Source organism: Nocardia sp. NPDC047648 (genome assembly GCF_040642815.1).
GTDB classification, from domain to species: Bacteria; Actinomycetota; Actinomycetes; order Mycobacteriales; family Mycobacteriaceae; genus Nocardia; species Nocardia gamkensis.
The window spans coordinates 57672-113137 of sequence record NZ_JBEYSX010000015.1; the positions used below are offsets into that span (position 1 = coordinate 57672).

Below are 55466 nucleotides of genomic sequence, written 5' to 3' on the forward strand. Positions count from 1 at the left end.
CGCGCTCGCCCTGATCGTGAACGCGGTGTCGGCGCTGATCTTCATCGTCGTGGCGGACGTCGACTGGCGTGCGGCGGTGCTGATCGCGCTGGGCTCGATCATCGGCGGGCAGCTCGGCGCACGGCTGGGCAGGCGGATGCCGCCGGTCGTGCTGCGCGCGGTCATCGTCGTCGTCGGCCTCATCGCGGTGATCCGCCTGATGGCGTCCTAGGAAGGGTCGCGTCGGGTGCCGAGGTCGTGTCGCGAAGATCTCAGGGTGGGATGTCAATCCTCAGGGGGACGACGCCCGCCCGCACGGGGCACAGGATGAGTGCCGTGCCTAGCTGGAAGATCGTCATCGCCGCCGCCCTCGCCGCCGCCCTTCCCGCGGTGAGCGGCTGCGGCGGTCCGCCGAGCCGACACGAGTCGGCGGTCGCCGAACTGGCCGCGCAGGCCGACGCGGCGCCGACGCCGCTGCTCGAGTGGGCTCCGTGCGCGGAGCCGAAGCTGAACAGGTTCCAATGCGCGACCGCGCAGGTGCCGGTGGACTACGCGCACCCGGACGGGCCGACCCTCGGGCTGGCGGTGGTGCGTCAGCAGGCCACCGACCCGCAGCGGCGGATCGGCACGCTGTTCTCCGCCGTCGGCGGCCCCGGTGGGTCGGGGCTGCGCTGGGCGGAGCAAGGGGAGCTGCTCGGCGGCGAGCTCGCGCGCCGCTTCGACGTGATCACCTTCGACCAGCGCGGTATCGGCCGGAGCGGGCAGGTGCGGTGTTTCGCGGACACCGAGCAGCAGCGGCGGTTCTGGTCCGGCGCGTTGCTGCCGCCGGCGAACCCCGAGCAGGAGCGGGCGGCCGACGCCGCGAGCCGCGAGCTGGCCGCCGGCTGCGCGGCCCACGGCGGCGCGCTGCTCGGGCACCTGACCACCGTCGACGCGGCACGCGACCTGGACCTGCTGCGCCGAGCCGTCGGCGATCCGCAGCTGACCTATGAGGGCGGTTCCTACGCGAGCTACCTGGGCCAGGTATACGGCGCGCTGTTCGGCGATCGGGTGCGCGCGCTGCACCTGGCGTCGGTGATCGACCCGGACACATACACCAACGACACGCGCAGCGCCGTCGAGAACCGCGCGGCCGGAACCGAAGAAGTGCTCGGTGAATTCCTGCGGCTGTGCGCGGACGCGGGACGGGAGCGCTGCGCCTTCGCCGCGCCGGGCGGCCAGGGCGATGCCGTTGTGAGCGGAGGTGCGGGCGCTCCCGTCCGCCCCGCCGACCTGCGCACCCGCAATGACGCTGTGCTGCAACGTCTTCGCGAGGGTCCGCTCGTGGTGGGGGCCGGAGAGCGGGCGCGGACGGTCACCTATGCCGAGGTGCTGTCGTCGCACGCGCTGTTGCTGTACGACCCGGAGCTGGGCTGGCCCGCCCTGGCCCAACTGCTAGCCGAACTGGAACGCGGGCCGGCGGGCAATCCCGACGCGGTGGGCGAGATCCTCTCGGCGACCGGGCAATCGGACGGATTCCTCGACTCGTTCACCGCGATTTCCTGCGCGGACAACACCTTTCCGCGTGATCCCGGCCAATGGCCGGGCATGGCAAGAGATCTGGCGGGCGTCAGTCCGACCTACGGCGCGTTCTGGTTGTCGTTGCTCCACGCCTGCGCCTTCTGGCCGTCCCCGCCCGAGGGGTATGCCCAGCGGTATACCGGGCCGTGGATCCTGCGATCGGACACCCCGGCAGTGTTGGTCGACAACCGATTCGACCCGGTCACTCCGCTCAGCGGCGCGCGGCGCGCGCAGCAGGAATTGGTGAACGCCCGGTTGGTCGTCGTCGAGGACGGGTACGGGCACACCCCGCTGAACGAATGCACCAGGAAGCTGCGCGAGCGCTATCTCATCGACCTACAGCTACCCGCCCCCGGAGCGACCTGTCGCCCCGATGAGCTGCCGTTCGACCGATAGCAAAAACGGATATCTGTTCACAAAACGGGAATACCGGTAATCTGCGCACGCTAAGCCTGATGATGGAAGGTGACCGGTGCGTAGACGTGCCTTGTTCAAGGCGGCGGGCACCGCAGCCCTGCTCGGTGCTGTGGGGACGATGACGGGGACGAGCACGGCGTCCGCCGACCCGATGTGGGAGGCCTTGTTCCGCGCCTGGGTGCCGGAGATCTTCGCCCCGATTCCCGACCCGGCGGAGCACTCGCCCGCGATCGTCATCGGCTCGGGCTTCGGTGCCGCCGTGACCGCGTTGCGCCTGGCCGAGGCCGGGATCGTCACCACCGTGCTGGAACGCGGTTCGCGCTGGCCGAACGATCCGTGGCGGGAGATCTTCACCGGCGACGACCTGCCCGACGGCCGCGGCTTCTGGCACCGCACCCAGTTCACCGGCGTCACCAAGGTGCCGATGCATTTCGCCAGTTTCGGCGGCGTGCTGGACTGCACCGAGTATCCGGGCATCGACGTCTGGCGCGCGGCGGCGGTCGGCGGCGGCTCGGTGATCTTCAGCGGGGCCATGATCGCCCCGCAGCGCCGCTTCTTCGACCACGTCTTCGGTGGCACCGTCGATTACGGCGAGATGGAGCGCGTCTACTACCCGCGCGTGCGGGACATGCTGCGGCTGAGCCCGATGCCCGCGGACATCTACAACTCCTCGCCGTTCACGCATTCCCGCGCCTGGGACGACCAAGTGCGCAAAGCCGGCTACCAGCCGCAGGCGAACGACTCGATCTTCAACTGGGACATCCTGCGCGCCGAACTCGCGGGCGGCGCGAAGCCTTCGGCCACGGCGGCCAGGAGCAACCTGGGCAACTCCAACGGCGCCAAGTTCGACCTGAACCAGAACTACTTGGCCTACGCGCAGGGCACCGGACGGTGCGGGGTCTTCCCGGGCCACCGGGTGGACGCCATCGCGCAGGAATCCGGCGGCCGCTACGCGGTGACCGTGACGAAGCTGTCGCCGACCGGCGATGTGCTGTCCACCCGCATCCTCACCTGCGACCGGCTCTTCCTCGGCGCGGGATCGATCGGCACCTCCGAACTGCTGGTCCGCGCCCAGGCCACCGGTGCGCTGCCGAACCTGAACGAACACGTCGGCGACGGCTGGGGCACCAACGGTGATGTGGTGCTCGCCCGCGGCGCCAGCGCGCTCGCCGGTCACGGCCAAGGCGTGCCGAGCGCGAGCCGTATCTTCGACGAATCCGGCGTACCGCTGACCCTGGAGAGCTGGTACATCCCGGGGATCCCGTTCGAGACCGGCGCGCTTGCCTCGCTCGGCATGGTGCTCGACCCCACCCGTACCCGGTTCGGCTACGACCGGGCCGCGAACCGGGTCGGGCTGAGCTGGTCGGCCGAGAACCGGGCGGACACCGTGGCGGCGGCCAGGGCGGTCGACCACCGGATCGCCGAACGAGCGGACGCCCTCGTCGAGTACAGCGCACTCGGCTACGACGCGAACGCGCTGTTCACCGCGCATCCGCTCGGCGGAGCGGTACTGGGGCGGGCCACCGACGGCTACGGCCGCGTGCACGGTCATCCCGGCCTCTACGTGATGGACGGCGCGGCGATACCGGGCAGCACGGGGACGGTCAATCCGTCGCTCACCATCGCCGCGCTGGCCGAACGCAATATCGAGGCGATCGTTCGCGCCGGTCGCTGAGCACGTAGGTCTCCGGGCGGTGCGTCCGGGAGTATCGCCAACCGTGCCGAGCATGCTTTCGGCGTACTAATGTCGGCGGCACCGTTCGGCGTCGAAGGGATTCGCAGTGTCCGCTCCCGCTTCCAGCTCGGGCATCGAGAGTTCCTCCGCCGATCGATACGGGCTGCGGGAATCGCCGCAGCCGCAGGACTATCCGCGCAAGCCGCCGATGCTGTGGACCGATTTCGTGATGCTCGCGCTGGCCGTCATCTCCGTGGCGCTGGTCGCCTGGATCACCTTCTTCCCGGTCTCCGGGCACACCTACCACGCGGTCGTGGTCGCCGACTGGTCGTTGTGCGCGGTGTTCGCGATCGAGTTCCTGTGGCGCTGGCGCCGCGCGGGCTGGCCGTGGACCTTCCCGCTCGTGTACTGGTACGAGGTCCTCGGCATGATCCCGGTGACCAGCCTGTTCTTCCGCGGCTTCCGGCTGTTGCGGATCGTGGTGATCGTCGTCCGGCTCGCCAGGGTGGCCGATCGCCTGTTCGGCGACCGGGTGACGGCCGCGGTGGTGAACCGGTTCGTCGCGACCATCGTCGACACCATCCGCCGTCCGATGACGATCGCGGTGATGGACGAGGTGGCGCAGGTGCTGCGCACCGGCCACTACACCCGCAACATCGCGGCCGCCCTGGAGGAGAACCGCGCCGAGCTGGACGAGATGATCCTCGAGCTGATCAAGAAGGACCCGCAGGCGGGCCGGGTGCGCTACATCCCGTTCCACGACGAGATCATCCGGCTGATCGCCGACACCACCTTCCGCATCGTGTTCCAGGTGCTGGAGGATCCGCGCACCGACGAACTCGTCGCGGACGTGCTGCGGGAGAACATCGATCAGATCCGCGACGCGGTCCGCGACGGGGTGCGGGTGCCGCCGTCCGCGTACGGGCCGACACCCGACGAGGACTGCGTGCGGCATCGCGTCACTCGGGCGCCGCGTGCCTGATCGCGTCCCGCGGCTGCGCCAAACGCACGGTCTCCCAAGCGATCAGCGCGATCAGGACGACGCACAGCAGGGCCAGCGACGCCAGCGCGGGCAGGGCGCAGGCCAGCGGGACGAGCGCCAGCAGCACCGCCACGGCGACCACGCGGGGCATCGAGACGGTGCCGGTGGCGAAGTGCTTGAACCCCACCAGACCGATCAGATACAGCACGACGCCGCCGTAGAGGGCGTAGAGCGGGATACCGTACAGCGCGTCCTTCAGAGTGTGGTGCGAGGAATCCCCGACGTAGTAGAGGACTTTCTTCAGCCCCAGTGACAGCGCGATGATCCCGACGATCATCGGGAAATGCCAGAAGGTGTAGGAACCTTGCGCGATCTTGATCTGCCGCTTGCCCTCGGCGTGGACGAGTTCGTGCTCCACCGCCAGAGCGGCGACGTCGAAGTACGCCCACCACAGCAGACCGGAAATGGCGAGGCCGAGTAGCGAGCCGAGAGCGATCGGCCAAGAGATCGGCAGGCCTGCCACCCCGATGCCGATGGAGACGATCGATTCACCGAGCGCCACGATGACGATCAGCCCGTATCGCTCGACGAAATGCCTGGCCGAGTTCAACCGCCAATCGGTGCCTGCGAACAACGTCCACAGGTAGTCGCCCGCGATCGCGGCGATCCACAGGGCGATCTGCACCCTGCCGGTGGTCAGCGCGGCGACGACCAGCAGCGTGGTGCCGAGGGTGATCGAACCGAGCGCCCAGCGCAGCAGCTGGCCGCGCAATTGCGGATCATCGGCACTGGCCAGCCAGAACATCCCCAGGTGCACCAACCGCACCACCAGGTAGGCGACGGCGAAGACCAGCGGCCCGAACCACCCGCCGGGTTTGTCGTCGAACGCCTCCGGGATGGTGAGCGCGGCGAGGAACGCGCCGCCCATGGCCGCGAACATCGCCACCCGTGCGATGCCCTCGTCGGCGCGGACCACATTGCCGAGCCAGGAGTAGGCGATCCACAGCCACCACATCACCGCGAGCACGAGCCCCGCGCGCAGCGCGTTCTTCGCGCTGGTGTCGTCCGCGATCAAGCCGGTGACCATGGTCAGCGCGAAGACGAGCACCAGGTCGAAGAACAGCTCGAGCTGCGTCACCGAGGCGTCTTCGGCCATCGGCTGGAAGCGCACTCGTTTGGAACCGATCATGCCGATCATCGTCGCACCCCGACCGGTTCGGCGCCGGTTCGCTGCCGCGCCCGCCCGCCGATTTCGCGCAGAGCACAGCGCGGCTACACGGGTTGATAGGTCTCCGTTTCGGGGAACCGCTCGGCGAAATCGATGAAACACTCCGCGACCACTTCATTGGCCTTGCGGAAAGTGCGTTTCAGCAGAAATCCGGGAACCGGGAGGGGCAGATAGAGCTCGACGTGGTACCAGACGTGCGTGCCGTCGACGCTGTCGGACACTTCGAAAAAGCCGCCGCCCCGGACGCCCCGGGTGCTGTCGGCGACAACCCAGGAGGACCGGTCGTCGGTCCAATCATATTCGAGCACTTGCAGATCCGAGCTGCCGAGCAGTTCCGCCTTGAGGAAAACGCGCCGCGGCCTGCGCCGGGCGTCGCGGGTGGCGACCCGGACGTCACTGTAGGAGGACGACCATTCCGGCAGCGATTCGACGGCTGTCAGGGCATCCATGACCTGTTCGGGATCGGTATCGACGAAGAATCGGATATCCGTTTTGGTGCGCATGGCATACCTCCGACCCCCGGTTGGACAAGTCGGCCGATTGTCTCCGCGATTTGTCCGGTTCGTCAACCTGACTGTGCGAGACCACATCTCGGCTAACCGGATAACGTGCCGTTATCAGGTCGAGATCGGCGATCGGCTACCGCCGGAACAACTTCCGGACGGAAGGATGGGGCCGGCCGGAGGTTCGCGCGCCTACCATCGGATCCGAATGGGCGCCGGTCTGCGGCGCCGTCGGTCGGGCGGGAGGATGTCATGAAATACGCCGAACTGCTGGCGCAGGCGCGGGACGCGATCACGGTGCGCCGGGTCTACGGCGAGCCCTACGAATCCGATGGGGCGATAGTCATTCCCGCCGCCTCGGTCGGTGGCGGCGGTGGGGGAGGCGGCGGTACCGGGAACGGTCCGGACGGGGAGGGCGCCGGGGAAGGCGTGGCGTTCGGAGTAGGCGCCAAGCCCGTCGGCGCCTATGTGCTCCGCGACGGGCGATTGACCTGGCATCCGGCCGTGGATGTCAACGCGATCATCGAGACGGCGGGCAAGGTGCTGATCGCGGGAGTGCTGGCCTTCGCGCTGACTCGCTACGCCAAACGCCGCGCCTGACCGGCGCGGCGAACGGCGTCTCCCGTCGGCGAGCGCCGGACCGAGCGCGGGCGAGGCCGCCCGGCGCGCGATCCGGCGCGGCGTTCATTCCGATGTGGCGGGCTCGACGATCGCGTCGGGCCCTGGATACACCAGCGACTCGTGACCGTCGGAGAAGCGCACCACATAGGGCGGCGTCCCCTCCGGCCCGCGGACCTCGATGATCTCGGCCAGGTGATCCACTTCTCCCACCACGTGTCCATGCACGCAGAGTCGATCTCCTACATGTGCGATCATCGCCCCATTATCGAACGCCAGTGGTGCGCGTCACAACCGCTCGGGCGAAGGCGCCGGATCCGATTCAGTCGTCCGCGCTGATCACACGCTCGACCGCGGCTTCGATCAATGCCTGGCTCTGCTCCTCGGTGAACACGTCGGGCAGCGTCATCCGATCGACGATCAGCCAGTTCAGCGCGAGGTAGAGCAACAGCACCGACTTCTCGTCACCGGGCAGGCCCGCCGCCAGATGGTTGCGCACGTTGTAGTCGATGTCCTCGCGCACCCGCTCGGTCAGCACCGCGCGCAATTCCGGCCGCCGGGTCGCCTCCAGGCGCAATTCGAGCAGCGCGAGGTAGCCGGTGCGGAAAGCCTCGATGCGTCCGACCGTCTCCGTCATCAGCTCGACGATATTGGCGCGGGTCTTCGGCCCTTCGGTCAGCTGGGTCATCGTGGCTTCGCTCGGCTGTAGCCGCTCGTAGAACCGCCGGCCCGCCTGAGTGAGCAGGTCGTCGCGGTTGGCGAAGTAGTTCGACGCCGTGCCCGCGGGCACCCCGGCCTCCTTGTCCACCGCGCGAAAGGTCAGCCCGCGCGCCCCATCGCGCGCCAGGACCTCGATCGCGGCGTCGACCAGCGTCTGTCGTCGCTCCGGATTGGTCCGCACTTGACACCACTCCATTCGTAGTACTATCTTTCAACCACTACGAACAGAGTACTACAAGTGAGGTGCTGGTATGCGAAAGCTTGTCTACTACGTGGCGGTATCGCTGGACGGCTACATCGCGGGCCCGGCGGGGGAGTTCGACTTCTATCCGTCCGACGCCGAAATGGGCGCGTGGCTCAACGGCCGGTATCCGGAATTCGTGCCGAGTCACTTGCGTCCGCTCGTGGGGATGGCGGTGGACGAACCGAACAAGCGGTGCGACACGGCGGTGATGGGCCGCCGCAGCTACGAACCGGCCCTGTCCGAAGGCGTGACCAGCCCATATGCGCACCTGAAGCAGTACGTGGTGTCCAGCACGCTCGGGCGCATCGACGATCCGGCCGTGGAGCTGGTCGAACGCGACCCGCTCGGCCTGGTGCGGGAGCTGAAGCAAGCCGACGGCGGGGACATCTGGCTGGTCGGCGGTGGCGAACTCGCCGCCCAATTGCTGAGCGAGATCGACGAGATGATCATCAAGAGCTATCCGGTGGTCGCGGGCAGCGGGATATCCGCGTTCTCCGGCGTGTTCGGTCCCACTTTGTTCGCGCCGGTACAGCGCAAGGAGTTCGGCAACGGCGCGCAGGTCACCTGGTTCACGCGGGCCTGAGCCCCGACTTCCATCCGAAAGGTATTTCATGCGAAAACTCGTCTATTTCGTCGGTCTTTCCCTCGACGGCTATATCGCGGGGCCGAATGGTGAGATCGACTTCATTCCGGTGGGCGATGACATGTGGGACTGGCTGCGCGCGGAGTATCCCGAGACGCTACCCACCCACGTGCGGCCACACATCGGCCTCGCCGCGGACGCGCCCAATCAGAAGTTCGACACTCTCGTCATGGGTCGCGGCACCTACGACCCCGCCCTGGCCATCGGCGTGACCAGCCCGTACGCCCACATGAAGCAGTACGTGGTGTCCAGCACGCTCGGCCGTATCGATGACCCGGCGGTCGAACTGGTCGAGCGCGACCCGGTGGGGCTGGTCCGTGAACTGAAGCGGCAGGACGGTAAGGACATCTGGCTGGCCGGTGGCGGCTTGCTCGCCGCCGCGCTGCTGGAGGAGATCGATGAATTGGTGATCAAGAGCTATCCGGTCGTCGCGGGCACCGGGGTACCCGCCTTCGCGGGCGAGTTCCGTCCGACGCTGTTCCGGCCGGCCGAGCGCAAGGCCATCGGCGACGGCGTCCAGGTCAGCTGGTTCACCCGAACCTGACCCGGCGAATCCGGCCGCCCGCACCGGCCGGGTGCGGTGGTCGGTGCGGCAGCGATCTTTCCGTTATCGCTCCGCCCGGAGAAATCCGGGTCAGGTGGCGTCGGTGAGGAACGACAGTCGCACCTGCCGGTCCGGGTTGTCGACATTGAGATCGACCAGCGCGATCGACTGCCAGGTGCCGAGGGCGAGCTTCCCGCCGATCACCGGCACGGTCGCGTACGGCGCGATCAGGGCGGGCATGACGTGGGAGCGTCCGTGTCCGCGCGAGCCGTGCGCGTGCCGCCACCGGTCGTCGGCGGGCAGCAGATCGCGCAGTGCGGCCAGCAGATCGTCGTCGCTGCGCGCGCCGAGCTCCATGACCGCGATTCCCGCGGTGGCGTGCGGCACGAAGACGTGCAGCAGCCCGTCGCCGCCCGCTTCGTGCGCGAAAGTCGCGCACTGCGGCGTGATGTCCTGTACCACTTCCTTGTGGCCTGTTCGCACCTCGAGCAGTGTGCTCTTCATGGGCACATCGTCCCTCATCCGCCGCGGCCCGCACGGCGCGACCGGGAGGGGATGCGGCTGTGGGCTTTTCCACAAGCCGGGTAGGTAGCGGCAAAACCGCTGGCCCCGGCCGGTACCCTGAATGACTGTTACCAGTTTGTTGTCGATCTTGGAGGACCCTGTCGTGGCTCTCGTGGTTCAGAAGTACGGAGGATCCTCGGTGGCGACCGCCGAGCGTATCCGGCGCGTCGCTGAACGGATCGTGGAGACCAAGAAGCAGGGCCACGATGTGGTGGTCGTCTGCTCCGCCATGGGTGACACCACCGACGAGCTGCTCGATCTCGCCCAGCAGGTGGCGCCGTCGCCGCCCGCCCGCGAGATGGACATGCTGCTCACTTCCGGTGAGCGCATCTCCAACGCGCTGGTCGCCATGGCCATCCACTCCCTCGGCGCCGAGGCCCGCTCGTTCACCGGTTCGCAGGCGGGTGTGATCACCACCGGCGCGCACGGCAACGCGAAGATCATCGATGTGACCCCGGGTCGCGTCCGCGCCGCGCTGGACGAGGGTCTCGTCGTCCTGGTCGCGGGCTTCCAGGGCGTGAGCCAGGACAGCAGGGACGTCACCACGCTGGGTCGCGGCGGCTCCGACACCACGGCCGTCGCGCTGGCGGCCGCGCTGCAGGCCGATGTGTGCGAGATCTACACCGACGTGGACGGCGTCTTCACCGCCGATCCGCGGATCGTGCCCGACGCGCAGCGGCTCGAGCAGGTCTCCTACGAGGAGATGCTGGAACTGGCGGCCTGCGGCGCCAAGGTGCTGATGCTGCGCTGCGTCGAATACGCCCGCCGCTACAACGTGCCCGTGCATGTGCGCTCGTCCTACACCGACAAGCAGGGCACCTACGTTTACGGATCGATGGAGGACATCCCCTTGGAGCAAGCAATCCTCACCGGCGTCGCGCACGACCGCAGCGAGGCCAAGGTGACCGTGGTCGGGCTGCCGGACGAACCGGGCTACGCCGCCAAGGTGTTCCGCGCCGTCGCCGACTCGGAGATCAACATCGACATGGTCCTGCAGAACATCTCGAAGATCGAGACCGGCAAGACCGACATCACCTTCACGCTGCCGAAGTCCGAGGGCGCCCGCGCGGTCGAGATGCTGACCAAGCGCCAGGCCGAGATCGGCTTCTCCCAGGTGCTCTACGACGATCACATCGGCAAGGTGTCGCTGGTCGGCGCGGGCATGAAGAGCCACCCGGGCGTCACCGCCACCTTCTGCGAGGCGCTCGCCGAGGCGGGTGTGAACATCGACCTGATCTCCACCTCGGAGATCCGGATCTCCGTGCTGGTCAAGGACACCGAACTGGACGAGGCCGTGCAGGTGCTGCACAAGGCCTTCGATCTGGGCGGCGACGAGGTCGCGGTGGTCCACGCGGGAACGGGGCGATAGGTCATGGGAGTTCGCGTAGGAGTCGTCGGCGCGACCGGGCAGGTCGGCGCCGTCATGCGGAAACTGCTGGACGAGCGTGACTTCCCGGCCGACGAGCTGCGGTTCTTCGCCTCCGCCCGTTCGGCGGGCAAGACGCTGCCCTGGCGCGGCCGCGAGATCGTCGTCGAGGACACCGAGACCGCGGATCCGTCCGGTTTGGACATCGCGTTGTTCTCGGCGGGTGCCACCATGTCCCGCGTGCAGGCGCCGCGTTTCGCCGCGGCGGGCGTCACGGTGATCGACAATTCCTCGGCGTGGCGCAAGGACCCCGAGGTCCCGCTGGTGGTCAGCGAGGTCAACCCGGAGCAGACGCGCAACCTGGTCAAGGGCATCATCGCCAACCCGAACTGCACCACGATGGCGGCCATGCCCGTGCTCAAGCCGCTGCACGACATCGCCGGTCTGCGCCGCCTGATAGTGTCCAGCTACCAGGCCGTCTCCGGCAGCGGCCTGGCCGGTGTCGAAGAGCTGGCGAGCCAGGCCCGCGCGGTGATCGGCGACGCCGAGAAGCTGACCCACGACGGCCGCGCCGTGGACTTCCCCGCCCCGAACAAGTACGTCGCCCCGATCGCGTTCAACGTGCTCCCGCTGGCGGGTTCGCTGGTCGACGACGGCTCCGGCGAGACGGACGAGGATCAGAAGCTGCGCAACGAGAGCCGCAAGATCCTCGGCCTCCCGGATCTGGCCGTGAGCGGCACCTGCGTGCGCGTGCCGGTCTTCACCGGCCACTCGCTCTCGGTGAACGCCGAATTCGCCGAGCCGCTCTCGGTCGAGCAGGCGAAGGAGATCCTGGCCAAGGCGCCCGGCGTGAAGCTGGTCGACGTGCCGACCCCGCTGGCCGCGGCGGGCATCGACGAGTCGCTCGTCGGTCGCATCCGCCAGGACCAGGGCGTGCCGGACGGCCGCGGGCTCGCGCTGTTCATCTCCGGTGACAACCTGCGTAAAGGCGCTGCTCTCAACACCATTCAGATCGCCGAGGTGCTGATCGGCGACCGCTGAGACGGACCGATCGAACGGGCCGCGGGCTTTCCGCGGCCCGTTCGTCGTTTCCGGACCCGATCAGCGGGCGCGCAGTCCGTCGAAGACGACGGCGAAGGTGCGGTCGCGCTGCGCGGGAGTGGCCGTGCTGCCGTGGGTGGCGAGGAACGCGCCCTTGACGAGGCGCATCAGGTCATCGACATCGATGTCGGTGCGTACGCCGCCCGCCTCCTGGGCGCGGGTGAGCAGCGTGCCGATCACCGTGTTCAGTTCGTGCACCGGCCGCAGGTACGCCGGGGCATCCGCGCCGCCCACCGCATCGGCGAGATCGCGTTTGACGCTGCCTTCCGCCACGAGCCTGGCGAGGAAGTCGAAGAACGCGGGCACCGGGTCGGCGGCGTCGGCCAGTTCCCTGGCCGAGGCGATGATCCGGTCGACTCGATCCACGATCGCCGCCTCGAACAGCGCCTCCTTGGTCGGAAAGTGCCGGTAGACGGTGCCCGCGCCGACACCGGCCCGCCGCGCGATCTCGTCCAGCGGCACCGCGAGCCCCTCCGCCGCGAACGCTTCTTGCGCGGCTGCCAGCACCCGCTCACGGTTGCGGCGGGCGTCGGCGCGCAGCGGTCGGCGCTCGGGCTCGGTCATGGGGGACGAGTTTACTGTTGACAAACGGGGCGCTCGTTCCGAATGATAAGCGGGTTGTTCGTTCCGCTTATTCGGAGGTGTGTGATGACTCTCGACTCGCCCGTCGAAAGCCCGCGTGAGGTGGTCGAGCGGCTGTTCGGTGAGCTACGCTCCCGCGACGCGAAGGCGTTCGTCGCGCGGTTCGCGCCCGATGCCATCTTCGAGATTCCGTTCACCGTCCCCGGGCTCCCGGCCCGCTTGGAAGGCCGCGAGGCGATTCGCGAGCACTTGGCGCAGCGCTGGTCGGGACTTTCCGGAATCGAAGTGCACGCCATCCACCCCCGGGTCTACGAGACCACCGACCCTGAGGTGTTGCTCGTGGAGAACGAGGTCGACATGACCGTCCCGGGAACCGGCCGCGCTCGAGTTCGCACGTCCGTCAACGTCGTCCATGTCCGCGACGGCGAGGTCGTGCTGTTTCGCGACTACATGGACACCGCCCGCTTCGCCCGCTCGGCGAGCGGTGAATGACGCGTTCGCGCCGACGTCGCCCTCTGTCGGGCCCTGAAGCTGCCCGATGACTACGACAGGGGGAGTGGTACCATATATCGTACTACTGGCTGGAGGGACTCATGGCTGCCGCGATTACCGTCAGTGAGGCGCGCAAGAACCTGTTTCCCCTGGTCAGGAAGGTCAATGAGGATCACGACACGATCGAGATCGTGTCGAAAGGGGGGAACGCTGTGCTCATGTCCAAGGAAGACTACGACTCCCTGATGACGACCGTGGAGTTGCTCAGCGGGCGCGATGGGGCGCGCCTACGCCGATCGATTCAGGAACTCGAGAATGGTGGCGGCGCCGAACGCGACCTCATCGAATGAAGGTCGTTTTCTCCGAATCCGCGTGGGAAGAGTATTCGGCGTGGCTGCAGCGCGACCGTCTCGTGCTGAAGAAGGTCAATGTACTGATCAAGGCGATCATGGCGGAGCCCTTCGAAGGCATCGGTAAGCCCGAGCCTCTGAAGCACGACTTGGCGGGGTACTGGTCACGGCGGATCACGCAGGAGCATCGCATCGTCTACCGCGTCGTCGACCATGCGATCTGGATCGCCAAGGTGGGCAAACACTACGACTGACCTCGGTCTGCCCGCCGAAAAGGCCTCGCCCGGCGCTCGGCGCGGCTGTTAGCCTGCGCCGATGGCCAATCCTCATCCTCATGTGTATCTCGGCGACCGGATCGTTGCGGCCGATGCCGCCACGGTGGGCGTCGCATCGTCGGCGGTGTTGTACGGACTCAGCGTCTACACCGTTTTCCCGGTGCATGTGGATGGAGCAGCGCGTACGGCATTCCGCCTGGACGACCATTTCCGCCGGCTCGAGGAGTCCTGCAAGATCATCGGAATCGATCGGTTCGCGGCGGAGTGGGATTTCGAACGGTTCCGTGCGACCGTCGTGGAACTGATCGCGGTGAACGCTCCGCGCGAGGACGTTTTCGTCCGGGCGACGGTGCATGTGGTCGAGTCCATTCCGGGCACCCGGGTACGGGGCTGCGCGATCCAGGTCAGCATGTTCGTCTACGACGCGGTGCCCATCGTCCCGCAGGACGGCATGCGCCTGAAGTCGAGTCCGTGGCGGCGCATTCCGGACAACGCGATTCCGTCCCGCGCGAAAGTCAACGGGGCGTATGTGAATTCCGTGCTGGCCAAACAGGACGCGATCGACAGCGGCTACGACGACTGCGTCTTCCTCGATGGCAACGGGCACGTCTGCGAACTCAGCGCGGCCAATATCTTCCTGGTCCGCAACGGCACGCTGATCACCCCCGATGTCTCCTGCGACATCCTCGACGGCATCAACCGCAGGACCGTACTCACCTTGGCGGCCGAGGACGGCATTCCGGTGGTCGAACGCACCGTCGATCTCACCGAGTTGTACATCGCCGACGAGGTTTTCGTGACCGGAACGTCGGCGGGCGCGGCGCCGGTCGTCGAGGTGGACGGTCGCGTCGTGGCGAACGGCGTGCCCGGTCCGATCTCCCAGGGGCTGCGCAAACGCCACTACGCGGCACTGCGTACCGACAACGTGCACGGCTGGGTCACGGATTTGTCCGCGGCCCGGTAGTCCACCGCGCCGCTCAGCGGATGCCCGGGGTGCGTGGGTCGGGTCCGAGGCAGACCAGGATGGCGCACCCCGGCGGGGTGTCCGCGAACGGCGGGTCCAGCGGGTGATTCAGGCAAGCGAAGACATTGCAGCCCGGATAGGCGGCGGGACCGAGCCCGAACACCGCGATCAGGATGTCGGTGTCGACGAAGCGGCGGGGGTCCAGCCGCAGCGGCGGCTCGACGTACGGCCCCGGGTCGGGCACCGGCCGGTCGTAGAACGCGTCGAACACCTTGCGGAAGAACTCGTAGGGCAGTTCCTGGGTGTTCTGTACGACGCCCGACACGCCCTGGCTGCTGACGTTTCCGAAGACGCCGGTCCACACCACCGTGAGATCGAGGCTCGGAATGACGAAGACGTTCTGCAACCCGAGCCCGGCCATCGCGTATACGTCACGGGGCAGGAAGTCGGCGATCTCGGCGCAACCGCTGCCGAGCCAGAACAGGTAGCCGTAGCACGCGTTCGTGGGTGACGGCGTGCGTGCCATGGTCAAGTAGTCGGTGGAGACGATTTGCCGCGCGCCCCAGCGCCCGTCGTTGCCGACCAGCAGGCCGAGTTTCGCGAAGTCGTTCGGCGGGATCATCAGGTGCGCGTAGCCGTAGGTGTGCCCGGAGCGGTCGCGCGCCCAGTAGTAGTCGCTGCGGAGAATGCCGAGCGGATCGAACAACTCGCGCTGCGCGAACCGTTGCAGAGGCTCGCCGACGGCCAGTTCCAGCACGTAGGCCAGCAGGTCGACATTGCGCTGGCTGTAGGTGAAGACGGTGCCCGGCGGATTGTCCAGCGGCACGCCGAGCGCCTGCACCGCGCTGTCCGGGTCGACCGGGATCACACCGGTGACGCCCTCGGTCAGCACGCCGACCCGCATGCCCGAGGTCTCGGTGAGCAGGTTCTCGACGGTGATCGACCGGTGCGCCGCATCGCCGAGCCCGGCGGGCAGATAGCGGTCGATCGGTGCTCGGAGATCGAGTTTTCCTTGGTCCCAGGCGATTCCGGCGAGCAAGGAGACGACGCTCTTCGTCGAACTCCAGATGTTCCAGGCCACGTTGCCGGTCTGGGCGTTCGTCGGTCCCTCGCCGATGAGGCAGTTGTGCCGGAACACCTGCACATTGAACCGGTTTCGACCGGACGCGAAGGTCAGAGCGTCCTGAAGTTTCACGGAATCCAGACCGACCTGTTCCGGCGCCGCCCGCTCCAGATCGCGTCCCGAGCTGACCGCGCACCGCACCTGCTCACCGGGCGCGGCCACCGCGCTTCCGGCGAACACATTGCCCGCCACCAGCGAAACTGCCGCGATTCCCGCCAGGAATCCACCGAAACGCCCCATACGCAAGAGGCTAGCGCCCTTTCGCCTGATCACACGGGCAACAGGCGGGGAACTGGACGTCCGATATCCGCGCGGGTCGGGCCGGACTCGGGCGGCTCGTCGTTGAAACTCGATCGGCGGACACCCTTATCGCATACCGCCGCGCAAAGGGGCGAGCGTGCCGAGCGATCGGGGACGCGCGGCAGTCGGAATCGGCGGGCGCCGGTCGCCGGTATCGAGGAGAGCGGGGAAGTGGTCACCCCGATGCCGGACGTCGATGCGTGGATGACTTCGCCGTCGGCCGCGTAGCGGGCGGAGTGGCTTCCGCCGTTATCGGCCTGCCGAGCACGTGCGGTGCCGGGCCTGGGGCCCCGCCGCGACCGGCGGGCGTCATCGGTGGGAGCGCCTGGCCAGGCCATATAACGCGGTGCCGAGTGCCAGCGCACCGAGCCCGGCGAGCACGGAGCCGAGGGGCAGGGAGAACCCGACGACGACGCAGCCCACCGCGCCGACCACGGGGACCCACCGGGGCGGGCGGTTCTCCTCGATGGTCAGGGTGGCGGCGGAGATGTTGGCGATCAAGTAGTAGAAGAGCACGGTGAACGAGGAGAATCCGATGGCCGCGCGCAGATCGAACAGCGCGGCCACCACGGCGACCAGCGCGCCGACCACCAGTTCCGCGCGGTGCGGCACCCCGAAGCGCGGATGCACTGCGGCGAGCGCGCCCGGCAGATAACGGTCCCGCGCCATGGCGAGCACCGTGCGTGACACGCCGAGGATCAACGCGAGCAGCGATCCGGTCGCCGCGAGTACCGCGCCGATCCGCACCACCGGAGCGGCCGCGGGGACGCCTGCCGCAGCGACCACTCGCGCCAGTGGATCGGTGGCCCGGGCCAGTCCGGCGGAGCCGAGCACGCTCAGCGCCGCGACCGCCACCAGCGCGTAGACCACGAGGGCGAGTCCGAGCGCGATCATGACGGCACGGGGAATGGTGCGTCGCGGGTCGCGTACCTCCTCGCCGAGCGTGGCGATGCGGGCGTACCCCGCGAACGCGAAGAACAGCAACCCCGCCGCCGTGAGCACCTCGCGCGGGCCGATCCGGTCGGGCAAGGCCGTTGCCGCCGAGTGCGTTCCCGCCAGCCCGATCACGATGACGATGGCCAGCACCGCGAGCACCACCGCGACGAGCACCCGGGTCACGAACGCCGACTTCTGCACCCCGGTGTAGTTGACGGCGGTGATCGCCACCACCGCCGCCACCGCCACGGCATGCGCCTGCTCGGGCCAGGCGTAGCTACCGACGGTCAGCGCCATCGCCGCACACGAGGCGGACTTGCCCGCGACGAATCCCCACCCCGCGAGATATCCCCAGAACGGCCCGAGCCGTTCCCGCCCGTAGACGTACGTTCCACCGGACACGGGGTACCGCGCCGCCAGCCGTGCCGACGACGTCGCATTGCAGTACGCCAGCACCGCCGCCACCGCGAGCGCCACCGGCAACCAACTCCCGGCCGAAGCCGCCGCGGGCGCCAGCGCCGCGAATATCCCCGCCCCCACCATCGCCCCCAACCCGATGACAACCGAATCGGTGAGCCCGAGCCTGCGGTGCAAGGTCCCGTCCTGCGACGCCATGAAGTGCATCCTCCCGCATCGCCCCCGCCGCCGCAGAGCGAGTTCGACTCGGCGAAGGACTCCGTTGGTGGCACATGGCTGCGGCGGAACGCGAGAAGCCGCACGCTGCGGTGCCACTCGACCGATGTGGTCGGAAATGACAACGCCGCCGGATTCGCGAGGAATCCGGCGGCGCTGCGAGCTCGGACACCATATCGGTGTCACAACCGTCGGCGTCCCACAAGCGCCTCTCGGCGGATGGTCGCTCGAAGCGACAAAGGGGTGCGGCCCGGGGCTGTCCGGACGCCGGCGGTGGGTGTCGACGTCCCACAAGCGCCTCTCGGCGGGTGGTCGCTCGAAGCGACGAAGGGTGCGGCCCGGGGCTGTCCGGACGCCGACAGGGGGTTCAACCACCGGCTCCCGCAAGCTATTCCGGGGCAGATCTGTGACGCCCGCCACTTCGGTTGGGGCGTGTTCTCGTCGAGTCGAGGCCGGTGGACGAGGTCTCGGCCTGCAACTTTTCTTGAATGATTCCAGATAATTTTCTTGACTTATTCCAGAAAAGAGCCAGAATCGAAGCATGCACGCCAACGGCGCCGATCCACGCGAGTGGTTGCGAGCAGCGGGTTTGCGGGTAACCGCCCCGCGGATCGCGGTGCTGGACGCGGTTGCCGCGCGGCCGCATTCGGATGCCGACACGGTGGCCGCCACCGTGCGGGACGCGCTGGGCTCGGTGTCCACGCAGGCTGTCTACGACGTCTTGCACGCTTGCGTGCGCGCCGGGATCCTGCGGCGGATCGAACCCGCGGGCTCGTCCGCGCGATACGAGACCCGGATCGGTGACAACCACCACCATCTGGTGTGCCGAAGCTGCGGTGCGGTCGCGGATGTCGACTGCGCCGTGGGCGAAGCCCCATGTCTGGACCCTTCGGACGCTCACGGATTCGTGGTCGATGAAGCCGAGGTCGTCTTCTGGGGGCTGTGCCCGACCTGCCGTTCCGAGTAGCGGTCCGCACCTTGCCACCCCGGGTAGCACTCCCGGGGCGATGTTCACCAGCCGAGGAGTCCGATGACCAAGCCGACCACCACGAACACCGGCATCCCGGTAGAGAGCGACGACGAATCGCTCACCGCGGGCGCGCAAGGCCCGATCCTGCTGCACGACCACTACCTCATCGAGAAGCTCGCCCAGTTCAACCGGGAACGGGTGCCGGAACGCATCGTGCACGCCAAAGGCGCGGGCGCTTACGGTGAACTGGTCGTGACCAGCGACGTCAGCAGGTACACCAAGGCGAAACTGTTCCAGCCCGGCGCGCGCACGGAGTCGCTGGCGCGGTTCTCCACCGTGGCCGGTGAGCAGGGCAGCCCGGACACCTGGCGTGACCCGCGCGGATTCGCGGTGAAGTTCTACACCGAGGACGGCAACTACGACCTCGTCGGCAACAACACGCCCATCTTCTTCATCAAGGACCCGATCAAGTTCCCCGACTTCATCCGGTCGCAGAAGCGCCTGCCCGGCAACGGTCTTCGCGATCACAACATGCAGTGGGATTTCTGGACCCTGCGCCCGGAGAGCGCGCACCAGGTGACCTGGCTGATGGGCGATCGCGGCATCCCGAAGACCTACCGGCACATGAACGGCTACGGATCGCACACCTATCAGTGGATCAATGCCGCGGGCGAGCGCTTCTGGGTCAAGTACCACTTCAAAACCGACCAGGGCATCGAATACCTGACCCAGGCCGACGCCGACCGGATCGCGGGCGAGGACGCCGATTACCACCGCAAGGATCTGTGGGAGGCGATCGAGCGCGGCGACTTCCCGAGCTGGACGGTGTACGTGCAGGTCATGCCGGTCGCGGAGGCGGAAGGCTACCGGTTCAACCCGTTCGACCTGACCAAGGTGTGGTCGCACAAGGACTACCCCTTGCTCGAGGTCGGCAAGTGGACGCTGAACCGCAACCCGCGCAACTACTTCGTCGATATCGAGCAGGCCGCGTTCGAGCCGTCGAATGTGGTTCCCGGCATCGGTTTCTCGCCGGACAAGATGCTGCTCGGCCGCGTCTTCGCCTACGCGGACGCGCACCGCTACCGCATCGGCACGAACTACGCGCAGTTGCCGCCGAACCAGGCCAGGGCGGCGGAGGTGAACTCCTACTCCAAGGAGGGCGCCATGCGGTATCACTACAACGATCCGAATGTGCCGGTGTACGCGCCGAATTCGTTCGGTGGGCCGCACGCCGCACCGGAGCGGGCGCCCGACGGCGGCATCTGGGACTTCGACCCGGCCATCGTGCGGGCAAGCTACCTCCGGCACGCCGAGGACGGTGACTTCACCCAGGCGGGCACCCTGGTCCGCGAGGTGCTCGACGACGCGCAACGCGAGCGGCTGGTGCGCAACATCGTCGGCCACGTGCTCGGCGGTGTGCGGGAACCGGTGCTCGGCCGGGTTTTCGAGTACTGGAAGAACGTGGACGCCGACCTCGGCAAGCGGGTCGAGGAGGGCGTGCGCGCCGGGCTCGACGACAGCTCGCAGGGCTGAGCGCCCGCATCGAAGGCAGGTGTGCGTCATCGGCGCGCGCCTGCCTTCGGCGTGTCCGGCCGATCCTGTTTGCCCGGTAGGTGCCCGGGTGTCAGAGTGATGGCATGTCTCGGCTGACACGCGACCACCGGATGGCGCTCGCCGCCGCATTGGCTCTGCTGGCCGGTTGCGGTACGGGAACGGATGCGGCGCAGCCGAGTTCGATCACATCCAGCGTCCAGGTAAGTCCCGCCGCGAACACGAGCGTGGCGGACCTGGAGGCTCGCTACGGCGCGCAGATCGGGCTGTTCGCGGTGGACACCGGCACCGGCAGGACGGTGACCCACCGCGCCGACGAGCGTTTCCCGTTCCTGTCCACCTTCAAGGCGCTCGCGGCGGCCGCCCTGCTGCGCTCGCATCCGCTCGACACGGGATATTTCGATCGAGTGATCCGGTTCAACGAAGCGGATCTGGTCGAGCACTCGCCGGTGACCAGTGCGGGAGTGGTCGAGGGGATGACCCTGGCGCGAGTGGCCGAGGCCGCGATCACCCGCAGCGACAACACCGCGGGCAACCTGTTGCTGCGCGAGATCGGCGGACCGGAGGGGCTCACGGCGTTCCTTCGCACGCTCGGCGATCCGGCGAGCAGGCTCGACCGCTGGGAAACGGAACTCAACACCGCGATCCCCGGTGACGAGCGGGACACCACCACGCCCGCCGCGCTGGCGGCGGACTACCGCGCTTCGGCGCTGGGCGACGCGCTCGGCGCGCCCGAACGCGATCAGCTGGTGACCTGGCTGAAGGCGAACACCACCGGCGGCGCACGCATCCGCGCGGGGTTGCCCGCGAACTGGGTGACCGGCGACAAGACGGGCACCGGCTCCTACGGCTCGGCCAACGACGTCGCGATCGTCTGGCCGGAGGGTGGCCGGGCGCCGATCGTGCTCGCGATCATGAGCCGCAAGTCCGACGCGGACGCCGAGGCGAACAACGACTTGCTGGTGGAAGTGACAAAGGTAGCCGTAGAACGTCTACGGTGACCCACGGCGCCCGCGCCATCGAACCGATCGGCATCGCAGGCTGCGCGCTTCTGTCGCCGCGGTGCGCCGGACTTCGCGGGGACTGTAGTGGACCTGGCCGGGTTCGGGCGGCCAGGTTCGTACATCTACAGCAGGCCCCACCAGTACAGCAGGCTGGCCAGAATCCAGACCACCACGGTTTCCATCGTCGCTCCCAATCGTTCGGCGCACTCGTCACCATCATCCCGCGATCCGGCTCCGCGCGGTAGGAGCTTGCCGGGCACCGCTTGATAAAGGTGTGCTCACCTGCGGTTTCGATCTTGCAAGGTGTTCTTAAGTGCGTGCCAAGCGCCGGCCTGCATTGTTTGTCTCGCGGGAGGAACAAGCCCAGCACCGAAGGTGCGAACCGGGGAACGACCTGTCTCGAGGGGTGACAGGCCGGACCTCGGGGGTGGTGTCCGCCGGGCCGGTCTACGAGGGGTGGCCGGCCCGGCGGACGCGGATGCGGAGCGGACGCTCGCACCGGCTCTTCCTGGAGCTGACCGGCAACGACACGGTGGTTGCCGCTGCCGAAGGTAACCGATGAGTGCGCGGCACCCGGGTCCGCGGCGGGAAGGTGCGGCTGGGCTGGTCGCGAGGGTGATCGGCCCGCCTTCCTGGAACCAGTTCTAGACAGATGAGCGATTCTGTCTTACGGTCGATACATGGTGAACGTTGCGTATCGGTCGGCTCCGGTGTTCGAACTCCGTTCCGGCCCCACTTGGGCGTCGCCTTGGGAGATGTACGGGGCGCTGCGTGAGCACGATCCGGTGCAGCACGTCGTACCGGCGGCGCGCCCGGAGAACGACTACTGGGTGCTCACCCGGCACGAGCACGTGTACGCGGCGGCACGCGACAGCGAAACGTATTCCTCTCGCGACGGGCTGACGGTGGAATACGGCGAACTCGACGAACTCGGCCTGACCGACAACCCCCCGCTGGTGATGCAGGACCCGCCGCAGCACACCGACTTCCGCAAACTGGTCGCTCGCGGGTTCACCCCGCGTCAGGTCGAGGAAGTCGAGCCGGTGGTCCGCCGGTTCGTACGCGACCGGCTCGACCACCTCGGGGCGCAGGGCGGCGGTGACATCGTCGAGCAGCTGTTCAAGCCGCTGCCGAGCATGGTGGTGGCGTACTACCTCGGGGTGCCCGAACAGGACCGCGCGAGGTTCGACGGGTGGACCGACGCCGTCGTCGCGGGCAGCATCGACCGGACGAACACCAAGGCGCAGGCGGCGTCGGCGGAGATGATGGGTTACTTCGCGGGGCTGATCGAACGCAGGCGCTCCGATCCGGGTGACGACACGGTGTCACTGCTGGTCCAGGCGGGAATGGCGGCCGACGACACGGACGTGCGCGGGCTGATCCAAATCCTCGCCTACGCCTGGACCATGGTCGCGGGCGGCAACGACACCACCACGGGCCTGCTCGGCGGCGCCGTGCAACTGCTGCAACAGCACCCGGACCAGCGCGCCGCGCTCGCCGCGGAGCCGGACCGGATACGCGTCGCGATCGAGGAGTTCGCCCGGCTCACCTCACCGGTGCAAGGGTTGGCGCGAACCGCGACGCGCGATGTCGAACTGGCCGGGAAGACGGTGCGAGCGGGGCGGAAAGTGCTGCTGGTGTTCGGGTCGGCCAACCGCGACGAGCGGGCGTTCGGCGCGGACGCCGCCGAACTGGACATCGACCGGAACCCGCAGCGCATCCTCACCTTCGGGCACGGGCCGCACCACTGTCTCGGTGCGGCGGCGGCGCGGATGCAGGCCAGGGTCGCGCTCGAGGAGCTGCTCGATCGGTTCCCCGATTACGTAGTCGACAGCGACACGGTCGAGTACGCGAGCGGTCCCTACGTTCGCAGGCCGACCAGTGTGCCGTTCCGGTGCAGGGGCTGAGCGGCGAGGTGGCGCGACCCGGACGGCGCACGTCCGCCCGCGGCGCAGCCGGTGAAGCCGGCGTCGGCGGGCCGGAGAACTCGGCTCGGCGGTCCGTACCGCTGTCGGAGTGGCAGCTCGGTGCGGTGAAGTAGGAGAGGACACGGCAATGAGTGGCGATTGGCTGGCCGACGGCCGCACCGAGCTGGCCGGTGAGCGCATTCTCGACGCGGTGCGCGCGCTGTTCATCGACAAGGGCGTCAGCGGAGTCGGCATGGCCGAAGTCGCCGACGCCGCAGGCTGTTCCAGGGCGACGCTGTATCGCTACTTCGAGAATCGGCAGGCGCTGTATGTGGCCTTCGCGGGGCGGGAGGCGCGGCAGTTGATCGAGCGAGTCTGGCGCGACCGCGCGGTGCCCGCGAGCGCGGAACCGGGGGAGCAATTGCTCGACACGTTGACCGCCCTGCTCGCCGAGGTACGGAAAACGCCGCATCTGGCGGTCTGGTTCGAACCGTCCAACGCGGGCATCGTTGCCCAGCTGGCGAATTCGGCGGGTGTGGTGGACGCGCTGGCCACGGACTTCGTCGCCGGATTCCGCCCAGGGCTGCCCGCCGTCGCCGCCGAGCGCGTCGGTCGGTGGGTGGTGCGTGCGATGGTGTCGTTGCTGACGCTGCCCGGTGCGGGTGAGGACGAGGAACGGGCGATGCTGCGCGACTTCGTGCTGCCGTTCCTGCTCGACGACCGGACGGTGATCGCCTGATCCGGCACGTCGTCGACCGGAGCCGCGCGGGACTCCGGCCGAAGCGCGACACCGCCGCGCGTGGGTTCAGACCGTCGCGGCCGAGTAGTCGGGCAGGTCGTAGCTCTCGGTCTTGCTCAACATCCGCATCATCACCGGGCGCATCGCCTTCGACATCATCAGCTTGCTGAGGGCGTGGCCCGCGCGAATGCCGAAGCGAGACTTGGGCGTCATGGCGTTCAGGCCGCCCGGCTGCAACTGCTGGGCCGTCTTCACGAAGGGGCGCAGCACTTCCTGGTAACGGGCCAGGCCCCGGCCGGGGTTGTCGGCGTGCGCGGCCAGCTCACCGGCGAGGACGTACGCGCCCACCAGCGCCATCGCGGTTCCCTGGCCGGTGAGCGGTGAACCGCAGTAGCCCGCGTCGCCGAGCAGGACCACTCGGCCCTCGACCCAGCTCGGCATGTCGATCCGGGCCAGCTCGTCGAAGTAGAAGTCCGGCGCCTCGGACACGGCCGCCGCGATGCGAGCCGATTCCCAGCCGCCGCCGGCCAGGCGGTCGCGGATGAACTGCTGCTGTGCGGCGACATCCCGGCGCAGCGCGGGATCGGCTGCCGCGCGGATCACGACGAGCGCCTTGCAGGTGGCCGGGTCGGAGTCGGGACGCATGCCCAGCCCGGTGGCCCCCACCAGCGAATGCATCGTGAACCAGTGCGGCTCCAGGTCTTCCGGGCGCGGCAGCGTGAAGAACGACATGTATCCGCCCAGGTAGGTCGCGAACTGTTCCTCGGGGCCGAAGACCATCCGGCGGGTGGCGGAGTGCAGTCCGTCCGCGCCGATCACGATGTCGAACCGCTCGGTCGCGCCGGAGGCGAACGTGACGTCGACGCCCGCGTCGTCCTGCCGGATCTCGGTGATCCACTCGCCGTACCGGTAGTCGACGCCGCCCTCCGCGACGAGCAGGTCGAGCAGCACCTGGTTGAGATCCCCTCGGGTGATCTCGATTTCGGCGACCGCGCCCTTGCCGTCGAAGAGTTCGGCGGACATGCGGAGAATCTCGCGGCCCGCGTCGTCGACGTACTTCATGCCCCGCTCGTCGAGCTGGTAGTCGCGGATGCCCGGCATCATGCCCATCCGCTCGGCCACCTCGCGACTGGGCCCGCGCAGGTCGACTGCCTGGCCGCCGGGCCGCGGCGCCGCGGCGCGCTCCACGACGGTGGCCCGGATGCCGGCCCGGAGCAGTTGCAGCGCGACGGCATTGCCGCCGATGCCGCCGCCGGCGACGAGCACGCGGAGCTGGCTTACGGATTTGGCGTTCATGACTTTCCTCGACTCCCACTGGATTGACCAAATGTCTTAGACATATGTCTAACACAAGCTGGCACAACTGTCTAGCACAAATGTCTAACCAGGTGGGCAGAGCAATGGCCCATGGCGACGAGGAACCCTCGCGGCCATGGGCCATCGGTGAAAAGCGCGACCTAGGAACGACGCTGGAGGTAGGTGCGCCAGCTCGCGAGATGGGTGATGTCGGTAGCGGCGCTCGCGGCATCGTAGGTGCAGGTGAAACCGACGACCTCGCGGTCGTCGGCGAGTTCGATCCTGGTCAGGGCCATGGGAGCGGGAAGCTCGGCGAGGAACGCACCCAATCCGGCGGCGGAGACGCGGAACAGCTCTCCCTCGATCGGGGCGCCGCGGCCCGGTCCGTGCCGCACCAGTCCCGGCTTGGGCGGCGTGGTGTCGAGAGCGGTCAGCCGGTAGGCGTCGGTGGTCCGGATCTCGCCGAGAAAGCGCGCGCCGAGTTGCTCGAGCTGGAAGTGCAGCGGCTGCCCACGCAGGTGTGCCCCGAAGACGGCGAGGTCGACGCCGCGCTCGACGAGCAGCGGCGAGCTCTCCGAACCGAGCAGGCGGGCGGCGATGTCGACGGCCACCTGATCGGCGAAGGCGGGGGTGACCAGCATGACTCCGAACGGCGCGCCGTCGGCGGTGGACGCGCCGGGGACGGCGACGGCGGCCATGTCCAGCAGATTGCAGAAATTGGTGTATGTGCCCATCCGCCGGTTGATTCCGATCGGATCGGCTCGCACCGCTGCGATGCTGGGGTGTTCGGTGGTCGTCGGCAGCAGCAGTGCGTCGAAGCCGTGCAGCAGTCCGGCGGCCGCCGCCTTCGCGCGGGCCAGCCGCTCGAGATCGGCGGCGAACGCCGTGCCGGTCTTCTCCCGCGCCGCGCCGATGATCGCGGTGACCGTGGGGTCGGCGCCCGCGGGAGCGGTGTCCAGGAACGCGCCCACCGCGGCATAACGTTCGGCGACGAGCGCACCGTCGTAGAGCAAGAGCGCGGCGTCGATGAGGACGGAGATGTCGATTTCCTCGGTCTTCGCGCCGATATCGGCGACACCGGCGACGGTGCGGGCGAACGCTTCCCGATACGGCTCGCCGAGCGCGGTCAGGTCCTCCGGGCGCGGCACGGCGATGCGCGGCGCGAGCGGGGCGGCCAGCCGGACGTCGGCGGGCCAGGTACGGCTGCGCGGGTCGCGCGGCTCGGGGCCCGCCATCACCGCGGCCGCGGTCACCGCCGAGTCGAGGTCGGCGGCGAAGACCGTGACGGCGTCGTAATCGGCGCAGGCGGGCACGGTCCCATGCGCCGGGATCACTCCCAAGGTGGGCTTGATGCCGACGATCCCGTGCAGTGCCGCGGGCACGCGGCCGGATCCGGCTGTGTCGGTACCGATGCCGATGTCCGCGATGCCGAGCGCCACCGCGGCGGCGGAACCGGAACTGGAGCCGCCCGCCACCAGCTCCGGATAGCGGGCGTTGCGCACCGCGCCGTACGGGCTGCGCGTCCCGACCAGCCCGGTGGCGAACTGATCCAGGTTCGTCTTTCCCAGCACCAGCGCCCCGGCCGCGAGCAATCGCTCGATCGCCGCCGCGGTCACCTCGGGCAGGTAGGCGAACTCCGGGCAGGCCGCGGTGGTCGGCAGGCCCGCCACATCGATGTTGTCCTTCACCGCCACCAGAACCCCGGCCAGCGGCAGGGACTCTCCGGCGGCGAGCCGCCGCGCGAGGGTGGCCGCTTCGGCGGCGACCTCGGATTCCGGTCGCAGGGTGATCCACACCTCCGGCCGATCGACCTCGGCGATCCGCCGATAGGCGGCCGCGACGCGTTCGACGGGGTCGGCCGCCGTATTGCCTAGGACGCCTGCGGGCATTCAGTCGACTCCGATCACGATTAGTGGCGTGCCCGGCTCCACCTTGGCGCCGGGGGTGGTCAGTACCTTCAGCACGGTGCCCGCGCTCGGGCTGTGCACGGGTAATTCGAGTTTCATCGCCTCCAGGACGGCCACCGGCGCACCGGCCTCGACCTGCTGGCCCGGTTCGACTTCCACCCGCCAGACATTGCCGATCATCGGCGCCGACACCACGGTCGCGTCGGCGGGCAGCCCGGCGAGCGGGTCATCGATCGGCGTGGCGACGGGCGCGACGGTGCTGCGCTCGAATTCGCCCGCCGCCCGCCACGCGTCCTTCTCCGCCTCGAACGCGGCGGCCTGCCCGGCCTCGAACTCGGCGATGGCGTCGGCCTCGGTGCGCAACAGGCGCAGGTGGTCGGCGAGCGCGAAACTGCCCTCACTCACCTCGGCGTCGAATCTGCCCGCCTCGGCCGCGCGGCGGTACTCGAGCAACTGTTGCGCGCCGACCGGTTCCCACACGATGCGATCGAAGAACCGGAACAGCCAGGGCGTGCCGGATTCGAACGGCGCGGCCTGCCGGTAGCTGGACCAGATCGGCACCGTGCGGCCGATCAGTTGATAGCCGCCCGGGGAGGCCATCCCGTAGACGCACAGGTACTTGCCGCCGATGCCGACGGCATCCGACGGGGTCCAGGTGCGGGCCGGGTTGTATTTGGTGGTGACCAGGCGGTGCCGCGGATCCAGCGGAACCGCCAGCGGCGCACCGAGGTATACGTCCCCGAGTCCGAGCACCAGATACTCGGCGTCGAAGACGGTGGTGCGCACATCGTCCACATCGGCGAGCCCGTTGATACGGCGGATGAACTCGATGTTCGACGGCAGCCATGGCGCGGTGTCGCGCACACCGCTGCGGTAACGGTCGATGGCTTCGGCGATGGACGGGTCGTCGAACGACAGCGGTAGCCGGATGGTGCGGCTCGGCACCACCAGGTCCGTCGTGGCGGGCAGCTCGAGTTCGAGTTCGGTCAACGTGCCGAGCAGCCGATACAGCGGCAGCACCGCGGGGTCGAAGTGGATGTGCAGGGACCGGACGCCAGGGGTCACGTCGAGAATGCCGGGCAGCCGGACGCCGGCAAGGCTTTCGGCCAGCGCGTGCACCCGCATGCGCAGCCCGAGATCGAGCACCATCTCGCCGTATTCGACCAGGACGTTGTCGTCCCCGCCGCGCAGGTACCGCACCCGCGGACGGTCCCGCGACGCCTCGAGGCCGCCGAGAACACCGCGATCGCGCAGGGCCGCCGCGGCATCGGTGACCAGCTCCGGCACGCGACCGCCACCGGACGAACGCAACGCGGCCGCCTTGTCGTCGTCGACCGGCACGAACCGCACCGAGTCGCCGGGACGCAACTGGCCCATCCGCCAGCGATGCGCGGACACCACCGTCAGCGGACAGGCGAATCCGCCGAGGCTCGGGCCGTCGGGCCCGAGCAGGATGGGCGTGTCACCGGAGACGTTCAGCGCGCCCACGCTGTAGGGGTTGTCGTGCAGGTTGGACGGGTGCAGCCCGGCCTCGCCGCCGTCGGTGCGCGACCAGGCCGGTTTCGGGCCCTCCAAACGAATGCCGGTGCGATTGGCGTGGCTGCCGACCCGCCACGGGTGCGTGCAGAACTGGATCATGTCGGCGTCGGTGAAGTACGCGGAGGTCTGCGGGCCGACGCCGACCGCGAGCTGCCACTCGTGGGTGAAACCGGGCCGCTCATCCGGCGGCACCGCGGCGGGTGGGCCGAGTGCGCTCGCGTCGACCGGGGCGATGCCGAGCACGTCGCCGGTGGTTACGGCGCTACCGGTCACCCCGCCGAATCCGCCGAGGGTGAAGGTGGCCGCGCTGCCGTGATAGAGCGGCGCGTCGATGCCGCCGCGCACCGCCAGATAGGTGCGCAGGCCGGTGTCGGTGGGTGCGCCGATGTCCAGCACCGCTCCCGCGGCCACCGTGACGGGCTCCCACATGGACACCGAGCGGCCGTCCACCGTCACCGGAGCAGGCGCACCGGTCACGCACACGACGGTGCTATCGGAGAAGCGCAATCGCGGGCCCTCCAGGGTGCATTCGAGCGCGGGCGCCCCGGCCGGGTTGCCGACCGCGGTGTTGGCGAGGGTGAAGGAGAGGTCGTCCATCGGGCCGGACGGCGGAATGCCGACGTTCCACAGGCCGATCCGACCGGGGTGGTCCTGCACCGTGGTCATGGTCCCGCCGCGCAGTACGTCGATGCGTCGGCCTGCCGGGCGGATCTCGGCCAGCGTTGTGGTGGTGTGCTCCGTGCGTAGGACCCGGCCTTCGGCCGTGGCCTGGCGCAACTGCGGCAGGTTCGTCTGCACGCCGTAGATCCGCGTGGCGGCGAGCGCGGTGCGCAGTGCGGCGAAGGCGTCCGCTCGGGTCTCGCCCGCGCTGATCACCTTCGCCAGCAACGGGTCGTAATACGGGCTGACCTCCGAACCGGTGTCGACCCACGTGTCCACCCGTACGTCGTCGGGGAAGCACGCGGCCGTGATCAGGCCCGCGCTGGGGCGGTAATCGTGGCCGGGATCTTCCGCGTAGACGCGGGCTTCCACCGCGTGACCGGTGATCGCAGGACCGCTCTCGGGCAGTTCGTCCACCATCGAGGTGTCCCCGCCGGCCAGGCGCAGCATCCACTCCACCAGATCGACGCCGGTGACCGCCTCGGTGACCGGATGTTCCACCTGCAAGCGGGTGTTCATCTCCAGGAACGACGCGGCCCCGCTATCGGCGTCGTAGACGAATTCCACCGTCCCGGCCGAGCGGTACCCGACCGAGCGGGCGAGCTCCCGGGACGCGGCGAGCAGGCGCTCCGACAGTTGCGCGGTGAGTCCCGGCGCGGGCGCCTCCTCGATCACCTTCTGGTTGCGGCGTTGCAGCGAGCAGTCCCTGGTCCCGAGGCTGACGACGCGGCCGTGGCCGTCACCGAACAACTGCACTTCGACGTGCCTGGCCCGCGCGACGAAACGTTCCAGGAAGACGCCCGCCGAACCGAAGTTCGCCGCCGCGATGCGCTGCACGCGCTCGTAGGCCGCGCGCACCTCGTCCGGGCCGAAGCAAGCCTGCATGCCGATGCCGCCACCGCCGCCGACCGCCTTGAGCATCACGGGAAAGCCGATCCGCTCCGCCTCCGCCACCGCGTGATCGGCCGCTTCGAGCAGGTCACTGCCCGGAATGAGCGGTACGCCGACCGCACGCGCCGCCGTACGGGCGGTGTGCTTGTCGCCGAAGACGCGCAGCTGCTCGGCAGTGGGTCCGACGAACGCGATGCCCGCCTCCTCCACCACGGTGGCGAACTCCGCGTTCTCCGAGAGGAATCCGTAGCCGGGATGAATCGCCCCGGCCCCGGTCGCCAGCGCCGCGTCGACCACCAAGTCGGCGCGCAAGTAGGACTCCGCGGCCGGGCCCGGACCCAGACGCACGGCGACGTCGGCCATCTCGACGTGCGCCGCGCCGACATCCGCGTCGGAGTACACCGCGACCGTCTTCAGCCCGAGTGCCCGGGCGCTACGCATGATGCGGCACGCGATCTCGCCGCGGTTCGCGACGAGCACCGCATCGAATTCCAGCCCCACTACCGCTCCCCGTTAATCCGTGGCCAGCGACATCGCCGCGATCGCGCGGGTCACCCGTTCGAGCACCACATCCAGCGATTCACCGATGTGCGTGTGCAACAGCCGGTACGCGAGCGGGAGATCGTCCGCCAGCACGGCGTCGAGGATGCCCAGATGCTCGGCGATGGTGGTCTCGATCCGGTTGTTGACCATGAAGTCGTACATGCGCACATGGCGGATACGGGAATTCACCGCTTTGAGTGCACGCACCATCTCGGTGTTGCCCGCCGCGGTGAGCAGCGTGACGTGGAATTCCTCGTCGCGCACCACGAAACCGGGCTCCTGTTCCGGTGGGTCGGCGCGCAGTTCCAGCCAGGCGGCGCGCTCGGATTCCAGCAGCTCCCGGTCGTGCGTGACCGCGGGATTGGTCATCGCGCGCTGAAGACCGCCCAGTTCCAGGGTGATTCGCAACTCGTACAGGTCCCGGATCAGCGGGATGCTCGGCCGGACCGGACTGAAGCCGTATTCTTCGCGTTGCAGCAGTCCGTCCGAGCACAGGACGGTCAGCGCTTCGCGGATCGGTGTGCGCGAAATGCCGAATCGCGCGGAGAGTTTCGGCTCGGTCAGTCGTTCGCCGAACTTGATGTCCCCGTTCATGAGCTCGCTGCGCAGTGCCGCGTACACCACGTCGCGTAGGGATTTGCCCGCCGCGTCCGCCAGAGTCGCTATCCGTGTCGACATGGCTGTATACGCTATTGACCTCGCATGTCGATGGGGTGTCCGTAAGTTATCGCCGCGTTAGCGTCTGCTCACCGCGCCGTGCTCGGCGCGGTGCTCGGATGGCCGGTCGGTGGCGGCCCGGCGAAACGGAATCCCGTCCCGGTTCGACAGACTCAGCAGAGTCATCGGGCCGGTTGTCCATCAGCGAAGCAACAGGGAGACGATATGAAGCGCAGCACGAAGTTCGCCGGAGCACTCGCCGCGGTAGCGGCGGCGCCGATCCTCGCGGCCGGTAACGCCCAAGCGGACGCGGGCACGGTCTACTTTTCGGTGGGCAGCATGAACTGTGCGATTTTCGCGGACGGCGCGCTCGGATGTGATTTCGCCTCGCCTATGCGTTTGAGCTACTACGTCGGCGACACCTACATCCCGGTGCCGGTGACGGTGAACGAGATCGCGATCGATCAGCCTTGGCTGCCCGGGCATCCCACGTTCGACCCAGCCGCGTCGTACACCCTGGCGGGCGGCAATCCCAGCATCTACGACGTGAAGACCGGTTCGGGGCAATGGGGTCCGATCATCGAGCACGCGGGGGCGTCGTGCCAGGTCGGCTTCCACGGCAGCTTCACCTGCCAGGCGCTGGGCCGGGGCTTCACTTCCTACGGCGGTACGGTCGTCGCGTGATCCGCGCGGCGGCGCGCCCACGGTCGGCGGGCGCGCCGCCGGGCTACCGGCCGCCGGTGCCGTTGAGCCGGATCACCTGCGCGTTCACCGTGCTCGCCGCGTCACCGGCCAGATAGGCGACCACCGCGCCCGGCTCGGCAGGCTCGAGCGCGGCGAGGGCGGTCTCGAGTTCCGCGTTGTCGGTCGTGCCGACGCCGTAACTGACCGTGTTGACGGTGATTCGCCGCGGCACGAAGTCCGGGGCCACGGCCTGGCCGAGCTGTTCGACCGCGCCGCGCGTCGCGTCGTGCACCGCGCTGCCCGGGTCGGCGGGATCGCAGACGGTGATGATCCGGCCAGCGTCGGCCAAATGCTGCAAGGCCAGCTGCAGGCCGTGGAACACGCCCTTCACCGTCGCCGCGAAAGCGCTGTCGAACGCCTCCGAGCTGAGCTTCGGGAACGGCTCGGACTCCGGTACCGCCGCGGTGTTCACCAGCAGGTGCCAGCCGCCGCATTCGTCGAGCAGTGCCTGCACCAGTTCCTCGTACTCACCGCGATCGGCGACGTCCGCCGCCAGTGCCAGCGCCGAGCCGCCTGCCTCGGTGATCTCCTTCACCACGTCCGCGGCGGGCTCGGGAAAGTGCGGATGGTGCACCACGACCTGTGCACCCTGCGCGGCAAGCGTTTTCGCGATCGACCGGCCGATTCCGGTGTAGGCCGCCGTGACCAGGGCGGTCTTCCCGGACAGCGGTTTGTCCGCGGGCACGCTATCGGCGGGCTTGCTCATCTGCCGACCTTTCGTCGATTGCGGAAATAGGGCTTCAGCGATGATATTCCCGCATACCAGCGGTCCAACCTACGACGGACCGCCGATCGTCATCGTGTCGGGTTCGTCGGCATGGCGAGCGGCCGCAATGCCCGCGGGACGGGCAGCGCCCAAGTCCGGGCGCGCGCAGGCGTGCATGGTGCCGAGTCTACGCATCCGGATTGATCAATCTACCAAAGCTGCTGATGCACAGAAGGATTCGGGACAATGCGGGTAGCTATGCGGCGGTGAACGGGTCGTCGGCCATTACGGACGTCGGATCGACGCGGTGTCGGCACAGGCAGGAGGGCCGTCACGGCGAACCCCATTCGGTCGCGGCCGGCGTTCGAACCCGCTTTTCGCTGCCCTCCGGCATCGGCGTCGCCACGGCCGTCCTCGATAACGAGGAAGGCCCCCGACCGTGAACCCGGTCGGGGGCCTTCCCGTCGTCTCAACCACGAGTCGGGGTGACAGGATTTGAACCTGCGACCTCTTCGTCCCGAACGAAGCGCGCTACCAAGCTGCGCCACACCCCGTGAAGTGGACCTGGAGTAGCTTACAACAGGGCGGCCCGAGACGTTAAACCGGCAGGTCAGTCAGCCTGCGAGGGGGCGGATGCTGGTGAAGATGCGCTTGGCGGTATCGGCGTCGAGGGCGTGCGGGACGCCGGTGTCGGCGGCGATCACCATGACGAAGTTCCCGTTGTCGTTGGGGAACGCCGCGGTGTACACGGAGTACGCCTTCGCGCAGCCGGGCTTGGCGTCGGGGACGGTGCCCTTGGTCTCCACGAACATGCCGTGCTGGGAGCCGTCCAGCGAAGCCAGCGGCATGGGCAGAGCGGGTGTGCCGCCGGGCGTCGCCTTATAGGCGAGCGTGGCGGTCTTGACGCCGAGTTCGGTGGCCGCCTTCCCCGGGTCGGAGGTCCCCGAGCCGGTGAGGAAAGCGACGGTGCGGGTCGATCCGGGGCAGTAGCCCTTGCCCTCGCTGGCCAGGCCTTTACCCGCGACGGCGTTCGGGGGCTCGCCGAAGCCGCCGATGGTGCCTTGCGGCGCGATCGTCCAGTCGCCGGGCACGTCGTAGGCTGCGCCGCTGTCGGGCGCTCTGACGACCTGGTATCCGGGGATCACCGGTGTCTTGTCACCGGAGCCCCGCGCGGTCGTCGTGGGTGCCGCTTTGGTCGTGGTCCGGGTGGGCGCGTCCACCGTCGTGGTGGTGAGGGCGTTCACCATCGACGGAGCGGTGTCCCGAGCGGAGTCATCGTCCTTCTTCATCGTGCTCAGGGCTACTACCCCGGCCACGAGACCGGCGACCAGCAGCACCCCCAGGCCGGCCGACAGCACGAGCTTTCCTCTGCCGCTCCCGTTCGGCTGGTTCGGTGGTGGTCCCCCGAATCCGCCCTGCGGGCCGTAGCCGGGCTGATACCGGCCATCCGGCGGGGTGCCGTACTGCACCGGGCCGCCTGCGGGTTGCCACTGCGAAGCCTGGACCGGCTGACCGAACGGATCGGCGCCCGGATAGCCGAGCTGGGGCGGCGCCTGGCCACCGGGGCCCGGCGTCCGGTTGCCGAAGGGCGCGGGTTGGTCGAGTGCGCCGAGGGGCTGTCCGAGCATCGTCGGATCGTTGCGCCCGTGGCCGAGATCCGGCGGGGTCTGCGGGGGCCACCGGTCGGAGGGTGGCTGCCCGAGGGATCGGGCCGACCTGGTGGGATCGTCGCGGCCCGGGGTCCCTGGCCGTCGGCTGACCCACTCGGCGAGCACGGTCGGCTCGGCCGGTGTGGGCGGGTGCGAGCCCGAGTCGCTGTCCGACAGTCGAGATGTCGGTGGGTCGCTCTGGACGCCGGGTTGCCACTGGAGTGTCGGGTCGGGCTCTCGGTTCGGCTGCCACTGCGTGGCTGGGTCGGCCTGTCCCGGATACAGCGGCTCGCCGCCCTCACCTGTCGCGGCTCCCGGTTGCCACGGGGACATCGGGGCAGGCCCGTTCGAGGCCGGCTGCTCCGGTGCGCCGCGCTGCCAAGGCGTGACAGGGGGGCGTGCCGGTTCGTCGTACCCTCCCGGCTGCCACGGGGACCACTCTTGGGGGCTACCCGCTCCTGTCTCTGGTGGCCGGACGCCTGCGTCGTCTCCCGCCGGAGGAAACGCGGAATGCGGTGCGCGGAAGGGCTGTTGCCGAGGATCCGGCGGCCCGGCGGGCCGTCCCATGATCGTCGGGTCGTCGCGCCGGTCGTCGAATCCACTCACAGTTGTCCCCTACCTGCCACACGTCTCGGCAGGGGACCTTAGCGGGCGACGGCCTCCGATGCCGACACTCCGTGGCCCGTGTCGGCTCCCGGTCGCTTCGGCGGTGCGGCGACCAGCGTCAACAAGGTCGCCTCCGGACGGCAGCAGAAGCGGTACGGCGCCCACGGGGAGGTGCCGACACCCGCGGAGACGTGCAACCGGGTGTGCTCGCCCCACTTCGAGGAACCCTTCACCCGGGACCGGTCGATCCCGCAGTTGGTGACCAGGGCGCCGTAGCCGGGCAGGCACAACTGGCCGCCATGGGTGTGCCCGGCCAGCACCAAGTCGTACCCGTCCTCGGCGAAGCGGTCCAGCACTCGGGGCTCGGGGGAGTGGGTGAGGCCGAGCCGCAGATCGGCCAGCGGGTTCGGAGCACCTGCGACGGTGTCGTACCGGTCGCGCTGCAGGTGCGGATCGTCGACGCCGGCGGTGGCGATGCGGATACCGGCCACCTCGAGGTCGCGGCGCACGTGCGTCAGGTCGAGCCAGCCGCGCTCGGTGAAGGCCGCGCGCAGGTCTTTCCACGGCAGCGGAGCGCCGTAGGTGCGGCGGTGGTCCTTCTTGAAGTACTTCAGCGGGTTCTTCGCCACCGGCGCGAAATAGTCGTTGCTGCCGAAAACGAAAAGCCCCGGGCGGGAGAGTAATCCGCCGAGGGCCTGGACCACCGCGGGCACCGACTTCTGGTGCGAGAGATTGTCGCCGGTGTTGATCACCAGGTCCGGCTCCAGCCGGTCCAGTTCCCGCAGCCACTGCTGCTTGAGCTTCTGCCCGGGCATCATGTGCAGGTCACTGAGGTGGAGCACGCGCAGCGACGACGACCCCGGCGCCAGCACAGGCATGGTCGCCTCCCGTAGGACGAAGGCGTTGCGTTCGACCAGCGAGGCGTAGCCGATTCCGGCCACCGCGGCCCCGGCGGCTCCCAGCGCGGTCGTGCGGACAGCAGAGGTCGAGATCACGGGCATTTGCCCAGCATAGGTGACCTCGCTCAGGAGCGCCGAGTGTGTTTCCGCACAAGCGCCCCTTTTCTCGGCGGGAAATCGGGCCGCGCGCCAAATGTAGTGGGACCACCGCCCCGGAGCCGCTACCGTGAGCGGCATGTCGGAACTCAAATCGCAGCTGCGAGCGGATCTCACCGCCGCGATGAAAGCCAAGGACACGCTGCGCCTTTCCACGTTGCGGATGTTGCTGTCGGCGATCCAGACCGCCGAGGTCGCCGGCACCCAGGCGCGTGAGCTCACCGACGCCGAGGTCGTCTCCGTGTTGCAGAAGGAGTCGAAGAAGCGCAGCGAATCCGCCGAGGTATACACGCAGGCCGGGCGCGGCGAATTGGCGGCGAACGAGCACGCCGAGGCGCGCATCATCGACGAGTATCTGCCGACCCAGTTGACCGACGCCGAAGTCGCCGACCTCGCCGACACCGCCATCGCGCAGGTCGCCGAGGAGATCGGCGAGCGTCCCGGCATGCGCCAGATGGGGCAGGTCATGAAGATCGCCACCGGGCTCGCCGCGGGCAAGGCCGACGGCTCGCGCATTTCGGCCGCGGTGAAGGCGCGGCTGTAGGACAGCGACGAGAAAAGGGGCCGCGAACCGTGTGGTTCGCGGCCCCTTTTCTCCTGTCAGCGCGGGATCGGGATCGGAATCGGGATCGGTGGCAGCTGCGGCGGTAGTGGCAGCCCCGGGATGCCCGGCGGCGGGGCGGGCGGCCCGGGCGGCGGCGCGGCCCGGACGGTGCCGTCGCTGATATACAGCGTGATCACCGAGCCGGGGATCGCCGACCCGTTCGGCGCGGTGCCCATCACGGTGCCTTTGGGGCGATCGCCCGCCCCGGTCACCGGCGACACCTGGAAGCCGGCGGCCACCAGCGCCGCGGTGGCCTCGCCCTGGGACTTGCCGACGACATCGGGCACCTGCGCGTTGTTCGCGCCGCGCACGTATTTGTCGTCCAGCGGGGGCAACCCGGGCGGCGGGAACAGCGGTATCACCGGTTTGATCGCGTTGAACCAGGTGCGGGCGGGCTCGTTACCGCCGAACAGGTTGCCGTCGCCGCAGTTGCGCAGCGGGAACGAGCAGATCTCGCCGGGGGTGGGGCTGTCGCCGTACGCGTAGACCGCTGCGGCCAGCGCGTTCGTGAAGCCGAGGAAGGCCGAGGAGCGGTGACTCTCGGTCGTACCGGTCTTGCCCGACATCGGCAAATTCCAACCCACCGACTGGGCCGCGGCCGCCGCCGTGCCCGAAGTGTCGTCTTTGCTCATCGCGTTGGCCAGAGTATTGGCCAGGCCGGGCTCGACCACCTGCTCGCAGGCCTGCTGGGTCAGCGGGACCTGCTTGCCCTCGCGGTCGATGACCTCCTTGATCGGGTTCGGCGGGCACCACCGGCCGCCGGATCCGAGCGTCGCGGCCACGTTGGACAGCTCCAGCGGGTTGATCGCGACCGGGCCGAGGGTGAACGAGCCGAGGTTCTGGTCCTTGATCATGTCCGCCAGGCTCTGGTTGCCGTGGCCCGAGGTGCCCGCTTCGGTGAACGAGCGCATGCCGAGCCGGACGGCCATGTCGACGGTGGGGGTGACCCCGACGGCCTGGATCAACTTCACGAACGCGGTGTTCGGCGAGGTGGCCAGCGCCTCGGTCACCGACATGGGCGACTTGTACCGGCCCGCGTTCTCCACGCAGTAGGTGGCGGCCGGGCACCCGCGGGCGCCACCGTTACCCATGCCCTTGGCCTCGAACCGCCCCGGCACCTCGAGCTGGGCATCGATGCCGAGGCCCTTCTCCATGGCCGCGGCGGTGGTGAAGATCTTGAAGATGGAGCCGGCGCCGTCGCCGACCATGGAGTACGGCTGCGGCTGCACGGTCTCGCTGGCGTCCCGGTTGAGGCCGTAGGTGCGGCTGCTGGCCATCGCGAGCACCGGATGCGTGTCCTGCCCCGGCGCGACCACGGACATGACCTCCGCGATGTTGTCCAGGTTCGGGTTCGCCGCGTCGGTCACCGCGCGTTTCACCGAGTCCTGCACGGCGGGATCGAGGGTGGTCCTGATCAGGTAGCCACCCTTCTCGATCTGTTCGCGGCTGATGCCTGCGTTGGCCAGGTACTGCAGCGCGTAGTCGCAGAAGAAGCCGCGGTCGTTGGCCGCGATACAGCCGCGCGGCAGGCCCTTGGGCTCCGGCAGCACGCCCAGCGGCTTGGTCTTCGCCTCGCGGAACTCCTCGGCACGGCTGGGAATGTTCTGGATCATCGTGTCCAGCACCGTGTTGCGCCTGGCCAGCACGCCATCCGGGTTGGTGTAGGGGTTCAGCTTGGACGAGCTCTGCACCATGCCCGCCAGCATCGCGGCCTGTGAGACGTTCAGATCGGCCGCGTCGACGCCGAAGTAGGTCTTCGCGGCGTCCTGGATGCCGTAGGAGGAGTTACCGAACGGGACGAGGTTGAGGTACCTGGTGAGGATCTCGTCCTTGGTCAGCTCCCGGTCCAGCGTGAGCGCCATCCGGATCTCCCGGATCTTGCGGGCCGGAGTGGTCTCGATGGCGGCGCGGCGCTCGGCGTCGGTCTTGGCCACCACCAGTAGCTGGAAGTTCTTCACGTACTGCTGATCCAGCGTCGAGGCGCCCTGCTGGACCTCGCCGCTGGCGCTGTTGGTGAGGAACGCGCGCAGCGTGCCCTGCCAGTCGACGCCCTCGTGGTCGGCGAAGCGACGGTCCTCGATGGACACGATCGCGAGTTTCATGTCGTTGGAGATCCGGTCGCTGGGGACCTCGAATCTGCGCTGCTCGTACAGCCAGGCGATCGGATTGCCCGCCGCGTCGACCATGGTCGAGACCGCGGGCGCCGTGCCCTCGACCAGCTCCGAGGAGACGTTGTCGACGGCGTCGGCGGCACGGTTGGAGACGAACCCGAAGCCGCCGGCGAGCGGGAACAACAACCCGGCGACGAGCACGGAGGCCAGCACGCAACTGCCGGCCAGCCGCGCGAGCGTATGTGTGATCGGCACGAAACAAGACTACGGGTTGCCATTCGAGCCTTCTTGGCGGCATTTGTCCGGAGGCCGTAACTGGTTGTTCGCGAACCGGAATGGGCGTGTCGCGCGATCGGGGGCGGCGTGTCGCACGAGGGCGCGTACGCAATCTGCCTGCCCGTCCAGTGCGCGCCCCGCTTTGCAGGGACGGACGTACCAAAAAATCTCGAGGTGGTCTTGCGCAAGCGCCATACCTTTACCTAGATTGAGAACCCAGTGTGATAGAGCTAACACTCAAAGTGGAATGTGGTGCACTTCGCAGCGGGGTTTGGGTGCTGCGCGGTGACAACGCGATTCTGGAGCGCCGTTGACCCGGTGTTCGGACTGCAAAGGGGCACACCAAATGCACATGACAACCCCCATCGCTCGATTGGACGTGGAGCAGGCCGAAGCAAGGATCGCCTGGGTAGCCCAGGCCCGATGCAAGGAAGTGGATCCCGATCAGTTGTTCGTCCGCGGCGCGGCGCAGCGCAAAGCGGCGACGATCTGCAGGCACTGTCCCGTGCTCATGCAGTGTGGTGCCGACGCGCTGGACAACCGCGTCGAGTTCGGTGTGTGGGGCGGCATGACGGAACGGCAGCGTCGCGCCCTGTTGAAGCAGCATCCGGAAGTGACCTCGTGGGCCGACTTCTTCCAGGCCCAGCGGCAGCATCAAGTGGCGATGTAATCCGGCCACATCGAAACGGAGCCCGCGCGAGCGGGCTCAGTTTCGTTTCAGGAGCAATATTTCCGTTCGGAGCAATAGCGGATACGCCTAAGTATCAAGCGGTCGCGCGCGCCGTGCCGGTGAGCTGATCGCCCACGACGCGCAGCGCGTCGAGATCGGACACCTCGAACGGGAGCGCGGTGACCGAGACGATCGGCACCCGCGGGTGCGCGCCGGTGAAGCGGTGCAGCAGATGCTGCTCGCGCTTATCGGTGACGACCCGGCGGGCGTGCACCCGCAACACCGCCGCGGTGAGCGGATCGGAATCCGCCACCTGGTCGGCGGCGGTGAGCGCGTGATCGGCGGGCAGCGAACTCAGCACCGGATGGGTGCGGTTGAGCACCAGCCCCGCCAGCGGCATCCGCTCGGTGGAGAGGCGGTCGACGAAGAACGAGGCCTCCCGCAGCGCGTCCGGTTCCGGCGCCGCCACCACGAGGAAGTGCGTACCCGGCTTCGACAGCATGGCGAAGGTCCGCTCGGCCCGCTCCTGAAAGCCGCCGAACAGCGATTCCAGGGATTGCAGGAAGTTCGACGCGTCCTTGAGCATCTGTCCACCGACGACGGTGGACACACCCCGCACCGCCAGGCTCATCGCGCCGGTCACGAGACGGGTCACGCCCCGGCCGGGCGCCATGATCACCCGGATCATGCGGCCGTTGAGGAAGTTGCCCAGCCGCTTGGGAGCATCCAGGAAGTCGAGGGCGTTGCGCGAAGGCGGGGTGTCGACCACGATCAGGTCCCACTCGCCCCGGTGGGCCAACTGCCCCAGCTTCTCCATCGCCATATATTCCTGTGTGCCGCCGAAGGAGGAGGCGACCGTCTGATAGAAGGGGTTGGCGAAGATCTGCTCCGCTTTCTCCCCGCTGGTGTGCTCGAGCACCATGTCGTCGAAGGTGCGGCGCATGTTGAGCATCATCGCGTGCAGTTCGCCCTTGGCCTCGGGGCCCAGCGCCACCCGCTGCGGGTTGTTGCCGAGGTCGGCGACGCCCAGTGACTGGGCCAGCCTGCGCGCGGGGTCGATGGTGAGCACCACGACCTTGCGGCCTTCCTCGGCGGCGCGCAGCGCGAGGGCGGCGGCGGTGGTGGTCTTGCCGACGCCACCGGAGCCGCAGCAGACCACTACCCGGGCGGACGGGTCGGCGATGATCCGCGAAATATCCAGCGGGGCAGCCGTGGGATGGGTCGGCGTGCTCATCGGACTCCCTGTGCGGTGAGGTGTTCGGCTAGTTCGTACAGTCCGCCCAGGTCCATCCCGTCCGGGAGGGCGGGCAGGTAGAGCCGGGAGATGTCGACCTTGGCCAGTTCCTCGGCGCTGTCGTCCTGTGCTTGCAGCGTGGCGGCGTGCTCGATCGTTTCGGTGAGCAGTCCCTGGAAGTCGCCGTCGGTAAGGGTGATGCCCGCGGAGGTGAGGCCGGCGCGGATGACCTCGGCGTCCAGTTCGCCGCGAGCGGCCCGGGGGCCCAGCTCGGGTGGCAGCTGGCCTTCGGTCGCGCGGTTCACGATGACGGTGCCGATGCGCAGGTCGGCGGCGGTGAGCTCGGCGACCGCGTCGGCGGTCTCCTGCACCGGCAGCGCCTCCAGCAGCGTGACCAGGTGAATCATCGTCTGATCGGAGTGCAGCAGCTGCGAAACGCCCTCGGCCTGCGAAGCGATCGGCCCGCCCTTGGCCACCTCGGCCATGGCCTTGGTGACGTCGAGGAAGCCGGCGATCCGGCCGGTGGGCGGTGCGTCGACCACGATTTCGTCGTAGACCCGCTTACCGGACTTGTCCACGCGAACCGCGCATTCCTTGATCTTGCCGGTCAGGATGACGTCGCGCAGACCGGGCGCGATCGTGGTGACGAACTCGATGGCCCCCATCCGGCGCATCGCGCGACCCGCGAAGCCGAGGTTGTAGAACATGTCGAGGTATTCGAGGAAGGCGTGCTCGATGTCCAGCGCCAGCGCGACCACTTCGCCGCCGCCGTCGGCGGTGGCGATCCGTGTCTCGGTCGGCGGCAGCGGCGGCAGGTCGAACAGCTGCGCGATCGATTGTCTGCTCTCCACCTCGACCAACAGCACCCGGCGCCCGCCCGCGGCGAGCGCCAGGGCCAGCGCTGCGGCGACCGTCGACTTGCCCGTGCCTCCCTTGCCGGAGACGTAGTGCAAGCGGGCCTGCTCAGCGCGCTTCGGCCACCTTGTGTCCAGTCCCGGCTCCGCCGAAAGCGGCCCTGCAGTTGGTACTCCCACGATCGCGAGCCTATAACTGGTCCGCCACAGCGGGGCACCGGCCGTACCAGACGGGTGGGTCGCGCGGGCCGGTCTCAGCTCTTAACCCCGCCCCCGCTCTAGTCCCGGCACACCCGGGTTTCCCTCATGAATCGCCGTCGCGCTATGCGAAGCCACCGGGGATGATCCGGACCCGTTTCCCACTCCACCGTCCCAGTCTTCCCAGCTAGGCCACACCGAGCATCGTTCGTTCGCGGGCCGGGTGCCGAGCTGCCACGCCTGCGACGAATGACGAACGGCCCGGCCGACCGCCGCCCGCCCCCACGCGGCTCGCCCGCCGGTCTCGGGTGACGCGTACAACAACGCCTATTCGCCGTTAGCGGTCCCGAGTCGTCTTCGCGCGTCTGCAGCGAACTTGGCGGCGGCCGTACGGGGTAGTGCCGCGAAGCCACGACCTCGTGCGCGGAGTGACGCGCTCCGACGTATACCCACCCACAAGATCTCCTCGCATGCGAGATCGGCCGCACTTCCAGAACAACCATCCCGCACCGGCCGAGGTGATGATCAACTCGCTCCAGCCGCACGCCCCGTGTCCGGCGCCCGAATACCGACGCGCCCAGCGCACCTCAACTCCCGGTTTCGAGCGAAGCGAGACCGAGCATGCGCCGTTCGCGGCACGCGAGCCACAAAGGGGCCGCGAACACGCCGCGACGCAGTCGCGGCAATCAGACAGAGCTACGCTTCTCGCTCATGAGTGATACGACCCTGTGGGAGTACGCGACCGTGCCGCTGCTGACGCATGCGACCAAGCAGATTCTCGATCAGTGGGGAGCCGACGGCTGGGAGCTGGTCACCGTGCTGCCCGGTCCGACCGGTGAGCAGCACGTCGCCTACCTCAAGCGGCCCAAGTAGCGAAGGACGGTGACGCGATGACCCAGTGGGAGAAGAACCTCGCCGAGCTCGGAATCACCCTTCCTCCGGTCGCGGCCCCTGTCGCGGCCTACATTCCCGCGATCCGTACCGGGTCGCTGGTCTACACCTCCGGTCAGTTGCCGTTCGTGAACGGCCAGTTGTCCGCGGTCGGCAAGGTCGGCGCCGAGGTCTCGATCGAGGAGGCCAAGGAGGCTGCCCGGCTGTGCGCGCTGAACGCGCTGGCGGCGGTGCACGACCTGGTAGGCCTGGACGCGGTGGTGCGGATCGTGAAGGTGGTCGGATTCGTCGCCTCGGCACCTGGATTCGGCGATCAGCCGGTGGTGATCAACGGGGCGTCGGAGTTCCTCGGCCAGGTCTTCGGTGACGCGGGCAAGCACGCCCGCTCGGCCGTGGGCGTCTCCGAACTTCCCCGCAACACTCCGGTCGAAGTCGAACTGATCGCCGAGGTGCGCTAGACCGGAACTGTCGGCCCCGTTTCTATCCGAGGTTTTGCGATGACGTTGACTCACCCCGCCTACGGGCAGCTCCGGCAGGTCACCGAGACGGCGGCGGTGCTGCTCGCCGACAATCAGGGGCAGATGACCTTGGACGGAACCAACACCTGGGTCCTGCGTGCGCCGGGACGGTCGGACTGTGTGGTGGTGGACCCGGGACCGAAGGACAAGTCGCACACCGCCGCGATCGCCGAGGCCACCGGTGGCCGGATCGCGCTCACGCTGATCACCCACCGCCATCACGACCACACCGGCGGCATCGATCGGCTGGTCGAGCTGACCGGGACGCCGGTGCGCGCCAAGGACTCCGGCTTCCTGCGCGGCTCGTCCGCTCCCCTCGTCGACCGCGAGGTGATCGAGGCGGCGGGCCTGCGCATCACCGTGCTGGCCACGCCGGGTCACACCGGTGACTCGGTGAGCTTCGTCCTCGACGACGCGGTGCTGACCGGCGACACCATCCTCGGCGCGGGCACCACCGTGCTGGACTCCGGCGACGGCACGCTGGCCGACTATCTGTCCTCGCTGGACCGGTTGGTGGAGGCGGGCCGGGGCAAGGCGTTGTTGCCCGCGCACGGCCCGGACCACCCGGATCTGGAGCCGGTCGCCCGGTATTACATCGCACATCGGCACGAGCGCCTCGGTCAGGTGCGGGAGGCACTGCGGGTTCTCGGCGCCGACGCGGGCGCGATGGCGGTCGTGCGGCGCGTGTACGCCGACGTGGACAAGCGGCTGTGGCCCGCGGCGCGCAGTTCGGTGCAGGCGCAGCTGGAATACCTGCGCGTGCACGGCTAGCCGGAACGACAGAACGCCGGGTTCAGTGGAGCGCTGAACCCGGCGTTCGGCGTGGAGTCCGTGCGTTACCTGGCGCGACGGGCCAGGCGCTCGGAATCGGAGATGAGCACGCTCTTGCCCTCCAGACGCAGCCAGCCGCGATGCGCGAAGTCGGCGAGCGCCTTGTTCACGGTCTCGCGGGAGGCGCCGACCAGCTGGGCGATCTCCTCCTGGGTCAGGTCGTGGGTGACCCGCAGCGCACCCGCCTCCTGAGTGCCGAAGCGCTGTGCGAGCTGCAGCAGCGCCTTCGCGACCCGGCCGGGGACGTCGGTGAAGATCAGGTCGGCCAGGTTGTTGTTGGTCCGGCGCAGGCGGCGGGCGAGAACGCGCAGCAACTGCTCGGCGATCTCGGGCCGCTGGTCGATCCAGGTCTTGAGGGCGTCACGGTCCATCGTCACCGCACGCACCTCGGTCACCGTGGTGGCGGTGGAGGTGCGCGGGCCCGGATCGAAGATCGACAGCTCGCCGAACATGTCGGACGGGCCCATGATGGTCAACAGGTTCTCGCGGCCGTCGGGCGAGCGGCGTCCGATCTTCACCTTGCCGGACGTGATGATGTACAGCCGGTCGCCCGGCTCACCCTCGTTGAAGATGACATGACCGCGCGGGAAATCCACCGGCTGAAGTTGCTTGGCGAGGGCGGCCACCGCAGTGGGCTCGACGCCCTGGAAGATGCCTGCTCTGGCGAGGGCCTCGTCCACGAATGTGCTCCTTAGGGAAATGGCTCTGTACTGGACCGAAGCGACTCGGCCAACAGCGCAGTCTACGCGGCGTCACTACAGCGTAGTGACGGACACCACGTAACGAGTGGATTGCGCGGCGCGCACGCCGGGTCAGCTCGCGCGGGCCACGTCCATCTCGTCACCGCGGGAGCGACGCCTGCGCATCCGGGCCACGGCGGCGGGCAGACCGAGCTTCGTCAGCTCTTTCACCTCGGCGTTACTGGCCTTGTCCAGGTACTGCTGAACCTCTTCGTCGGGTTCGAGAAGCTTGCGGAGCCGGTTCTCGACCCGCTCCATACCCAGTGCGAACAGCATCAGCACCACTGGGAAGAGCACCACAGCGAGTCCTTGCATGACGAGCAGTAAACACCGTCGAGGTCTCAGATGGAACACGGCAACTGAACTGGAAGGGCAACGTTGTCTGCCGATTCCGTATGGTGGACGCGTGCGCGTCTCCCCCTCCACCGCCGCCGGGAACGGGCTTGCCCCCGGCTCGGATCCCAACGGAACGCCGCCGGTCGCCGCCGCGGCTCCACAACGGAAAACCAGGGCGCGACAGGCGGAAACCCGGCTCGGGCTGGTCCGCCGCGCGCGCCGGATGAACCGCGAACTGGCGACCGCTTTCCCCGACGCGCATTGTGAGCTTGATTTCACCACACCGCTCGAATTGGCGGTCGCGACAATACTTTCGGCACAGTGCACCGACGAGCGGGTGAATCTCACCACGCCCGCGCTGTTCGCCAGGTACCCCGACGCCCGCGCCTACGCCGAGGCAAACCGCGCGGAGCTGGAGGAATACATCCGGCCGACCGGCTTCTTCCGGAACAAGGCCGCCTCGCTGATCGGACTCGGCCAGGCGCTGCTGGAACGATACGACGGTGAGTTGCCTCACACCCTGACCGAACTCGTCCAGCTGCCCGGCATCGGGCGCAAAACCGCCAACGTCATCCTCGGCAACGCGTTCGGGGTGCCGGGTATCACGGTCGACACCCATTTCGGCCGTCTGGTGCGCCGCTGGGGATGGACCGACGAGGAGGACCCGGTCAAGGTCGAGCACATCGTCGGCGCGCTGATCGAGCGCAAGGAATGGACGATGCTCTCGCACCGGGTGATCTTCCACGGACGGCGGGTCTGCCATTCCCGCAAGCCGGCGTGCGGCGCTTGCGTCCTGGTCAAGGACTGCCCGTCGTTCGGTATCGGGCCGACCGATCCGGAGGCCGCGGCCAAGCTGGTGAAAGGGCCGGAGCGCGAGCATCTGCTGGAGCTGGTGGGCCGGTGAGCTCGGAGCCCTCGGGCCGATGGAGGAGGGGGCATGCGTGGCGCTGGGCACTGGCAGGTCTGATCGTGGTGGTGGCGCTGGCGGTCGCGGTGTGGCCGCGCGGCGACGACGCGACGGAGGAGCCGCAGTCGCCCCCCGCCGCCTCCGGCGTCTCCGATGACCTGCGCGCCGCCGCCCATTTGCCCGACTGCCCCGGCGGCGCCGCCACCGGCAGCGGGCCGCTGGCCGGGATAACGCTGGATTGCCTGGCGAACGGCAGGCCGGTGGACCTGGCCGCCGCGCTGGCGGGCAAGCCCGCTCTGCTGAACCTGTGGGCCTACTGGTGCGCACCGTGCGCCCAGGAGTTGCCGTATTTGCAGCAATACGCCCAACGCGCCGGGAACGCGATTACCGTGCTGACCGTGCACAGCGACCCTGATGAGGCCAAGGCACTGTCCCGGCTGCGTGGGCTGGAGGTGCGGTTGCCCGGCGTTTCGGACGCCGACGCGCGAGTGCGTACGGCCGTCGGGGCCCCCGCGGTATTGCCGATCTCGGTGCTGGTGCGTGCCGACGGCTCGATCGCCGACGTCGTGGTGCGGGCTTTCGGCGGGGTGGATGACATCGCGAATACGGTCGCGGGCAAGCTCGGAGTGGCCGCGTGACAATGCGGGTGGACGAATCAATGGTGGAGGTGACGGTGCGGGCGTGCACGCGGGCCGGTGAGCGAATGCGCGGGGGAGGTGTGTGTTGAGCATCGAAATGCCGCCCGGCATCCCGGAATGGCTGACCCGCTCGGCCGAACCGGCTACGGAGGACGCCGACACTCTGACCAAGGAGCGTGTGCTGCGCCGCGCCCTGACCCTGACTTCGAAGCCGCGGCAAGCGGCGGTGCTCGTGCTGTTCGGCGGCTCGCCCGAGCCGGACCCGGCCGCGCCCGGCGGACTGCCCGCCGACGCGGAGGTGCTGCTCACCCAGCGCGCCTCCACCATGCGCCAGCACCGAGGCCAAGTGGCCTTTCCCGGCGGTGCGGTCGACCCGGGCGACGCGGGGCCGATCGATACCGCGTTGCGCGAAGCCTGCGAGGAGACCGGTCTCGACCGTTCCGGTGTCGAGCCGTTCGCGGTGCTGCCGAAGCTGTTCGTGCCGCCGTCGCGCTTCGACGTCACACCGGTGGTCGCGTACTGGCGCACGCCGGGCGCGGTGGGGGTGGTCGACCAGAGCGAGACCGAGCGGGTCGTGCGCGTCCCGCTCGCGCAGCTGCTGGATCCGGCCAACCGCTTCCTGGTCCGCAGCCCCATGGGCTATCAGAGCCCGGCGTTCCAGGTCGACGGGCTTCTGGTCTGGGGTCTGACCGGCGGCATCCTCGCCGGGATCAGCAAGGCCTGCGGCTGGGACCGAGCGTGGGACCACGGGGACGTTCGTGATCTGGAGACCGCACTCGCCGCCGTGGGGATGACGTTATGAGTTCGTCGGCCTGGCTCGACATCGCCGTCGTGCTGTTGGCGCTGCTGGCCGCCTCCTCGGGATGGCGCCAGGGCGCGGTGGCCTCCGCGCTCGCCTTCCTCGGTGTGGTGCTCGGCGCGGTCGCGGGCATCCTGATCGCGCCGCACATCCTGGTGCACGTCGACGAGGGCCGCACCAGAGTGCTCACCGGTGTGCTGCTGATCGTGGTGCTGGTGATCGTCGGTGAGGTCGCGGGCATGGTGCTGGGGCGCGCCGCGCGCAGCGGCATGCGTCATCCGTTCACGCGCAGCGTGGACAGCGCGGTCGGCGCGGTGTTGCAGGCGGTCGCCGTGCTGGTCACCGCGTGGCTGCTGGCACTGCCGCTGGCCACGTCGTCGCAGCCGGCCATCGCGACGGCGATCAACGGCTCGCGGGTACTCGCCGACGTCAACGATGTCGCGCCGAACTGGCTGCGCAGGCTGCCCAACGAGTTCTCCAAGCTGCTCAACACCTCCGGCCTGCCGGACGTGATCGGACCGTTCGGGCGGGCGCCGATCGCGGCCGTGGAACCTCCCGATCCGAGCGTGCTGGCCAGCCCGGTCGCCGCCTCGCTCCAGCAGAGCGTGCTGCGCATCCGCGGGGTCGCGCCGAGTTGCCAGCGGGCGCTGGAGGGCTCGGGCTTCGTCATCGCGCCCGAGCGCGTGATGACCAACGCCCACGTCGTCGCGGGCACCACGAGCGTCGCGGTAGACACCCCGCGCGGCCCGCTGGACGCGAACGTGGTCCTGTTCGACCCGTCCAAGGACGTCGCGGTGCTCGCCGTGCCCGGTCTCACCGCCCCGGTGGTCCCGCGCGCGCCCGCGCCCGCGCGGTCGGGCGACAGCGCGATCGTGCTCGGCTACCCCGGCGGCGGCCCGTACACCGCGAGCGCCGCCCGGGTGCGCGAGACCCTGGATCTGACCGGTCCGACCATCTACCGCAACGGCACCGTCGAACGCGAGGTCTACACCGTCCGCGGCCAGGTCAGGGCGGGCAATTCCGGTGGGCCGCTGGTGGATACCGACGGGCAGGTGCTCGGCGTGGTCTTCGGCGCCGCCGTCACCGACGACGACACCGGTTACGTGCTCACGCTCGCGGAGGTCCGCGCGCAGCTCGACGCGGCCGAACGGGTCGGCACCGCGGTGGACACCGGCGCCTGCGTGCTCAGCTGAATCGGCCTCCCCGGGCCACGGGCAATCCGTGGCCGGGGAGGCATTCCCCGCGGCTCAGGCCAGAAGTTTGGCCAGTTCCGTCGTCACGGCGTCCGGGTTCTCCTGGTGGGCGAAATGCCCCGCCGCCGGGATGGTGACCAGTCGCCGCTCCGGTGACAGATGAGGATCGCGGCGGAAGGTTCCCGCCAGCACGTACGGGTCCAGATCGCCGCGCATGGCCAGGACCGGTATGTGGATGGGTTCGCGCATGGTCGCCATGAACCGGCGGCCGTCCGGACGCCACTGACTGCGGAAGGCCCAGCGCTGGTACTCCAGCGCACAATGCGCGGCACCGGGAATCCGGATCGCCGAACGCATCCGCTGGGCGGTGTCGACGAATTCGGCGGTGCCGGTCCATCCCGCGCTCACCCGCTGACGCAGCAGTCGCTCGACCTCGAAGCCGTCGGCGGTGGTCAGCAAGTGCTCGCCGTACCGGGGCAACTGGTAGCGAAGGAAGTTCGGCAGCCAGGCCGCGCGCTGGCGGCGGTTGCGCAGCACGGAACTCTTCAGCGCCGACGGATGCGGCGAGCCGACCAGCGCGATCGAGCGAACCAGTCGCGGATGCAGCACGGCGGTGGTCCAGCAGACCAGTCCACCGTCGGCGTGCCCGACCAGCGTCGCCTCGGTGTAGCCGAGCGCCCGGATGAGGCCGGCGACATCACCGGCGAGCGTCCAGCCGTCGTAGCCGCGCGGCGGCTTGTCGCTGTCGCCGTAGCCGCGCAGGTCAACGGCGACGACGCGGTAACCGAGCTCGGCCAGGCCGGTCAATTGGTGACGCCAGGACCACCAGAAGTCCGCGAAGCCGTGCAGCAGCACGACCAGCGGAGCGTCGGCCCGCTCGGGCGCCGCGTCCACGACGTGGAATCGAATGCCGTTGGCGTGCACGTCCCGATGCGTCCACGGTCCGTCGTAACGGACGCTGGACGGATCCGGAAGCAAGTTCGCCGACACGGCGACCGAGCCTAGTAGCCGTCGTACCGGCCCGCGCACGCGCGCCTAGGAAGCGGGCTTCTCCAGGGCGAGACGGTCGTCGTGCGCGGACGCGCCCAAGCTGTGCGGCAGCACCGTGCGCGCCTGCTTGAGCGAATCGATCGTCTTCTCCGGCGCGCGCAGTTTCTTCACCCGCCGGTATCCGAGGAACGCCAGTGCCGCGGTGGCCACGACCATCAGCAGGAAGACGATCAGGAAGGCCGCCCAGCGCGCCAGCCACACGTCGAGCAGTTCGCCGAGGAAGAAGAAAAAGAAGAAGGTGCTGAACAGCAGCACGGTGAGCGCGAGGATGAAATAGACGCTGCCCTGCAGGCCCTTCTTGATCTCACCGGTGACCTCGGCCTTGGCCAGTTCGACCTCGGCGCGGACCAGGGTCGACATCTGCTCGGCGGCGTCGCGGACCAGGCTCCCGAAGCTCGCGGAGCCGAGCGGATCGGCGTCCGAGAGGGGAATGGAGGTGACCGTACGACCGCGCTCCGCGCCGCTCCCGTTACCGCCGTGGTTGAAACTCACTTGGTCGACCCTTCTCCCTGTCCCGGCACTGCTTCAACTCCCGTTCGATCGGCGGCGCTCCCGGTGCCCTCCGTGGTCACGCAGGCTACCGCCTCCGGGCGGATCGTTCGTGCCGCCGTCCTGTTCACGTTCTAGCGCACGGGCGTCCCGCCGAGCCTGGTGGACACGCCCACGCCGCAACAGTAGCGCCGAACCGGCGAGCGACGCCGCCATTGATGTGACCAACACAGCGGCTTTCGCCAACTCGACGTCCGCGACATCGGCGAGCGCGAGTTCCGCCACGAGAAGGCTAACCGTGAAGCCGATCGCGCCGAGCACCGACAGGGCGAACATGTCCCGCCAGCCGAGCCCGCTGGGGCGCTTCGCGACGCCCAACCGGATTGCCACCCAGCTCATCCCGAAGATCCCGAGGGGCTTGCCCACGAGGAGCCCGAGAATCACGGCGAGCGCGAGCCGATTGGTGTACAACTCGCCGAACACCGTGGGATTCAACGGAACCCCGGCGGCGAACAGGGCGAACAGCGGAACGCACAACCCGGCGGAGACCGGCTGGAAGAGGTGCTCGAGCCGGGTGGCGGGCGCTCGGCGTTCTCCGGGATCCGGGCGCACCCGGGTGAGCAGGCCGAGCGCGACGCCCGCCAGCGTGGGATGGATGCCCGCCTCGTGCAGCGCGTACCAGGACACCAACGCCAGTGGGACATAGAGCCAGGGCGTGCCGATCCGAGCGCGCTGCCCCATCGACCACCCGGCGAAGCATCCGGCCGCGACGAGCAACCACAGCAGCGACACCGCGGTGGTGAACAGCACCGCGATCACGACGATAGCCATCAGGTCGTCGACCACCGCGAGACTGAGCAGGAACACCCGCGCGCCCGCCGGGATGCGCGAACCGGTCAGCGCCAGCACGGCGAGCGCGAACGCGATGTCGGTGGCGACCGGGATGGCCCAGCCGCGCTCCATGCCTGGGATGCCGAACCCGACCACCGCCGCGATCAGCGCGGGGGTGATCACGCCGCCGATCGCCGCGATGACCGGCAGGGTGGCGCGTCTGCGGTCGGCGAGTTCGCCGACGACCAGTTCGCGTTTGAGTTCCAGTCCGGCGACGAAGAAGAACACCGCCAGCAGACCGTCCTCGGCCCAGTCGGCCAAGGTCAGGTCCAGGTGCAGCGGCGGGATCGCGACGACCGTCTCGGTCATCGACACATAACTCGCCGCCCAGGGCGAGTTCACCCACAGCAATGCGATCGCGGCCGCGATCAGAAGCAGTGCGCCGCCGAAGGTTTCCGTGCGGAGGTAGCGGGACAATTCCGAGTGCACTCGCGTGATCACGGGAAACCTTTCGGGCGGCGATCGGGCAGCACTGCGGCGGCACCCACCGGAACCGGCTCAACGGGTGCGCGACCGCTCGCCGACCAGACTTCCCGGCACACCTCACGCAATCTTAACGGGTGCGGCCGGTGACAGGTCCGCCACCGGCCGCACTCAGCGCTGCCCGGTCAGTCCTTGCCCGCCCGGATCGCCTCGAACACGCTCGGGTCGACGAGGGTGGAGGTGTCGCCGAGTTGGCGTCCTTCGGCGATGTCGCGCAGGAGGCGGCGCATGATTTTGCCGCTGCGGGTTTTGGGGAGTTCGGGGACGATGTGGATTTCGCGGGGTTTGGCGATGGGGCTGATCTCGCGGGCGACTTCGGTTTTGAGGTCGTCGACGAGGGTGGGGGTGGGTTGGGCTTCGGCGGTGAGGATGACGAAGGCGACGATGCCTTGGCCGGTGGTGGGGTCGGTGGCGCCCACGACGGCGGCTTCGGCGACGGTGTGGTGTCCGACGAGGGCGGATTCGACTTCGGCGGTGGAGATTCGGTGGCCGGAGACGTTCATGACGTCGTCGACCCGGCCGAGGACCCACAGGTCGCCGTCGGTGTCGAGTTTGGCGCCGTCGCCAGCGAAGTACCAGCCTCGGTCGGCGAAGCGTTCCCAGTAGGTGGCTTTGTAGCGTTCGGTGTCGCCCCAGATGCCGCGCAGCATCGACGGCCACGGCTCGTCGAGCACGAGGTAGCCGTTGGCTTCGGTTTCCCCGTGTTGGACCGGTTTGCCTTCTTCGTCGACGACTCGAGCGGAAATGCCGGGCAGCGCGGTCATGGCGGCGCCGGGTTTGGCGGCGGTGACGCCGGGCAGCGGGGAGATCATGATGGCGCCGGTCTCGGTCTGCCACCAGGTGTCGACGATGGGGGTGCGATTGCCGCCGATGACCTCGCGGTACCAGCGCCAGGCTTCGGGGTTGATGGGTTCGCCGACCGAGCCGAGCACGCGGATGCTGGACAGGTCGTGGGCGGCGGGTATTTCCCTGCCCCACTTCATGAAGGTGCGCACCAGGGTGGGGGCGGTGTAGTAGATGGTGACGCCGTATTTTTCGATGATCTGCCAGTGGCGGTGCTCATCGGGGAAATTGGGTGTGCCTTCGTAGACGACTTGGGTGGTGCGGTTGGCCAGCGGGCCGTAGACGATGTAGCTGTGGCCGGTGACCCAGCCGATGTCGGCGGTGCACCAGTAGATGTCTTGTCCGGGTTTGTGGTCGAAGACAGTGTGGTGGGTGTAGGCGGTTTGGGTGAGGTATCCGCCGGTGGTGTGCAGGATGCCTTTGGGTTTTCCGGTGGTGCCGGAGGTGTAGAGGATGAACAGGGGGTGTTCGGCGTCGAAGGGTTGGGGTTCGTGGTGGGGGGAGGCGGTGGTGACGGTGTCGTGCCACCACAGGTCGCGGCCTTCGGTCCAGGGGACCTCGATGCCGGTGCGGCGCACCACCAGCACATGCTCGACGCTGGATGGGGTGTCGCCGTGGGCGTAGAGGGCCTCGTCGACGGCTTCCTTCAGCGGGGCGGCTTTGCCGCGGCGCCACTGTCCGTCGGTGGTGATGACCAGGCGGGCTCGGGCGTCGTCCACGCGCTGGCGCAGGGCGGTGGGAGAGAATCCGGCGAAGACGACGGAGTGGGTCAGGCCGAGGCGGGCGCAGGCGAGCATGGCGACGATGGCCTCGGGCACCATCGGCATGTAGATGGCCACCCGGTCACCGGTCTCCAGGCCGAGTTCGGTGAGGTAGTTCGCGGCGCGGGAGACCTCGTCGAGCAGTTCGCGGTAGGTGATGGCGCGCGAGTCGCCGGGTTCGCCTTCCCAGTGGATGGCGACCTGGTCGCCGTGTCCGCCCAGGACGTGGCGGTCCACGCAGTTGTAGGCGACGTTGAGCTTGCCGCCGACGAACCATTTCGCCACCGGAGCCTCGCTCCAGTCCAGCACCTGGGTGAACGGCTCGTGCCAGTGCAGTCGCCCGGCCTGTTCGGCCCAGAACGCGTCGCGATCGGCCGCCGCCCGCTCGTAGAGTCCGGCGTCGGCGTTCGCCTGGGCGGCGAACTCCGCGTTCGGCGGATACGAGTCCCTGTGTTCGGCGCTGGTTTCGGTCATCTCATCTCTTCTTTCCACGTAGCCTGAGCGCACGATTCGACGTAGCCGAATTCGACAGTAATCAACTGTGACCCATGCCGCGTGCGGTGTGTCGATCGGGCTGCGCCCGCGTCACGCCGCCGCGCCCGCTCCCGCGGCGGTCGTCTCGGCGAACGCGATGTTCCGGCCGCGCGGCCGTTTCCGCACGAAACTCGGGGTGTTTCGGCGATGTTGCCGGATCGGTAACAAGTGCGCCGAACTCGGCGCAATCAGGTGACAGTGCCCGCGCCGGTCGTTACTCTGCCAACACACAGGGGGATCGTGTCGGCATGCGCTGATGGACCTCGCGCGGGTGCCCGATCGGCTCCCCCCTTCTCGCACCGGGAGGACGCGTTGAAATTCCACAGAGCGATGGCGCTGACCGCGGCAGTCGTACTGGCCACGACGCTCGGACTGTCCGCATGTTCCTCGGGCGACGGCGCCGACGCCGACATCGTCACCGTCAACGGCGGCGAGCCGCAGAATCCCCTGGTGCCCACCAACACCAACGAGAACATGGGCGGGCGCGTGGTCGACCGGCTGTTCGCGGGCTTGAAGTACTACGACGCCGACGGCAAGGCGCACGACGAGATGGCGGAGTCGATCCAGACCACGGATCGGAAGAACTACCGGGTAACCATCAAGCCCGGCTGGAAGTTCACCGACGGCACCCCCGTGACGGCGAAGTCGTTCGTCGACGCATGGAACTACGGGGCCCTCGGCAGCAACGCGCAGTTGCAGAGCTACGTGTTCGGCCCCATCGTCGGTTTCGACGAGGTGTCCGCGGAAAAGCCGACGGCACAGACGATGTCGGGCCTGAAGGTGATCGACGACCGCACCTTCACCATCGAGCTGAAAGCTCCGTCGATCGACTTCGAGACCGAACTCGGGTACGCGCCGTTCTATCCGCTGTCCGAAGCCGCGTTCAAGGACATGAAGGCGTTCGGGGAGAACCCGATCGGCAACGGCCCGTACAAGTTCGCCCGGACCGGGGCGTGGGAGCACAACGTCAAGATCGACCTGGTGCCCAACCCGGACTACCCCGGCGGCCGCCCGGCCAAGAACAAAGGCCTGCGGTTCGTGATGTACCAGTCCTTCGATACCGCGTACGCGGACCTGCAGGCGGGCAACCTCGACGCGCTCGACACCGTGCCCGACAGCGCGCTCACCTCCTATCAGCAGGATCTCGGCGACCGCGCGATCACCAAGCCGACCGCCCAGAATCAGCACATCGGCATCCAGGCGAATGTCGCGCACTTCGCCGGGCAGGAGGGGCTGTTGCGGCGCCGCGCGATCTCGATGGCGATCAACCGGGAACAGATCGCGCAGAACATCTTCCACGGCACCCGGATCCCGGCGCGCGACTTCACCGCCAGCACGCTGCCCGGCTTCGACGCGAACCTGCCCGGCACGGAGGTGCTGAAGTACAACCCC

General features: G+C 68.8%; 54 protein-coding genes and 1 tRNA gene (2 of these 55 cut by a window edge). 29 read left to right on the plus strand and 26 right to left on the minus strand.

The window, feature by feature from the left end:
• The 4 genes from ABZ803_RS27360 to ABZ803_RS27375 form a co-directional block, all read left to right on the plus strand.
• Nucleotides 1-211: the end of a sulfite exporter TauE/SafE family protein gene (locus ABZ803_RS27360; protein WP_357043547.1), read on the plus strand. The gene continues 557 nt to the left of window position 1, outside the view; the window shows 211 of its 768 coding nt (coding positions 558-768); its start codon lies off the left edge, out of view; its stop codon occupies nucleotides 209-211.
• Between the two features lie 95 nt (nucleotides 212-306).
• Nucleotides 307-1935, plus strand: a complete 1629-nt coding sequence (locus ABZ803_RS27365) for an alpha/beta hydrolase (protein WP_357043549.1) — start codon at nucleotides 307-309, stop codon at nucleotides 1933-1935.
• Nucleotides 1936-2011: 76 nt separating this feature from the next.
• Nucleotides 2012-3631, plus strand: coding sequence for a GMC oxidoreductase (locus tag ABZ803_RS27370; protein ID WP_357043551.1), 1620 nt, complete (start codon nucleotides 2012-2014; stop codon nucleotides 3629-3631).
• Between the two features lie 106 nt (nucleotides 3632-3737).
• Nucleotides 3738-4613 carry an ion transporter gene (locus ABZ803_RS27375; protein WP_245548799.1) on the plus strand — a complete coding sequence of 292 codons (876 nt, stop codon included), beginning with the start codon at nucleotides 3738-3740 and terminating at the stop codon, nucleotides 4611-4613.
• On the opposite strand, the gene ABZ803_RS27380 is transcribed toward ABZ803_RS27375, so the two are convergent.
• On the minus strand, nucleotides 4591-5802 hold the full coding sequence (locus tag ABZ803_RS27380; RefSeq protein WP_357043553.1) for a low temperature requirement protein A: 1212 nt from the start codon (nucleotides 5800-5802) through the stop codon (nucleotides 4591-4593). The two genes, ABZ803_RS27375 and ABZ803_RS27380, sit on opposite strands and share 23 nt — an antisense overlap.
• Before the next feature lie 83 nt (nucleotides 5803-5885).
• The gene (locus ABZ803_RS27385) at nucleotides 5886-6344 is read right to left on the minus strand and encodes an SRPBCC family protein (RefSeq protein WP_040864430.1); all 459 of its coding nucleotides are present in this window, start codon (nucleotides 6342-6344) and stop codon (nucleotides 5886-5888) included.
• Between the two features lie 252 nt (nucleotides 6345-6596).
• On the opposite strand from ABZ803_RS27385, the gene ABZ803_RS27390 reads away from it, so the two are divergent.
• On the plus strand, nucleotides 6597-6944 hold the full coding sequence (locus tag ABZ803_RS27390; RefSeq protein WP_357043555.1) for a sporulation protein: 348 nt from the start codon (nucleotides 6597-6599) through the stop codon (nucleotides 6942-6944).
• An 84-nt stretch (nucleotides 6945-7028) separates the two neighbouring features.
• Here the strand turns inward: ABZ803_RS27390 and ABZ803_RS27395 are convergent, their stop codons facing one another.
• Together ABZ803_RS27395 and ABZ803_RS27400 are read right to left on the minus strand one after the other, a co-directional pair.
• Nucleotides 7029-7220, minus strand: coding sequence for a DUF1918 domain-containing protein (locus ABZ803_RS27395; RefSeq protein WP_040864432.1), 192 nt, complete (start codon nucleotides 7218-7220; stop codon nucleotides 7029-7031).
• 64 nt (nucleotides 7221-7284) lie between these two features.
• Nucleotides 7285-7878 (minus strand): TetR family transcriptional regulator, encoded by a 594-nt coding sequence (locus tag ABZ803_RS27400; protein WP_357043557.1) that lies wholly within the window; start codon nucleotides 7876-7878, stop codon nucleotides 7285-7287.
• Nucleotides 7879-7933: 55 nt separating this feature from the next.
• Between ABZ803_RS27400 and ABZ803_RS27405 the strand changes: the two genes are divergently transcribed.
• Nucleotides 7934-8509: a dihydrofolate reductase family protein gene (locus ABZ803_RS27405; RefSeq protein ID WP_357043559.1), complete on the plus strand. Its 576-nt coding sequence runs from the start codon at nucleotides 7934-7936 to the stop codon at nucleotides 8507-8509.
• Nucleotides 8510-8537: 28 nt separating this feature from the next.
• Nucleotides 8538-9113, plus strand: coding sequence for a dihydrofolate reductase family protein (locus tag ABZ803_RS27410; protein WP_357043561.1), 576 nt, complete (start codon nucleotides 8538-8540; stop codon nucleotides 9111-9113).
• A gap of 90 nt (nucleotides 9114-9203) precedes the next feature.
• Here ABZ803_RS27410 and ABZ803_RS27415 read toward each other — a convergent pair whose 3' ends face one another.
• On the minus strand, nucleotides 9204-9617 hold the full coding sequence (locus tag ABZ803_RS27415) for a secondary thiamine-phosphate synthase enzyme YjbQ (RefSeq protein WP_357043563.1): 414 nt from the start codon (nucleotides 9615-9617) through the stop codon (nucleotides 9204-9206).
• A 163-nt stretch (nucleotides 9618-9780) separates the two neighbouring features.
• On the opposite strand from ABZ803_RS27415, the gene ABZ803_RS27420 reads away from it, so the two are divergent.
• Both ABZ803_RS27420 and ABZ803_RS27425 read left to right on the plus strand, forming a co-directional pair.
• Nucleotides 9781-11046 carry an aspartate kinase gene (locus tag ABZ803_RS27420; RefSeq protein ID WP_040864436.1) on the plus strand — a complete coding sequence of 422 codons (1266 nt, stop codon included), beginning with the start codon at nucleotides 9781-9783 and terminating at the stop codon, nucleotides 11044-11046.
• 3 nt (nucleotides 11047-11049) lie between these two features.
• Nucleotides 11050-12084, plus strand: a complete 1035-nt coding sequence (locus tag ABZ803_RS27425) for an aspartate-semialdehyde dehydrogenase (RefSeq protein WP_357043565.1) — start codon at nucleotides 11050-11052, stop codon at nucleotides 12082-12084.
• Between the two features lie 60 nt (nucleotides 12085-12144).
• On the opposite strand, the gene ABZ803_RS27430 is transcribed toward ABZ803_RS27425, so the two are convergent.
• Entirely contained in the window at nucleotides 12145-12708 is a 564-nt protein-coding gene (locus tag ABZ803_RS27430) for a TetR/AcrR family transcriptional regulator (protein WP_062972281.1), read from the minus strand.
• A gap of 84 nt (nucleotides 12709-12792) precedes the next feature.
• Between ABZ803_RS27430 and ABZ803_RS27435 the strand changes: the two genes are divergently transcribed.
• From ABZ803_RS27435 to ABZ803_RS27450, 4 genes are all read left to right on the plus strand, one after another.
• Nucleotides 12793-13218: an SgcJ/EcaC family oxidoreductase gene (locus ABZ803_RS27435; RefSeq protein WP_357043568.1), complete on the plus strand. Its 426-nt coding sequence runs from the start codon at nucleotides 12793-12795 to the stop codon at nucleotides 13216-13218.
• Nucleotides 13219-13319: 101 nt separating this feature from the next.
• Nucleotides 13320-13568, plus strand: coding sequence for a type II toxin-antitoxin system prevent-host-death family antitoxin (locus ABZ803_RS27440; protein WP_357043570.1), 249 nt, complete (start codon nucleotides 13320-13322; stop codon nucleotides 13566-13568).
• The gene (locus ABZ803_RS27445; protein WP_357043572.1) at nucleotides 13565-13822 is read left to right on the plus strand and encodes a Txe/YoeB family addiction module toxin; all 258 of its coding nucleotides are present in this window, start codon (nucleotides 13565-13567) and stop codon (nucleotides 13820-13822) included. Before ABZ803_RS27440 ends, ABZ803_RS27445 begins: the two co-directional genes overlap by 4 nt.
• A gap of 61 nt (nucleotides 13823-13883) precedes the next feature.
• Nucleotides 13884-14807, plus strand: coding sequence for an aminotransferase class IV (locus tag ABZ803_RS27450; protein ID WP_357043574.1), 924 nt, complete (start codon nucleotides 13884-13886; stop codon nucleotides 14805-14807).
• A gap of 13 nt (nucleotides 14808-14820) precedes the next feature.
• Here ABZ803_RS27450 and ABZ803_RS27455 read toward each other — a convergent pair whose 3' ends face one another.
• Both ABZ803_RS27455 and ABZ803_RS27460 read right to left on the minus strand, forming a co-directional pair.
• A complete protein-coding gene (locus tag ABZ803_RS27455; RefSeq protein ID WP_357043576.1) occupies nucleotides 14821-16170 on the minus strand; it encodes a serine hydrolase in 1350 nt (449 codons plus the stop codon).
• Between the two features lie 369 nt (nucleotides 16171-16539).
• On the minus strand, nucleotides 16540-17781 hold the full coding sequence (locus tag ABZ803_RS27460) for an APC family permease (RefSeq protein ID WP_357043578.1): 1242 nt from the start codon (nucleotides 17779-17781) through the stop codon (nucleotides 16540-16542).
• A gap of 559 nt (nucleotides 17782-18340) precedes the next feature.
• Here ABZ803_RS27460 and ABZ803_RS27465 point away from each other — a divergent pair.
• From ABZ803_RS27465 to bla, 3 genes are all read left to right on the plus strand, one after another.
• Nucleotides 18341-18766 carry a Fur family transcriptional regulator gene (locus tag ABZ803_RS27465; protein ID WP_357043580.1) on the plus strand — a complete coding sequence of 142 codons (426 nt, stop codon included), beginning with the start codon at nucleotides 18341-18343 and terminating at the stop codon, nucleotides 18764-18766.
• Between the two features lie 63 nt (nucleotides 18767-18829).
• A complete protein-coding gene (locus ABZ803_RS27470; RefSeq protein WP_357043582.1) occupies nucleotides 18830-20302 on the plus strand; it encodes a catalase in 1473 nt (490 codons plus the stop codon).
• Nucleotides 20303-20406: 104 nt separating this feature from the next.
• Nucleotides 20407-21321, plus strand: coding sequence for a class A beta-lactamase (gene bla / locus ABZ803_RS27475; RefSeq protein WP_357043584.1), 915 nt, complete (start codon nucleotides 20407-20409; stop codon nucleotides 21319-21321).
• A 125-nt stretch (nucleotides 21322-21446) separates the two neighbouring features.
• Here bla and ABZ803_RS27480 read toward each other — a convergent pair whose 3' ends face one another.
• On the minus strand, nucleotides 21447-21584 hold the full coding sequence (locus ABZ803_RS27480; RefSeq protein ID WP_157114101.1) for a hypothetical protein: 138 nt from the start codon (nucleotides 21582-21584) through the stop codon (nucleotides 21447-21449).
• A gap of 420 nt (nucleotides 21585-22004) precedes the next feature.
• Between ABZ803_RS27480 and ABZ803_RS27485 the strand changes: the two genes are divergently transcribed.
• On the plus strand, nucleotides 22005-23231 hold the full coding sequence (locus tag ABZ803_RS27485) for a cytochrome P450 (protein WP_357043587.1): 1227 nt from the start codon (nucleotides 22005-22007) through the stop codon (nucleotides 23229-23231).
• Nucleotides 23232-23379: 148 nt separating this feature from the next.
• Complete coding sequence (locus ABZ803_RS27490) at nucleotides 23380-23970, plus strand: helix-turn-helix domain-containing protein (protein WP_357043589.1); 591 nt, start codon at nucleotides 23380-23382, stop codon at nucleotides 23968-23970.
• Between the two features lie 66 nt (nucleotides 23971-24036).
• Here ABZ803_RS27490 and ABZ803_RS27495 read toward each other — a convergent pair whose 3' ends face one another.
• The 4 genes from ABZ803_RS27495 to ABZ803_RS27510 form a co-directional block, all read right to left on the minus strand.
• Nucleotides 24037-25266: an FAD-dependent monooxygenase gene (locus ABZ803_RS27495; RefSeq protein ID WP_357043591.1), complete on the minus strand. Its 1230-nt coding sequence runs from the start codon at nucleotides 25264-25266 to the stop codon at nucleotides 24037-24039.
• 161 nt (nucleotides 25267-25427) lie between these two features.
• Nucleotides 25428-27155, minus strand: a complete 1728-nt coding sequence (gene atzF / locus ABZ803_RS27500; protein ID WP_357043593.1) for an allophanate hydrolase — start codon at nucleotides 27153-27155, stop codon at nucleotides 25428-25430.
• Nucleotides 27156-30764, minus strand: a complete 3609-nt coding sequence (uca, locus tag ABZ803_RS27505; protein ID WP_357043595.1) for an urea carboxylase — start codon at nucleotides 30762-30764, stop codon at nucleotides 27156-27158.
• A gap of 12 nt (nucleotides 30765-30776) precedes the next feature.
• Nucleotides 30777-31484, minus strand: coding sequence for a GntR family transcriptional regulator (locus ABZ803_RS27510; protein ID WP_357043597.1), 708 nt, complete (start codon nucleotides 31482-31484; stop codon nucleotides 30777-30779).
• A 204-nt stretch (nucleotides 31485-31688) separates the two neighbouring features.
• Here ABZ803_RS27510 and ABZ803_RS27515 point away from each other — a divergent pair, with 204 nt between their 5' ends.
• Nucleotides 31689-32147, plus strand: a complete 459-nt coding sequence (locus ABZ803_RS27515) for a hypothetical protein (RefSeq protein ID WP_357043599.1) — start codon at nucleotides 31689-31691, stop codon at nucleotides 32145-32147.
• A 43-nt stretch (nucleotides 32148-32190) separates the two neighbouring features.
• On the opposite strand, the gene ABZ803_RS27520 is transcribed toward ABZ803_RS27515, so the two are convergent.
• The 4 genes from ABZ803_RS27520 to ABZ803_RS27535 all read right to left on the minus strand — a co-directional run bounded on the left by ABZ803_RS27520 (nucleotide 32191) and on the right by ABZ803_RS27535 (nucleotide 36169).
• Nucleotides 32191-32913, minus strand: coding sequence for an SDR family NAD(P)-dependent oxidoreductase (locus ABZ803_RS27520; RefSeq protein ID WP_357043601.1), 723 nt, complete (start codon nucleotides 32911-32913; stop codon nucleotides 32191-32193).
• A 480-nt stretch (nucleotides 32914-33393) separates the two neighbouring features.
• A tRNA-Pro gene (locus ABZ803_RS27525) sits at nucleotides 33394-33467 on the minus strand.
• 60 nt (nucleotides 33468-33527) lie between these two features.
• Entirely contained in the window at nucleotides 33528-34541 is a 1014-nt protein-coding gene (locus ABZ803_RS27530) for a hypothetical protein (RefSeq protein WP_357043603.1), read from the minus strand.
• 665 nt (nucleotides 34542-35206) lie between these two features.
• Nucleotides 35207-36169, minus strand: coding sequence for a metallophosphoesterase (locus ABZ803_RS27535; RefSeq protein WP_357043605.1), 963 nt, complete (start codon nucleotides 36167-36169; stop codon nucleotides 35207-35209).
• Nucleotides 36170-36302: 133 nt separating this feature from the next.
• On the opposite strand from ABZ803_RS27535, the gene ABZ803_RS27540 reads away from it, so the two are divergent.
• Complete coding sequence (locus tag ABZ803_RS27540; protein WP_040864453.1) at nucleotides 36303-36767, plus strand: GatB/YqeY domain-containing protein; 465 nt, start codon at nucleotides 36303-36305, stop codon at nucleotides 36765-36767.
• 56 nt (nucleotides 36768-36823) lie between these two features.
• Here the strand turns inward: ABZ803_RS27540 and ABZ803_RS27545 are convergent, their stop codons facing one another.
• Nucleotides 36824-39193, minus strand: a complete 2370-nt coding sequence (locus ABZ803_RS27545; protein ID WP_357043608.1) for a transglycosylase domain-containing protein — start codon at nucleotides 39191-39193, stop codon at nucleotides 36824-36826.
• Nucleotides 39194-39560: 367 nt separating this feature from the next.
• Here ABZ803_RS27545 and ABZ803_RS27550 point away from each other — a divergent pair, with 367 nt between their 5' ends.
• Nucleotides 39561-39884 carry a WhiB family transcriptional regulator gene (locus ABZ803_RS27550; RefSeq protein WP_014981178.1) on the plus strand — a complete coding sequence of 108 codons (324 nt, stop codon included), beginning with the start codon at nucleotides 39561-39563 and terminating at the stop codon, nucleotides 39882-39884.
• 94 nt (nucleotides 39885-39978) lie between these two features.
• Here the strand turns inward: ABZ803_RS27550 and ABZ803_RS27555 are convergent, their stop codons facing one another.
• Complete coding sequence (locus ABZ803_RS27555) at nucleotides 39979-41118, minus strand: ArsA family ATPase (RefSeq protein WP_357043610.1); 1140 nt, start codon at nucleotides 41116-41118, stop codon at nucleotides 39979-39981.
• Nucleotides 41115-42152, minus strand: a complete 1038-nt coding sequence (locus ABZ803_RS27560; RefSeq protein ID WP_357043612.1) for an ArsA-related P-loop ATPase — start codon at nucleotides 42150-42152, stop codon at nucleotides 41115-41117. The genes ABZ803_RS27555 and ABZ803_RS27560 overlap by 4 nt, the downstream gene beginning before the upstream one ends.
• Before the next feature lie 729 nt (nucleotides 42153-42881).
• Between ABZ803_RS27560 and ABZ803_RS27565 the strand changes: the two genes are divergently transcribed.
• From ABZ803_RS27565 to ABZ803_RS27575, 3 genes are read left to right on the plus strand one after another with little or no spacing between them, the layout of a single operon-like run.
• A complete protein-coding gene (locus ABZ803_RS27565; RefSeq protein ID WP_085994820.1) occupies nucleotides 42882-43043 on the plus strand; it encodes a DUF4177 domain-containing protein in 162 nt (53 codons plus the stop codon).
• A 17-nt stretch (nucleotides 43044-43060) separates the two neighbouring features.
• Nucleotides 43061-43519, plus strand: a complete 459-nt coding sequence (locus tag ABZ803_RS27570) for a RidA family protein (RefSeq protein ID WP_357043614.1) — start codon at nucleotides 43061-43063, stop codon at nucleotides 43517-43519.
• A 39-nt stretch (nucleotides 43520-43558) separates the two neighbouring features.
• On the plus strand, nucleotides 43559-44350 hold the full coding sequence (locus tag ABZ803_RS27575; RefSeq protein ID WP_357043616.1) for an MBL fold metallo-hydrolase: 792 nt from the start codon (nucleotides 43559-43561) through the stop codon (nucleotides 44348-44350).
• Nucleotides 44351-44415: 65 nt separating this feature from the next.
• Here ABZ803_RS27575 and ABZ803_RS27580 read toward each other — a convergent pair whose 3' ends face one another.
• Together ABZ803_RS27580 and ABZ803_RS27585 are read right to left on the minus strand one after the other, a co-directional pair.
• The gene (locus tag ABZ803_RS27580) at nucleotides 44416-45090 is read right to left on the minus strand and encodes a Crp/Fnr family transcriptional regulator (protein ID WP_039794544.1); all 675 of its coding nucleotides are present in this window, start codon (nucleotides 45088-45090) and stop codon (nucleotides 44416-44418) included.
• A gap of 132 nt (nucleotides 45091-45222) precedes the next feature.
• Nucleotides 45223-45465 carry a hypothetical protein gene (locus ABZ803_RS27585; protein WP_040864458.1) on the minus strand — a complete coding sequence of 81 codons (243 nt, stop codon included), beginning with the start codon at nucleotides 45463-45465 and terminating at the stop codon, nucleotides 45223-45225.
• 223 nt (nucleotides 45466-45688) lie between these two features.
• On the opposite strand from ABZ803_RS27585, the gene nth reads away from it, so the two are divergent.
• The 4 genes from nth to ABZ803_RS27605 all read left to right on the plus strand — a co-directional run bounded on the left by nth (nucleotide 45689) and on the right by ABZ803_RS27605 (nucleotide 49023).
• Nucleotides 45689-46390, plus strand: a complete 702-nt coding sequence (gene nth / locus ABZ803_RS27590) for an endonuclease III (protein WP_062978088.1) — start codon at nucleotides 45689-45691, stop codon at nucleotides 46388-46390.
• Nucleotides 46387-47031, plus strand: a complete 645-nt coding sequence (locus tag ABZ803_RS27595) for a TlpA disulfide reductase family protein (RefSeq protein WP_357043618.1) — start codon at nucleotides 46387-46389, stop codon at nucleotides 47029-47031. The genes nth and ABZ803_RS27595 overlap by 4 nt, the downstream gene beginning before the upstream one ends.
• Nucleotides 47032-47116: 85 nt before the next feature.
• The gene (locus ABZ803_RS27600; RefSeq protein ID WP_357043620.1) at nucleotides 47117-47833 is read left to right on the plus strand and encodes a CoA pyrophosphatase; all 717 of its coding nucleotides are present in this window, start codon (nucleotides 47117-47119) and stop codon (nucleotides 47831-47833) included.
• On the plus strand, nucleotides 47830-49023 hold the full coding sequence (locus ABZ803_RS27605) for a MarP family serine protease (RefSeq protein WP_357043622.1): 1194 nt from the start codon (nucleotides 47830-47832) through the stop codon (nucleotides 49021-49023). Before ABZ803_RS27600 ends, ABZ803_RS27605 begins: the two co-directional genes overlap by 4 nt.
• Before the next feature lie 54 nt (nucleotides 49024-49077).
• Here ABZ803_RS27605 and ABZ803_RS27610 read toward each other — a convergent pair whose 3' ends face one another.
• From ABZ803_RS27610 to acs, 4 genes are all read right to left on the minus strand, one after another.
• A complete protein-coding gene (locus tag ABZ803_RS27610; RefSeq protein ID WP_357043624.1) occupies nucleotides 49078-50013 on the minus strand; it encodes an alpha/beta hydrolase in 936 nt (311 codons plus the stop codon).
• Nucleotides 50014-50058: 45 nt separating this feature from the next.
• Complete coding sequence (locus ABZ803_RS27615; protein WP_357043626.1) at nucleotides 50059-50565, minus strand: phage holin family protein; 507 nt, start codon at nucleotides 50563-50565, stop codon at nucleotides 50059-50061.
• A 33-nt stretch (nucleotides 50566-50598) separates the two neighbouring features.
• On the minus strand, nucleotides 50599-51894 hold the full coding sequence (gene nhaA, locus ABZ803_RS27620; RefSeq protein WP_357043628.1) for a Na+/H+ antiporter NhaA: 1296 nt from the start codon (nucleotides 51892-51894) through the stop codon (nucleotides 50599-50601).
• 167 nt (nucleotides 51895-52061) lie between these two features.
• Nucleotides 52062-54014: an acetate--CoA ligase gene (gene acs, locus ABZ803_RS27625; protein ID WP_357043630.1), complete on the minus strand. Its 1953-nt coding sequence runs from the start codon at nucleotides 54012-54014 to the stop codon at nucleotides 52062-52064.
• 390 nt (nucleotides 54015-54404) lie between these two features.
• Between acs and ABZ803_RS27630 the strand changes: the two genes are divergently transcribed.
• Nucleotides 54405-55466: the 5' portion of an ABC transporter substrate-binding protein gene (locus tag ABZ803_RS27630; RefSeq protein ID WP_357043791.1), read on the plus strand. 528 nt of this gene lie beyond the right edge of the window; the window shows 1062 of its 1590 coding nt (coding positions 1-1062); the start codon lies at nucleotides 54405-54407; its stop codon lies off the right edge, out of view.

What these genes read in the sequence shown, in the direction of transcription:
- ABZ803_RS27365 (WP_357043549.1), top strand. Translation starts at nt 307, where the DNA reads ATGAGTGCCGTGCCTAGCTGGAAGATCGTCATCGCCGCCGCCCTCGCC.
- ABZ803_RS27380 (WP_357043553.1), bottom strand. Translation starts at nt 5,802, where the DNA reads ATGATCGGTTCCAAACGAGTGCGCTTCCAGCCGATGGCCGAAGACGCC.
- ABZ803_RS27385 (WP_040864430.1), bottom strand. Translation starts at nt 6,344, where the DNA reads ATGCGCACCAAAACGGATATCCGATTCTTCGTCGATACCGATCCCGAA.
- ABZ803_RS27390 (WP_357043555.1), top strand. Translation starts at nt 6,597, where the DNA reads ATGAAATACGCCGAACTGCTGGCGCAGGCGCGGGACGCGATCACGGTG.
- ABZ803_RS27395 (WP_040864432.1), bottom strand. Translation starts at nt 7,220, where the DNA reads ATGATCGCACATGTAGGAGATCGACTCTGCGTGCATGGACACGTGGTG.
- ABZ803_RS27400 (WP_357043557.1), bottom strand. Translation starts at nt 7,878, where the DNA reads ATGGAGTGGTGTCAAGTGCGGACCAATCCGGAGCGACGACAGACGCTG.
- ABZ803_RS27405 (WP_357043559.1), top strand. Translation starts at nt 7,934, where the DNA reads ATGCGAAAGCTTGTCTACTACGTGGCGGTATCGCTGGACGGCTACATC.
- ABZ803_RS27410 (WP_357043561.1), top strand. Translation starts at nt 8,538, where the DNA reads ATGCGAAAACTCGTCTATTTCGTCGGTCTTTCCCTCGACGGCTATATC.
- ABZ803_RS27415 (WP_357043563.1), bottom strand. Translation starts at nt 9,617, where the DNA reads ATGAAGAGCACACTGCTCGAGGTGCGAACAGGCCACAAGGAAGTGGTA.
- ABZ803_RS27425 (WP_357043565.1), top strand. Translation starts at nt 11,050, where the DNA reads ATGGGAGTTCGCGTAGGAGTCGTCGGCGCGACCGGGCAGGTCGGCGCC.
- ABZ803_RS27430 (WP_062972281.1), bottom strand. Translation starts at nt 12,708, where the DNA reads ATGACCGAGCCCGAGCGCCGACCGCTGCGCGCCGACGCCCGCCGCAAC.
- ABZ803_RS27435 (WP_357043568.1), top strand. Translation starts at nt 12,793, where the DNA reads ATGACTCTCGACTCGCCCGTCGAAAGCCCGCGTGAGGTGGTCGAGCGG.
- ABZ803_RS27440 (WP_357043570.1), top strand. Translation starts at nt 13,320, where the DNA reads ATGGCTGCCGCGATTACCGTCAGTGAGGCGCGCAAGAACCTGTTTCCC.
- ABZ803_RS27445 (WP_357043572.1), top strand. Translation starts at nt 13,565, where the DNA reads ATGAAGGTCGTTTTCTCCGAATCCGCGTGGGAAGAGTATTCGGCGTGG.
- ABZ803_RS27450 (WP_357043574.1), top strand. Translation starts at nt 13,884, where the DNA reads ATGGCCAATCCTCATCCTCATGTGTATCTCGGCGACCGGATCGTTGCG.
- ABZ803_RS27455 (WP_357043576.1), bottom strand. Translation starts at nt 16,170, where the DNA reads ATGGGGCGTTTCGGTGGATTCCTGGCGGGAATCGCGGCAGTTTCGCTG.
- ABZ803_RS27460 (WP_357043578.1), bottom strand. Translation starts at nt 17,781, where the DNA reads ATGGCGTCGCAGGACGGGACCTTGCACCGCAGGCTCGGGCTCACCGAT.
- ABZ803_RS27465 (WP_357043580.1), top strand. Translation starts at nt 18,341, where the DNA reads ATGCACGCCAACGGCGCCGATCCACGCGAGTGGTTGCGAGCAGCGGGT.
- ABZ803_RS27470 (WP_357043582.1), top strand. Translation starts at nt 18,830, where the DNA reads ATGACCAAGCCGACCACCACGAACACCGGCATCCCGGTAGAGAGCGAC.
- bla (WP_357043584.1), top strand. Translation starts at nt 20,407, where the DNA reads ATGTCTCGGCTGACACGCGACCACCGGATGGCGCTCGCCGCCGCATTG.
- ABZ803_RS27485 (WP_357043587.1), top strand. Translation starts at nt 22,005, where the DNA reads ATGGTGAACGTTGCGTATCGGTCGGCTCCGGTGTTCGAACTCCGTTCC.
- ABZ803_RS27490 (WP_357043589.1), top strand. Translation starts at nt 23,380, where the DNA reads ATGAGTGGCGATTGGCTGGCCGACGGCCGCACCGAGCTGGCCGGTGAG.
- ABZ803_RS27495 (WP_357043591.1), bottom strand. Translation starts at nt 25,266, where the DNA reads ATGAACGCCAAATCCGTAAGCCAGCTCCGCGTGCTCGTCGCCGGCGGC.
- atzF (WP_357043593.1), bottom strand. Translation starts at nt 27,155, where the DNA reads ATGCCCGCAGGCGTCCTAGGCAATACGGCGGCCGACCCCGTCGAACGC.
- ABZ803_RS27510 (WP_357043597.1), bottom strand. Translation starts at nt 31,484, where the DNA reads ATGTCGACACGGATAGCGACTCTGGCGGACGCGGCGGGCAAATCCCTA.
- ABZ803_RS27515 (WP_357043599.1), top strand. Translation starts at nt 31,689, where the DNA reads ATGAAGCGCAGCACGAAGTTCGCCGGAGCACTCGCCGCGGTAGCGGCG.
- ABZ803_RS27520 (WP_357043601.1), bottom strand. Translation starts at nt 32,913, where the DNA reads ATGAGCAAGCCCGCCGATAGCGTGCCCGCGGACAAACCGCTGTCCGGG.
- ABZ803_RS27530 (WP_357043603.1), bottom strand. Translation starts at nt 34,541, where the DNA reads ATGCTCGGACAGCCCCTCGGCGCACTCGACCAACCCGCGCCCTTCGGC.
- ABZ803_RS27535 (WP_357043605.1), bottom strand. Translation starts at nt 36,169, where the DNA reads ATGCCCGTGATCTCGACCTCTGCTGTCCGCACGACCGCGCTGGGAGCC.
- ABZ803_RS27540 (WP_040864453.1), top strand. Translation starts at nt 36,303, where the DNA reads ATGTCGGAACTCAAATCGCAGCTGCGAGCGGATCTCACCGCCGCGATG.
- ABZ803_RS27550 (WP_014981178.1), top strand. Translation starts at nt 39,561, where the DNA reads ATGCACATGACAACCCCCATCGCTCGATTGGACGTGGAGCAGGCCGAA.
- ABZ803_RS27555 (WP_357043610.1), bottom strand. Translation starts at nt 41,118, where the DNA reads ATGAGCACGCCGACCCATCCCACGGCTGCCCCGCTGGATATTTCGCGG.
- ABZ803_RS27565 (WP_085994820.1), top strand. Translation starts at nt 42,882, where the DNA reads ATGAGTGATACGACCCTGTGGGAGTACGCGACCGTGCCGCTGCTGACG.
- ABZ803_RS27570 (WP_357043614.1), top strand. Translation starts at nt 43,061, where the DNA reads ATGACCCAGTGGGAGAAGAACCTCGCCGAGCTCGGAATCACCCTTCCT.
- ABZ803_RS27575 (WP_357043616.1), top strand. Translation starts at nt 43,559, where the DNA reads ATGACGTTGACTCACCCCGCCTACGGGCAGCTCCGGCAGGTCACCGAG.
- ABZ803_RS27585 (WP_040864458.1), bottom strand. Translation starts at nt 45,465, where the DNA reads ATGCAAGGACTCGCTGTGGTGCTCTTCCCAGTGGTGCTGATGCTGTTC.
- ABZ803_RS27605 (WP_357043622.1), top strand. Translation starts at nt 47,830, where the DNA reads ATGAGTTCGTCGGCCTGGCTCGACATCGCCGTCGTGCTGTTGGCGCTG.
- acs (WP_357043630.1), bottom strand. Translation starts at nt 54,014, where the DNA reads ATGACCGAAACCAGCGCCGAACACAGGGACTCGTATCCGCCGAACGCG.